This is a genomic window from Pseudomonas sp. Wu6 (assembly GCF_019891515.1).
Classification (GTDB): Bacteria; Pseudomonadota; Gammaproteobacteria; order Pseudomonadales; family Pseudomonadaceae; genus Aquipseudomonas; species Aquipseudomonas orientalis_A.
On sequence record NZ_JAFLXH010000024.1, the window covers coordinates 1 to 57,671 of the forward strand.

Annotated in this window: 36 protein-coding genes (1 of these 36 running past the window's edge); 26 read left to right on the forward strand and 10 right to left on the reverse strand. The window is 62.4% G+C overall.

What is annotated here, in order from left to right:
• Positions 1–443: 443 nt before the first annotated feature.
• Positions 444–1,343 carry a LysR family transcriptional regulator gene (locus J1G34_RS17245; RefSeq protein ID WP_065891695.1) on the reverse strand — a complete coding sequence of 300 codons (900 nt, stop codon included), beginning with the start codon at positions 1,341–1,343 and terminating at the stop codon, positions 444–446.
• Between the two features lie 168 nt (positions 1,344–1,511).
• On the opposite strand from J1G34_RS17245, the gene J1G34_RS17250 reads away from it, so the two are divergent.
• The 4 genes from J1G34_RS17250 (at position 1,512) to J1G34_RS17265 (ending at position 5,499) form a co-directional block, all read left to right on the forward strand.
• Positions 1,512–2,522, forward strand: coding sequence for a zinc-dependent alcohol dehydrogenase family protein (locus J1G34_RS17250; RefSeq protein WP_065897405.1), 1,011 nt, complete (start codon positions 1,512–1,514; stop codon positions 2,520–2,522).
• 139 nt (positions 2,523–2,661) lie between these two features.
• A complete protein-coding gene (locus J1G34_RS17255) occupies positions 2,662–4,401 on the forward strand; it encodes a hydrogenase maturation protein (protein WP_222994395.1) in 1,740 nt (579 codons plus the stop codon).
• A gap of 51 nt (positions 4,402–4,452) precedes the next feature.
• The gene (locus J1G34_RS17260; RefSeq protein WP_065937279.1) at positions 4,453–5,103 is read left to right on the forward strand and encodes a dTMP kinase; all 651 of its coding nucleotides are present in this window, start codon (positions 4,453–4,455) and stop codon (positions 5,101–5,103) included.
• 96 nt (positions 5,104–5,199) lie between these two features.
• The gene (locus tag J1G34_RS17265; RefSeq protein WP_122483113.1) at positions 5,200–5,499 is read left to right on the forward strand and encodes a hypothetical protein; all 300 of its coding nucleotides are present in this window, start codon (positions 5,200–5,202) and stop codon (positions 5,497–5,499) included.
• Between the two features lie 64 nt (positions 5,500–5,563).
• On the opposite strand, the gene J1G34_RS17270 is transcribed toward J1G34_RS17265, so the two are convergent.
• Positions 5,564–6,145: a CGNR zinc finger domain-containing protein gene (locus J1G34_RS17270; RefSeq protein WP_065937278.1), complete on the reverse strand. Its 582-nt coding sequence runs from the start codon at positions 6,143–6,145 to the stop codon at positions 5,564–5,566.
• A 97-nt stretch (positions 6,146–6,242) separates the two neighbouring features.
• On the opposite strand from J1G34_RS17270, the gene J1G34_RS17275 reads away from it, so the two are divergent.
• The 3 genes from J1G34_RS17275 (at position 6,243) to J1G34_RS17285 (ending at position 9,257) form a co-directional block, all read left to right on the forward strand.
• Positions 6,243–7,181, forward strand: coding sequence for an alpha/beta fold hydrolase (locus tag J1G34_RS17275; RefSeq protein WP_222994396.1), 939 nt, complete (start codon positions 6,243–6,245; stop codon positions 7,179–7,181).
• Between the two features lie 342 nt (positions 7,182–7,523).
• On the forward strand, positions 7,524–8,546 hold the full coding sequence (locus J1G34_RS17280; RefSeq protein WP_256549193.1) for a membrane dipeptidase: 1,023 nt from the start codon (positions 7,524–7,526) through the stop codon (positions 8,544–8,546).
• Positions 8,547–8,639: 93 nt separating this feature from the next.
• Positions 8,640–9,257, forward strand: a complete 618-nt coding sequence (locus J1G34_RS17285) for a TetR/AcrR family transcriptional regulator (RefSeq protein ID WP_083203259.1) — start codon at positions 8,640–8,642, stop codon at positions 9,255–9,257.
• A gap of 239 nt (positions 9,258–9,496) precedes the next feature.
• Here the strand turns inward: J1G34_RS17285 and J1G34_RS17290 are convergent, their stop codons facing one another.
• Complete coding sequence (locus tag J1G34_RS17290; protein WP_222994397.1) at positions 9,497–10,558, reverse strand: SDR family oxidoreductase; 1,062 nt, start codon at positions 10,556–10,558, stop codon at positions 9,497–9,499.
• Between the two features lie 96 nt (positions 10,559–10,654).
• Positions 10,655–11,569, reverse strand: coding sequence for an AraC family transcriptional regulator (locus J1G34_RS17295; RefSeq protein WP_222994398.1), 915 nt, complete (start codon positions 11,567–11,569; stop codon positions 10,655–10,657).
• Between the two features lie 252 nt (positions 11,570–11,821).
• On the opposite strand from J1G34_RS17295, the gene J1G34_RS17300 reads away from it, so the two are divergent.
• Entirely contained in the window at positions 11,822–12,205 is a 384-nt protein-coding gene (locus J1G34_RS17300) for a RidA family protein (RefSeq protein ID WP_065897400.1), read from the forward strand.
• A 131-nt stretch (positions 12,206–12,336) separates the two neighbouring features.
• Here the strand turns inward: J1G34_RS17300 and J1G34_RS17305 are convergent, their stop codons facing one another.
• From J1G34_RS17305 to J1G34_RS17320, 4 genes are read right to left on the reverse strand one after another with little or no spacing between them, the layout of a single operon-like run.
• Positions 12,337–12,669: an isochorismate lyase gene (locus J1G34_RS17305; RefSeq protein ID WP_065891688.1), complete on the reverse strand. Its 333-nt coding sequence runs from the start codon at positions 12,667–12,669 to the stop codon at positions 12,337–12,339.
• A 28-nt stretch (positions 12,670–12,697) separates the two neighbouring features.
• Positions 12,698–13,921 (reverse strand): histidine decarboxylase, encoded by a 1,224-nt coding sequence (locus J1G34_RS17310; RefSeq protein ID WP_122738912.1) that lies wholly within the window; start codon positions 13,919–13,921, stop codon positions 12,698–12,700.
• Positions 13,922–13,960: 39 nt separating this feature from the next.
• Positions 13,961–15,796 (reverse strand): (2,3-dihydroxybenzoyl)adenylate synthase, encoded by a 1,836-nt coding sequence (locus J1G34_RS17315; RefSeq protein ID WP_222994399.1) that lies wholly within the window; start codon positions 15,794–15,796, stop codon positions 13,961–13,963.
• Between the two features lie 27 nt (positions 15,797–15,823).
• Entirely contained in the window at positions 15,824–16,999 is a 1,176-nt protein-coding gene (locus J1G34_RS17320; protein WP_459077116.1) for an isochorismate synthase, read from the reverse strand.
• 131 nt (positions 17,000–17,130) lie between these two features.
• On the opposite strand from J1G34_RS17320, the gene J1G34_RS17325 reads away from it, so the two are divergent.
• Together J1G34_RS17325 and basC are read left to right on the forward strand one after the other, a co-directional pair.
• Positions 17,131–21,453 (forward strand): amino acid adenylation domain-containing protein, encoded by a 4,323-nt coding sequence (locus J1G34_RS17325; protein ID WP_262411844.1) that lies wholly within the window; start codon positions 17,131–17,133, stop codon positions 21,451–21,453.
• Positions 21,454–21,484: 31 nt separating this feature from the next.
• Positions 21,485–22,804: a putative histamine N-monooxygenase gene (gene basC, locus J1G34_RS17330; RefSeq protein ID WP_222994402.1), complete on the forward strand. Its 1,320-nt coding sequence runs from the start codon at positions 21,485–21,487 to the stop codon at positions 22,802–22,804.
• A 45-nt stretch (positions 22,805–22,849) separates the two neighbouring features.
• Here the strand turns inward: basC and J1G34_RS17335 are convergent, their stop codons facing one another.
• On the reverse strand, positions 22,850–24,961 hold the full coding sequence (locus tag J1G34_RS17335) for a condensation domain-containing protein (RefSeq protein ID WP_222994403.1): 2,112 nt from the start codon (positions 24,959–24,961) through the stop codon (positions 22,850–22,852).
• Between the two features lie 229 nt (positions 24,962–25,190).
• Here J1G34_RS17335 and J1G34_RS17340 point away from each other — a divergent pair, with 229 nt between their 5' ends.
• From J1G34_RS17340 to J1G34_RS17375, 8 genes are all read left to right on the forward strand, one after another.
• Positions 25,191–25,709 (forward strand): sigma-70 family RNA polymerase sigma factor, encoded by a 519-nt coding sequence (locus J1G34_RS17340; RefSeq protein ID WP_065888161.1) that lies wholly within the window; start codon positions 25,191–25,193, stop codon positions 25,707–25,709.
• A gap of 137 nt (positions 25,710–25,846) precedes the next feature.
• Entirely contained in the window at positions 25,847–27,625 is a 1,779-nt protein-coding gene (locus tag J1G34_RS17345) for an ABC transporter ATP-binding protein (protein WP_065891681.1), read from the forward strand.
• Positions 27,619–29,376, forward strand: coding sequence for an ABC transporter ATP-binding protein (locus J1G34_RS17350; protein WP_222994404.1), 1,758 nt, complete (start codon positions 27,619–27,621; stop codon positions 29,374–29,376). Before J1G34_RS17345 ends, J1G34_RS17350 begins: the two co-directional genes overlap by 7 nt.
• A complete protein-coding gene (locus J1G34_RS17355) occupies positions 29,373–30,317 on the forward strand; it encodes an ABC transporter permease (RefSeq protein WP_083203258.1) in 945 nt (314 codons plus the stop codon). The genes J1G34_RS17350 and J1G34_RS17355 overlap by 4 nt, the downstream gene beginning before the upstream one ends.
• Positions 30,314–31,261 carry an iron chelate uptake ABC transporter family permease subunit gene (locus J1G34_RS17360; protein WP_065937267.1) on the forward strand — a complete coding sequence of 316 codons (948 nt, stop codon included), beginning with the start codon at positions 30,314–30,316 and terminating at the stop codon, positions 31,259–31,261. Before J1G34_RS17355 ends, J1G34_RS17360 begins: the two co-directional genes overlap by 4 nt.
• On the forward strand, positions 31,258–32,040 hold the full coding sequence (locus tag J1G34_RS17365) for an iron ABC transporter ATP-binding protein (RefSeq protein ID WP_065891678.1): 783 nt from the start codon (positions 31,258–31,260) through the stop codon (positions 32,038–32,040). Before J1G34_RS17360 ends, J1G34_RS17365 begins: the two co-directional genes overlap by 4 nt.
• The gene (locus J1G34_RS17370) at positions 32,037–33,020 is read left to right on the forward strand and encodes a siderophore ABC transporter substrate-binding protein (protein ID WP_262411839.1); all 984 of its coding nucleotides are present in this window, start codon (positions 32,037–32,039) and stop codon (positions 33,018–33,020) included. Before J1G34_RS17365 ends, J1G34_RS17370 begins: the two co-directional genes overlap by 4 nt.
• A gap of 149 nt (positions 33,021–33,169) precedes the next feature.
• Complete coding sequence (locus tag J1G34_RS17375) at positions 33,170–35,443, forward strand: TonB-dependent receptor (protein ID WP_262411840.1); 2,274 nt, start codon at positions 33,170–33,172, stop codon at positions 35,441–35,443.
• A gap of 202 nt (positions 35,444–35,645) precedes the next feature.
• On the opposite strand, the gene J1G34_RS17380 is transcribed toward J1G34_RS17375, so the two are convergent.
• Complete coding sequence (locus J1G34_RS17380; RefSeq protein WP_240996949.1) at positions 35,646–37,853, reverse strand: TonB-dependent siderophore receptor; 2,208 nt, start codon at positions 37,851–37,853, stop codon at positions 35,646–35,648.
• A gap of 331 nt (positions 37,854–38,184) precedes the next feature.
• On the opposite strand from J1G34_RS17380, the gene J1G34_RS17385 reads away from it, so the two are divergent.
• The 8 genes from J1G34_RS17385 to J1G34_RS17420 form a co-directional block, all read left to right on the forward strand.
• Complete coding sequence (locus J1G34_RS17385; protein ID WP_065888169.1) at positions 38,185–38,991, forward strand: ABC transporter ATP-binding protein; 807 nt, start codon at positions 38,185–38,187, stop codon at positions 38,989–38,991.
• A complete protein-coding gene (locus tag J1G34_RS17390) occupies positions 38,988–39,971 on the forward strand; it encodes a FecCD family ABC transporter permease (RefSeq protein ID WP_065937263.1) in 984 nt (327 codons plus the stop codon). Before J1G34_RS17385 ends, J1G34_RS17390 begins: the two co-directional genes overlap by 4 nt.
• A complete protein-coding gene (locus J1G34_RS17395) occupies positions 39,968–41,011 on the forward strand; it encodes a FecCD family ABC transporter permease (RefSeq protein WP_065891673.1) in 1,044 nt (347 codons plus the stop codon). The genes J1G34_RS17390 and J1G34_RS17395 overlap by 4 nt, the downstream gene beginning before the upstream one ends.
• A 28-nt stretch (positions 41,012–41,039) precedes the next feature.
• A complete protein-coding gene (locus J1G34_RS17400; protein WP_163003348.1) occupies positions 41,040–41,978 on the forward strand; it encodes an ABC transporter substrate-binding protein in 939 nt (312 codons plus the stop codon).
• A 151-nt stretch (positions 41,979–42,129) separates the two neighbouring features.
• Positions 42,130–43,122 carry a TauD/TfdA family dioxygenase gene (locus J1G34_RS17405; protein ID WP_130138465.1) on the forward strand — a complete coding sequence of 331 codons (993 nt, stop codon included), beginning with the start codon at positions 42,130–42,132 and terminating at the stop codon, positions 43,120–43,122.
• A gap of 67 nt (positions 43,123–43,189) precedes the next feature.
• A complete protein-coding gene (locus J1G34_RS17410) occupies positions 43,190–47,995 on the forward strand; it encodes a non-ribosomal peptide synthetase (RefSeq protein WP_222994405.1) in 4,806 nt (1,601 codons plus the stop codon).
• 50 nt (positions 47,996–48,045) lie between these two features.
• Positions 48,046–57,525 (forward strand): non-ribosomal peptide synthetase, encoded by a 9,480-nt coding sequence (locus J1G34_RS17415; RefSeq protein WP_222994406.1) that lies wholly within the window; start codon positions 48,046–48,048, stop codon positions 57,523–57,525.
• Positions 57,526–57,527: 2 nt separating this feature from the next.
• A protein-coding gene (locus tag J1G34_RS17420; protein WP_222994407.1) for a non-ribosomal peptide synthetase crosses the window boundary here: on the forward strand, positions 57,528–57,671 show its start. The gene runs 8,886 nt beyond the window's last position; only the first 144 of its 9,030 coding nucleotides appear in the window; the start codon lies at positions 57,528–57,530; the stop codon falls past the right edge of the window.

A 57,671-nucleotide genomic window follows, 5' to 3' on the forward strand; every position in this document is an offset into this window, starting at 1 on the left:
CCTGCCGGGTTGCCCACGGATTCAAGCCTGCGTTCGGCCAGCGTGGTTTAACGGGGCGCCTGAGATCAAAAGCAGATCAAGATCAAGAGCGGCTCGCTTCGCATCGTGGTTACCGTTGGCTGCTACGGTCTGGAAAGTTGTGTAGTTGCCTATGCTCCGATAGCAGTCAGTCAGGCACCGATGTGCAAGCTGACATACTGCAATCGGGGGCAAGCCCCCTCCCACATTTGGACCGAGACGTTATCAAGGGGATATAGGGGCGCTGGCCGGGAAGGTTTCTTCGATAGCCTCATCAAGCTGGCTATCGCTGACCGCGCGGTCCTGCACCTTCACACTCGACTCGCAATGGCATTCGGCATTCGGGCACGGCTGTCCGGGCGCCGATCGCACGATCAACATCGGTCCGATAGACTGAGTTCGGCAATGCGGGAGCAGTGGCCTGGCTAACTGAGCCCCTGCTCGGCAAAAACAGCGACGAGCCATTCCATGAAAGCGCGCACTTTGGGCGAGCGGTATTTGCGGTCAGTGAGAAGCAGCGAGACAGGTTTGGGAACGGTATGCAGATCCGGCAGAATTTCAATCAGTTCGCCCGACGCGATATGAGGCTGCAGCGAGGGACGCAAGCCCTGCACGATACCCAACCCCGCCAGGCCGCAGCAGAGGAAGGCTTGCGAGTCATCGACCACGATGCCGCTTTTCAACGTCACCAACAGGCTTTCACCGCCGATTTGAAACCTCCAGGGCATGATTTGCTGGCGATGATCAATCAGGAAGTTGACCGCAAGGTGATCGGACAACGCTTCAAAAGTGGTGGGGGTACCGTACTGTTCGAGGTAGGAGGGCGCGGCGCAGGTGACCATGGGCACGGTGCCGATTCGTTTGGCAATCAGGCTCGACGAGTCAAGTTCCCCTAGCCGAACGGCGCAGTCTACGCCCTGCGCGATCAAATCAACCTGGTGATCCGAAGACCCGAGAATCAACTCGATTTCGGGGTAGAGAGCCCTGAACTTTGGAAGGGAAGGGATGATAAATGCCTTGGCGAGGGTCACCGGAACATCCACCCTGAGCTTTCCCCGGGCAGGTCGATCCGGTGAGAACCACGCCACGGTATCAGACAGATCGGCCAGCAGTTGCTTGCATCGATCGTAGAACTCCTCCCCCTCAGGCGTCACGTGGATCTTGCGCGTCGTGCGATGCAAAAGCTGGACGTTGAGTTCCTGTTCAAGATTCTGAATCGCTTTGGAAAGCGCGGGCCGGTGAAGCCTCAGCGACTCGGCGGCGCGGGTATAGCTGCCTTGCTCAACCACGGCCACGTAAATTTCCATCGCCTCGATCATGTTCATTGTCAGGCCTTTGATTAAACCGTTACGTGAGTGAACTCGATTGTAATTGGATTGATAACAATCTTGTGCTTCAAGGGCTGTTTATCCAGCGTCACGGGAGAGAAACAATGCCTCCAGCCTGGGCACACCGAATTTGTCGGGACGCCCCACATTGCTTGGAGTAAAAATATGAAAGCTTGGCTGCTGCAGGATTTTGGTCTTGAAAATCTGAAACAGGGCGAGACCCAAACGCCCACCCCCAAGGCCGGTGAGCTGCTGGTCAAAGTCGGTGCTGTCGCCCTCAATTTTCGCGACAAGGCAATTGTGGATGGGATCTATGAGCCGCACATGGTTCCCAAGCCGCTGATCCCTGTCAGCGACGCAGCGGGCACTGTCGTGGCAGTGGGCGAGTGCGTCAGCCGATTCGCAGTAGGCGACCGTGTCAACTCGCACCTGTACTCGCGCTGGATAGACGGCATGCCTGCCCACGACGAACCAGACTACTGCTTCGGCTCACCACTGCCGGGTGGCCTGGCTGAATTCATGATCATCCATCAAGACAGTGCAGTGCGTGCCCCCGATGACATGAGTGACGAAGAAGCCTCGACCCTTCCCATCGCGGCCTTGACCGCATGGTACTCGCTGGTGGACTTCGGCCAGATTGAAGCTGGCCAGAGCGTGCTGGTGCAAGGCACAGGAGGCGTGTCCATCTTCGCCGCACAAATCGCCATGGCCCTGGGTGCCAAGGTCATCGTCACCTCCAGCCGTGATGAAAACCTTGATGCAGTCATCAAGCTGGGCGCGGTCGCCGGCGTCAACTATCGCAAAACACCTGACTGGGCCGCTGAAGTATTGAAACTCACCGACGGCAAGGGCGTAGACCTGCTTCTGGAAGTGGCGGGCGGCGAGGGTATCAACGACTCCGTCCAGGCAACCAAAGTGGGCGGCCGCATTGCCCAGATTGGCTTCCTGACCGGACAAACGGCTAACCTGAACTTAATGCCACTGATCTTCCGCCAAACCACCATTCGTGGCATTGCAGTTGCTCCTCGCGCGTCATTTGATCGGATGAATGCGTTTCTCGACACCCATCACATCCGGCCGGTGATCGACCATGTCTACCCGTTTGAACAGGCGCGTGAGGCCTACGAGCACTTGGCACGCGGCCCATTCGGCAAGGTTGTTATCAAGGTCAGCTAAAATATAGTGACCAGCGAGGCTCGTCATTGATCCTGATCAGGTGTCCTTGCCGGCCCGCTCTGTAACATCAGGCCTCCATTCAAGACCAGGGACGGTTCAACACGCGTCCCTGGTCGCGCATCTCAAGGACGAGTCAGCCATGCGATCAGTGAAGATCCTTTTATTATCATCGGCATTCAACGGTTTGACCCAGCGGGCCTGGCTGGATTTGCGCCAGGCGGGTCATGACCCCAGTGTTGTCGTGTTCACGGATGAAGCCACGGTGTGTCGGCAGGTCGAAGACTCAGGCGCGGACCTGGTGATCTGTCCGTTTTTGAAGGACCGTGTGCCCCGGCAACTGTGGCGCAATCCGCAGCGCCCGGTGGTGATCATCCATCCGGGCATTGTCGGCGACCGTGGCGCCAGTGCGCTGGACTGGGCCATCACCCGGCAGGTCGGCCGCTGGGGCGTCACGGCGCTACAGGCGGTCGAGGAAATGGATGCCGGGCCGGTCTGGTCGACCTGTGAGTTCGACATGCCCGCCGATGTGCGCAAATCCGAGTTGTACAACGGTGCGGTGAGTGACGCCGCGATGGTGTGCATCCGCGACGTAGTGGAAAAGTTCGCCAAGGGTTTCGTGCCTGTGCCGCTCGACTACACGCGAGCCGACGTTGTCGGGCGTTTGCAGTCGAACATGACCCAGGCTGACCGCACCTTCAGTTGGTTCGATTGCGCAACCTTCATCAAGCGCAGCATCGACGCCGCCGATGGCCAGCCCGGTGTGTTGGCCAGCCTCCAGGGCGAGCAATATTACCTGTACGACGCGCACCTGGATTCACGCCAGGGGACGCCGGGGGAAATCCTTGCGGTACAGGACGACGCCGTGCTGGTGGCTGCCGGGGATCACAGCGTCTGGATCGGCTCGCTCAAACGCAAGGCCCAGCCAGGGGAAGAGACTTTCAAGCGGCCGGCGCGGCATGTTCTGGCCGACGGCCTGCTCGGTATTCCGGTGCTCGATAGCACCATCGCCCACCAGGCGTTCAATCCGCAGGTCTATCAACCGATTCGCTACCGGGAGTTTGGTCACGTCGGCGAACTGACGTTTGAGTTCTACAACGGTGCGATGAGCACTGAACAATGCCGGCGGCTGGTGGCTGCGTTGGAGTGGGCCAAGGGGCGAGACACCCAGGTGTTGTTGATCAAGGGCGGTCGCGGCAGTTTTTCCAATGGGGTTCACCTTAACGTCATTCAGGCTGCCGAGGTGCCGGGGCTGGAAGCCTGGGCCAACATTCAAGCCATCGACGATGTCTGCCAGGCGCTTCTGACCGCCAGGCAACTGTTGATCAGCGGCTTGACCGGCAGTGCGGGCGCAGGCGGCGTCATGCTTGCGCTGGCTGCCGATATCGTATTGGCACGCGAAGGCGTGGTGCTGAACCCCCATTACAAAAGCATGGGACTGTACGGTTCCGAATACTGGACCTACAGCCTGCCACGGGCCGTTGGCAGTGAAGTCGCGCACAGGCTCACCGAAGAATGCCTGCCCATCAGTGCCTTCCAAGCCCGGCACTATGGAATGATCCAGGACATCGGCCCCCGTTGCCCACACGCCTTCGACCTGTGGCTCGCGCAACAAGCCGGCAGCGCGCTGACCGATGAGCGATACCTGCTCGCACGCACCCGTAAAGCCACGATGGAGATCGAACAGGTTGAGCGCTGTCGCGAACGGGAGCTGGCGCAGATGCAGTTGGACATGGTGCAAGACCGCCAACAGTTTGCGCAAAAGTGCCGCAATTTCGTACTCAAGCGCAAAACCTGCCAGACCCCGCAGCGTCTGATCGCGGCATGGGCGTTGAGGTTCGAGACCGAGTTGCCCGAAAGCCCGAAAGGGCTGGCGGGATAAACCAGTCGCGATGCTATGCTTGGCGTTTGGCAACAGGATAACAAGGGAGCTATGAGTCGCCCGCTGTTCATTTCGCTGGACGGGCCCAAGGGCACCGGCAAGACCACGCTGCTGGAGGCGGTGACGGCAGCGCTGAGGGCCAATCATAAAAAGGTCGTCAGGCTGTGCGAAAAAAACAGCGATCCCCACCGGGGTGAAACCATGGGGCTGGTCAACCAACTCGTGCGACATCCCGACCCGGCGCTGGAGTGGGCGGTGTGTGAGCGGTTCGCCGACAGCCGTGGCTGGATTTCCAGGCACGTACTGCCTGAACAGCCCTCTGACAGCATCATCCTCATCGACCGCTGGTATCCGTCCGACGCGGCCTTTCGCCGGCTGATTCCGTTTGCGCAGATTTTACAGCTGAACCTCGACCGTCAGGTGCAGGTGCCGGACCTGCATGTCGGGGTTGTCACAGACCCGCAACTCTCATGGGCGAGGGCGGCGGCACGACGGCGCGGGCTGAACAGTACGGTGCTGCACACGCTGGAAGAACATGCCGCCTGCACCCATGCGTTTGAACGCGCAGTGGCCGATCACGGTTGGGTTTTATGCCGCAATGAGGGATCGATCGAGGAGGCGACGAGGCAGGTGGTTTGCGCGATAGAAAATCTGCCGAGTGGGCGCCAGCCCGGGGGCCGTCAGGGGGCCGCTGGAGCCTAGCTCAAATCATGCAGATCTGGATCCGACATGTCATTTGGAACGACCCACTCTGCCTGTAAGTCTACTTGTATCTACTCATGGCTAAGGTACAGCGCAATGGATAAGACAATCACCGCCGATAAACTGGCCACTACCGACCTTGGACCCATCAACGAAATATGGCTCGGCGGGACGCATACCCAGCTGTGCCTGTGGCGTGGCGAACAGGCCTTCACCCACGAGATGATGAGCGAGGGCACCCACGATCAGAATATCCGACGCCTGTGCTTGCAGTTGGTCAACCCTGACGATCAAGCCGCCGTCGCCAGCATTGAGGCCATTGTGCGCGAACGCCTGAAACAAATCGGCAAGGAGGGCGAGTTTTATCCGGCTGAGGAAGCGGACACTCATCAATAAGGAAAGGAGTGCGGCCATTCATGGCGCGCGCAACGCCTTCGCCGGATACGGGCGGCAAGAACGATCAAGGTTTATTCCTGGAACGAAACGCCGCCACCTTCATCCGGTTGCCGCAGGTCGCCATGCTGCACCAGCGGCGGCGGTGTGATTTGCTCAGGTCATGGAACAGCAGCACGCAGTCGTGAGCCTCGCACTGCCGGACGTATTCAAACTTATCGTGAGTGACCAGGCCCACCAGCGCCTCGGCCACCGGCCCAAGCAAGCTGGCCGGACTGCTGTCCCGAGGATAAGTGGCAGCTCGAAATGCCTTCTTCTCCTGTGCCCATTCCAGCCGGCTCACCGGCTGCCCCGCTTCAAGCACCTGGTTGATCAGCGCAGGATCGACGGGAACGCCTGTCATTGCGGCATTCACCACCGCCCTTGAACTCGCGCGAAGCGTGCGCGCGAGCGCCAGCAGCCCACTCGGAGCCTGCAGCTCAACGTGCTCGGACAACAGCCCCGCTTGCGTCAGCCAACTCATGACGCTGTGATCATCGACGAAGCAGTCATGGCGCTGATCACCCACCCCGTACTCGGAGTTAATGAAATCGAGGGCAAGGTTGTCAGCCAGAAAAAGTGCGCCTGAGGCAGTGCTGTTCGGATTCATGGGGCAGCCTGTAACCAATAAATTATGTTTGACAGGTTACCAAACCTGGGAATAACCTTCAAACACCAACTTTAACGGTTACACAGGAAGCCACATCATGACTCCATCCAACGCCTCCCTGGCCGCTGCCGGGCTCGCCGCCTCCTTGCTGATGAGCGGCGCTGTCCATGCCGACAACACAGTGCATTACCGCTATGAGCAGGTCGGTGCCGTCAAGGTGTTCTACCGCGAGGCCGGCGACCCCAGCGCGCCGACCGTGTTGCTGCTGCACGGCTTCGCCGGTTCATCCTTCATGTTCCGCGAACTCATGCCCGAGCTTGCCGACCGCTATCACGTCATCGCGCCAGACCTGCCGGCCTTCGGCTTCACCCAAGCCCCTCCACGCGGCGAATACGCCTACACCTTCAGCCAACTGGCCAAGACCATCGGCCAGTTCACCGAACAGCTCAAACTCGATAAATACGCGCTGATGGTCCACGACTACGGCGCGCCCGTGGGCTGGCGCATGGCCAGCGTCCATCCGGAGCGGGTGACCGCGATCATTTCCCAAAACGGCAACGCGTACGAAGAAGGCCTGGGCAAAGGATGGGCCCCCATCCAACGCTACTGGCAGGCTCCGACCCAACAAAACCGTGAGGCCCTGCGCGACTTTCCAACCCCCGCCTCGATCAAGTGGCAGTACCTGGAAGGGGTGGCCGACCAAAGCGCGGTTTCACCCGATGGCTACACCCTGGAAGGGCTGCAGGTATCCCGGCCGGGCAATGCCGACATCCAGCTCGACCTGTTGCTGGACTACGCCTCGAACGTAGCGATGTACCCGGCTTTCCAGGCGTACTTCCGCCAGTACCAGCCACCGCTGCTCGCGGTCTGGGGAAAGAACGACCCATTCTTCGTGCCGGCCGGCGCCGAGGCGTGGAAGCGCGATATTCCCAAGGCGGATATTCGTTTTTATGACACCGGGCACTTTGCGCTGGAAACCCATGCCAAGGAGATCATTCCAGTGATACGGGCGTTCCTGGACAAGAACCTGCGGTGACCAACGCAACCCCTTTGTAGGCGCGAACTGGCTCGCGAAGAACGTCAACGGTAACGCCGCGACGCAGGTCTCACGCGGCGCTCCGAGATTCTTCGCGGGCCAGTTCGCGCTTACGGGTGGAGGAGGGGACCGATGAATTGTCTGGTTCACCTTCAAGTCATCAGTTTTGTTGAGCGCCAGTGGCTGCTCTGGAACGTCTTAAATACCTGTAGACGGTAGCCCGTGATAGCGTTAACAGTTCGCAGATGTAATGGGTTGCATGTGCAGGATGCTCAGATTGCGAAGTGCGCCATGGCATCATTGGCGCACGAGTGGACAGCGAACCGATTGGACGGGGTTTAAATGATGAAGCTTGACCCATCAGGAGTCAGTAAGGTCCCGGCGATTCAATGGGAGGCCCATGCGTGCCTGCCATTGATTCCCGGACAGGATATGTCGCGCCTGAACAGGTACCGAGAAGCCGGCTTTCATCATGTCTCGATCAACGTGGGCATGGACATGACCCCGTTTGAAACCGTGATGCGAACGCTTGCGGGTTTCAGGAGCTGGCTCGCTCAACACCCTGAAGACTTTGTCCTGGTCGCCAGCGTTGACGATATCTACCATGCGCACACGTCTCGAAAGCTTGCGGTCTCCTTTGACCTCGAAGGTTCCAATATGCTGCGGCAGGACCCTGCGATGGTGGCACTGTTCGCAAGCCTGGGGGTTCGCCAGATGTTGCTTGCCTACAACCGCGACAACAGTTGTGCTGGCGGCTGCCATGGCGCAGGTAGCGGATTGACCACCCTGGGACGCAAGGTCGTTCAGAGTATTAATACAGCGGGAATTGTTATTGACTGTTCGCACGCCAGCAAACGCTCAAGTCTTGAAATTATGGAAATTTCACAGCGCCCCGCGATTTTCTCCCACACCAACGTTAAAGCGGTTTTTGATCACCCGCGAACAATCGATGACGAACAAATATTAGCCTGTGCGGCTCAAGGTGGCGTCATCGGACTTACAGGCCTAGGCATATTCCTGGGCGACCCATCGGCCTCCGTAGACGCTTACGTTCGACAAATCGACTATCTGGCAGAGCGCATCGGGACAAGCCATATCGGCATAGGTTTGGATACCGAGTTGTACCCCGAGCACAAAGATTTGCCGGAAGGTGAAGACGAGAACGACTGGTGGCCGATTGAGCACTATGGCCAGATGAACGGACATGTTCAGTTGCAGCCCGAGACCCTGGGTGAGGTCGCACAGAAATTGACGCGCTTGGGTTATTCAGATGCGGATATCCAAGCGATCTACGGCAATAATTTCATGCGTATTGCAGAGGCAACCTGGCCAAATTCTGTGCTCGAAAAAACGTTTACACGCTGATCAAGGCCTCAACCCCTACCTTGCATTCTTCCAGACGCTTGTAACGTCTCAACACCTGTGCTCCACTAACTTTACAGATAGTAGGTTGTAGGTATGCAAGTGAAAAACACAAAGATCGTCGCCGACAAGAGGACCTCAGGTCGTCTGCCGAAGCCCGAGCGGCGTCAGCAACTGCTCGAAACGGCGCGTGTGATCGTTCGGGAGGAAGGTGCGGATCGACTGACGCTGGGCCACCTGGCAGTGTGCGCAGGCGTTTCAAAGCCTGTGACCTACGAGCATTTCGAGACCAGAACCGGTCTTTTGATTGACCTCTATCGTTGGATAGACACCGAACGTATTACCGCGTTTCGCACGCTTATGGCTCAGGAAAATCGACCGGCGAAAGACACTGTATTGGCTTTGGCTAAAGCCTATCTGGCCTGCGGAACCGACCAGGGTGACGAATTTCATGCTGTCGGCGCGGCGCTTGCAGGAAGCGATGAGAAAGCTGGCGTGTACCAAGAGTTGGTTGACGCGGTGATCGAGATGTTCGTGGAAGTCCTACGGCCTCACTCAAGCGTTCGCCTGGAATCGCTGGCATTGGCCTGCGCGGCACTGGTTGCGGCGGGAGACGCGCTGACATGCGCCGTTACACGTGGAAATTGCTCCGTTGCCGAGGCAGAAGAGATGTTTTCGACTCTCATTGGAGCTGTAGCCCAGGACAAAAGGTAAGAAGAGGTGCCACTCGACATGGCTGAGGGATATCAGGTTGTATGCCTTTGAGGAGTTAGGGCTTCACCGTGTCGAAGCCAATATTCAACCTGCGCGATCAATAGCGCTGGGCACTTCTGGCCGTTCGAAGCCTGCTGTGAGAGGCAACAAACGGCCTGGCGTCTGAACAAACGCCTGGTCAAAATTGAAGTGCGCGCATCCTGCTGGGAATCATCTGAGAATATCTGCTCAGGAACGGCCTAAGGTATCAAGCGTGTCTCGCGTAGTTTGTCGAACACGTCGAAAAATGCCTGATCGCTCGCCTGGTAGGCGGTGAAGCCCATGGCACGGCTTTTCGACATGTCCGTGACCACTTCGATGGGTCGACCCAGGTCCGCATCGGTATGCCATGGGGATATCAGCCGACCGATATCGGATTCCTTCAGCCCGAATTGCGCGACCATTTGCGTCCATACGGCTTGGTCGTCAGCCATCTGCCCGGCAAGGGGGGAGGGTGAAGCGGGATAATCGGCGGCAGGCACGTCGAAGTATTCGGCAATTCGGCTCCACATCCATTTCCAACGAAAGACATCGCCATTCGTGACGTTAAATGCCTGATTGGCCGCAGCCGGCGTAGTGGCCGCCCACAATTGTTGTTTGGCCAACTGCCGGGCATCCGTCATGTCAGTGAGGCTGTCCCACTGCACTGTTGATCCGGGAAATACAAAAGGGCGATGGGTCTGTTTACAAATCGAGGCATAGACAGCGAGGGTGGTGGCCATGTTCATCGCGTTGCCTACGGCAACCCCGGTGACCGTATGCGGGCGATGAACGCTCCAGGTAAAGCCGTCCTTTTCAGCTGCGGCGAAGAGTTCGTCTTCCTGGGCGTAGTAGAAATTTTCGATGTCCAGACGACCCTGATCCTCGCGGAACGGTGTTTGCGGAAGGCTGCCGTTACCATAGGCTTCGAATGGGCCGAGGTAGTGTTTCAGCCCCGTGACCAGCGCTACGTGTTCAACGCTCCTGGCTGGACGAATGGCGGCCAGCACGTTGCTAACCATGGCCGCATTGACACGAATGTTCTCGGCTTCCGTGGCTTGCCGTGACCATGTCGTAATGAACACATGCGTGGGCTTCAAACCCGCGAGCGCGTGTTCCAGCGAAGCGGGATCCTGAAGGTCTGCCGCCACGGGGATCACGCCTGGCGCTTGCGATGGGTGCCTGGACAGCGCGGCGACCTGCCAGTTGTTGTCGATTAATAACTGAGTGATGGCGCTGCCGACGATGCCGCTGGCGCCGACGACCAAAGCTGTTTGGCTCATATGTTTCTCCTGGATTCAGGTTTGGGAGTCCGCCTGAGTGACAGAGGTTCAACCTGATCTGATCCGCAGGGGCATCAAAATCGCGGCTCCAAGCGGCTACTGCCTACCGGTCTTGATGTTGACGACATTCTTTCTGGGCGGCTCGCCAAACAGCCGCTTATATTCTCGACCAAATTGATTGGCACTTTCATAGCCGACCATTAAGGCCGCTTCTGTCACATCGCAATCTTCAACCAGCATCAGGCGTTGCGCCTCATCCAAACGCAGACGCTTCTGATATTGCAAAGGGCTGAGTGTCGTTATTTTTTTAAAATACTTGTATAAAGTGGAAGGCGCCATATTCAATGTCCCGGCCAATTTATCTACCTGCAACGTTTCCCGGTAATTTTCCCGCAGCCACATGATCGCCTGATCAATTTTATTGCTTTGAGAACCGACTGTATTCAAAAGTCGAAGTTGATGTCCGAAGGGTGTTGTGAGCAGTCGGTAGTGAATTTCTCGCGATATTAGCGCTCCTAATGCCTTGGCGTGCTCTGGCTTATCGAGTAATTCAAGCATTCTTAAAAAAGCATCAAGCAATTCCGGGCTGAGTTCTTGTACCGCTGCGCCAACTGCAATGTCGTGATTATATTCCGTCGGCGGTGGAATTTTAGCAGCTAATGCAGCTATCGAAGGCCTGTCCAGATCCAGGGAAACTGACAGGTAGGGCATCTCGGAAGTCGCTTCCAGGAGACAACTGGAGACGGGCATGTTCACGCCGGCGATAAAACATGTGTACTCCCCGAATGAAATATCATTGATACCCATACGAACCCACTTCCTCCCCTGTACTGCGATAATAAGTATCGGCTTGTAGAAGTGGGGTTTTGCCGTGTCTGAATGGTCATAGCGGTGCAGCGTAAAACCCTCGATAGGGGTTGGGAAGCGGCCCTCCTCAGGGAGAAGCCCACGAATCATATCCCTGAGCGCCACTCGGCCATCTTCAGCCGCAAAACGATAGTTTTCCGCCAATTAGGGCCTTCTTTGCAGGCACAGTGGGGTAAGACCCATATTTACACATTGTCATACGAAATTATGACACATGCAGAAAGCGCAGCGTGTTGGAAAATTCCACACGTAGAGAATCAGGCAGTAATCGTGCAGAAACGTGACTATTGTCTTTTGTCGGACTTTGAGAACATGGCAAACTTTAAAATCACCTGACCACGTACTTTAATTCATAAACTCACAATCACCCATGCACTAAAATTCGGACTTACTCATATGCCAAGCGCTAATATCGAACGTAAAAATTACCCGGCACTTCCTCCCGCAGTGGGGCCCTATTCGCATTCAGTAAAAAATGGCCACACGCTCTATCTGTCAGGCTTTACTGCATTCGGCACTGAGGCTCAAGGGCAAAGTCTTGAAAAACAGGCCAATGCTATTTTGCAGCAGATTAAAACGGTTGCAGTCGAGGAGGGCACCGATATGTCTGCACTCTTGAAAGTGACTATCTTCATCACCGACTTCAGCCAGGCCGGCGAACTGCGCAAGGTGCTGGCGCAGCACTATGATGGGCATCTCCCTGCCAGCTCCCTGGTCGAGGTTTCCAAATTGTTTTCCCCGGAACTGAATATCGAAATTGAAGCTATTTTCGCGATATAACAGGCGGTAGAGGCGGCGTTGCATGTTGGAGCAGCGTGCAACCCGCCTCAAACTGGCCATGGAAATGTGTGATACGTGGGGGTCAAGTCCACCCTGGCGGATGGACCTGAATGCGCGGGCCTTTCGATGCTTTAGCCAGCGTTTTCCATACTTCGCTGCGGATAAAGCGCTCGCCAATGTGAGATTTGCTGTTGGATGTTCCAATAAATGATGTGCTCGTAGAGTTTTTCCACAAAATCCACATCGAATCCAGTGTCGACGGCCCACTCGCGGCGGTCCTGCAGCATCGCCGCCACCCGTTCCGGCGCGGGGATCGCTTGTTCGTTGGCCTTGAAGCGCACGGCGGCCTTCACGTAACCCAAGCGTTGTTGCAGTGACTCCAGGATCTGACGGTCGAAAAAGTCAATGCCCGCGCGTATGTCGGTGAGGCTTTCGCACGCCTCGGGGGTTTTCAGTGACGACATAGTGTTTGTCTCTAATAAAGGGTTCGTTTCAGATGACGTCGAAGCGTGGACACGCCAGCCGGGCAGCGGCGGGGGGCTGTTCATGGGCGCCTTGACGCGCACGGGCGGCGCCAGTGCCCCAGGCGTTGCTGTCACGCTCGGCGATGACCTCATCAATCAAGGCGTCGATCATGCAGTTGTCGTGATGATGGGGCGTGGTGATCAAGTGCGCGGTGCCACCGGAGATGGCCAGGCAATACTTTTTCGCGATGCTTTCCGACGGGCAGGGAAACACCACGGTGATGGAGTTCTCGTTGCGCCATGCATCGATGCCGGCTGCCTGGAAGCGATCCACGGCATATTGCGCCTGGTCCAGGCAGTGGCGGACACGCCGGCGCCAGTCGGCGAACGAGTGGCTGCGCAGTGCCGCCCACATCATCAGCGGCGTGTGGCCATTGCGTGAGCCGCTGATGGTTTTGTCATGGGCCAGGATGTAGTCGACTTCCACGCAGATGCGCGCCACGTTCTTGCGCTTGGCGACCACGATGCCGCACGGGATCGGCGAACCAATCATCTTGTGCCCGGACACGCAGATCGAATCGATGCCGTCGGCAAACGTGAAGGGTTGCGGGTGGTCGACGAAGGGCAGGATCATCCCGCTCAGCGCCGCGTCGGCATGCAGGTAGTAGTCACGCCGGGCAATGCCCGCCAGTTGCAGCCGTTGCTGGATGGTCGCGATATTGTCCACCGCGCCACGCATCGTCGTGCCGATATTGGCGAAGATGATCGGGTGACGCTCCTGGTCGTCGGCGATCTTGAGCATCAGGTCGTCGTAGTCGATCTCGCCGTTGGGCAGGGATTCGACGGCGCGGCATTTGATGCGCAGCAGCTTGACGATCTTGGCCACCGAGTAGTGGGTGTCCCTGGAGTAATACAGGGTGCCGTCAGGGAACAGTTCGCGGGCCAGGTAGCAGCCGAACATATTGCCTTCGGTGCCGCCATTGGTGACGTAGCCCCAGCTGTCTTCGAGCGCAATGTCGAACAGCTCGGAGAAGTACGTCATCACGTCCTTTTCAAAGTCGAACGAGTTCAGCACATAGTTGCTGTACTCGTTCCAGTCCCCGCAATTGTTGATCGAAAACTGCAGGAAACGGTGCAACTGGGAGTAATCGAAATCGGCGGATTCGGGGTAGCCGATGTTGAAGTACTGATGGGTCACGCAGTGCTGCCAGAAGTGCTCAAGCCTGCTTTGGTCGGCCGTGGATAACGTCATCTCTAACTCCTTTTAAATCGACTGGGCGAAGCGGCCCGTTCAGGCCGCTTTTTGCCGCGTGTCCACCAGCGACCACCAACTGGCGAGCGTGGGCGAGTCGGCCAGCTCTTCAAAGGTGACGGCGATTCCACGCGCCTTGAGTTCGGCGGCAAGTTTCATCACTTGCAGGGAGTCGAGGCCGTAGAAAATCAGGTTTTCCTCGGGGTCCAGTGCTTCGCCGTCTTCGATCAATTGCAATACGCGGGTTTTCAGCCAGGCGCGGGTGGTTTCCGCCGTCAGCAGTTGGCGCAGCTGTTTCTTGTCGATCTTGCCCACGGCGGTGAGCGGCATGGTGTCGATCAGCCGGATGCGGTCGGGCAGTTTGTATTCGGCGATGCCCAGTTCCATCAGGTGGCGACGCAGGGCGGGCGGCTTGAGGTTGGGATTGCACGAGACGACGAAGGCGCAGCTCTTTTCCCCCAGTGCGGCGTCGGGCATGGCGACCAGACCGGCGTGGGTGACGTCGGGGTGCAACACGATGAGGTTTTCGATCTCTTCGGAAGCGACTTTTTCGCCACCCCGGTTGATCTGGTCCTTGACCCGGCCGACGACGCGCAGGTCACCGCTGGGTGTCATTTGCACCAGGTCTCCGGAGTAGTAGTAACCCTCGTTGTCGAAGGCCTGGGCGTTCTGTTCGGGGCTCTTGTAGTAGCCGCAGAAGGTGTAGGGGCCGCGGGTAGCCAACAGGCCGGGCTCGCCGGGCGCTACGGGCACACCCTGTTCATCGACGATTTTGATTTCGTCCCCCGGGCTGATCGGGCGGCCTTGGGTGGTAAAGATTTGCTCGTCGGTGTCATCCAGGCGAGTGTAGTTGATCAGGCCCTCGGCCATGCCGAACACCTGCTGCAGTTTGCAGCCGAGCACCCCGGGCACCTGGCGGGCCAGCGAGTCGGCGAACACGGCGCCGCCGACCTGCAGGAATTCAAGCGATTGCAGTTGTTCGGTGTGCTGCGGCGCGGCCTGCAGCCACAACGCGACGGCACTGGGCACCAGGGCGACGGTGTTGACTTCGTGGCGCTGGATCATTGCGAAGCAGGTCTGCGGTTCTGGGCTCGGCGCCATGATGAGGGTACCGCCTGCGTACAGCACGCCCAGGGCGCCCGGCGAACTGAGCAGGAAGTTATGCGCTGCCGGCAGGGCGCACAGGAAGCGTGTTTGTGCGGTCAGGCCGCATACCTCGGCACTGGTGCGGGCGTTGTAGTGGTAGTCATTGTGGGTGCGTGGGATGAGCTTGGGTGTACCGGTGCTGCCGCCGGACAATTGGAAGAGGGCCACTTCATCCGGTGCGCTGGGGGAGAAATCCACGGGGCTGTCGCTCGGGCTTTCGATCCAGGCAGCCAGGTTGTTGGGGGCATGCTGTTCGCCGAGGAACAGCGTGACCTCAGGGCTTGCGCCGACTTCGTTGAGGTCGGCGAGGTAGCCGTCATCACGAAACACTTCATGCTCACGGGAGGCGATCAACAGCTTTGGCGTGATTTGCCTGGCGTAGCTTTTAAGCTCCAGTTTGCGATGGCTGTAGAGCGCGTTGAGCGGCACGATGCCGGCCTTGAGCAGCGCGAACAGCACGATGTAGAACTCGGCGATGTTGGGCAGTTGCACCAGCGCGGTGTCGCCGTGGCCAAGCCCGCTGGCGGCCAGGCGCGAGGCGAGGTTGGAAGACAGTTGATCCAGCTCGTCATAACTGAAGCGACGCTCGCCGCAAATGATCGCGCAAGCCTGGGGCTGTACTTGGCTGCGGGCCTGGAGCAGGTGGGTGAGGGGTTGATCGATCCAGTAGCCGTTTTCCCGATAGCGTTGTGCTCTTTCGAGGGGCCAGTGCGTGAATTCTAGGGTCATGAGGGTCACTGCTGAAAAATGGGGAAATTAGTGGGCCAGGCCGCATGCGCGCAGCATGGTGCCGAGCTTGGTCTGGACTTCTGTCCATTCGGAGTCGGGGCTTGAGGCTTCGACGATGCCGGCGCCGGCGAACAGGCGGACCTTGTTGCGCTTGATGGTGCCGCAGCGGATGGTCACGACCCATTCGCCGTTACCCTGGGCGTCGCACCAGCCGACCATGCCGGTGAACAGGCCTCGCTCGACGTGCTCGACGAAGCGGATCAGGTGCCGCGCGCGCTCGGTAGGGAAGCCACACACCGCAGGGGTTGGGTGCAGGCGGCACGCCAACTGCAAGGCAGAGATGCCGGGGTCGGCCAGGGTGCCTTCGATCCGGGTGGAGAGGTGCCACAGCGCGGGCGTGCTGATCAGGCTAGGGCGCTGTGGCACGTCCAGCCGTGTGCACAACGGGCCGAGCTGGGAGGCAATGTCTTCGGTCACCAGACGGTGTTCGTAGTGGTCTTTTTCCGAGGCGGCCAGCCAGTCGGCGTTGCGCCGGTCGGCTTCGGGGTCAGCCATACGCTTGGCCGAGCCGGCGAGGGGATTGGACACGAATTCCAGACCGTCCTTGTGCACCAGCAATTCGGGGCTGACGCCGATCAGCGTGGCGCCGTCCGGCATGGGCACGCGGAAGTGGTAGCCGCTGGGATTCTGGGCACGCAGATTGTTCTGCATGGCGCTCACGTCCACATCCCGGGCAAACAGCAATTCACGCTGCACCGAGAGCACGGCCTTGCGCACGTCGCTGTGGCGGAAGTTGACGATGGCGTGTTCGACCGTGCGCTTGAAGCCTTGCTCGTCCGGTATGTTTTTTTGTTCAAGCAGTTCCGGCATCGAGGCCGCACCGGTGTGCACGGCACCGCTGCGGGCGCGCCACTCGGCGTGTTCGGGGATGTAGAGGCAGGACGCTTCAGCGGGATCGAAGGGGATGGCGCCGACGATGATCGGGTTGGCCTGGCCCGCTTTGCGCGCTTGTTCAAAGGCGTGCGAGACGGTTTTTTGAAACAGGCTGCTGGCGTTTTCACCGGCGATGGCCGGCGTTTCGATACGTTGCAACATGCCGCTGACCGCCAGCTCACGATCGCCGGAGGTGAATGAAAAACTCCGCGTTTCGTCAAGCTGTTGCACCTCATCCATGTCGCTCGTCCTAAGGGTGCCCGTTCTCATGTGCAGAAAGCCTCCGTGGCTTGTGGTCAAAAAATTATACCTTGAAATATAATCATTATCGTTTCTAATAGGTGACGCTAATCATTTAGATTTGTCAATCACATGAGTGGACCATGAGAGAGTTAACTTCGATGCAGGCCGCCTGTTGGATCGGGCGTACTGCTCATGCCTTTTTAGGGAGAGTTTCGGCTCATCTTTATGCCGAGTTCGATGGCCAGTGCATTGACCTGGACCGGTTACACCAAGCGCTAGAGCGGGCCAGCCTGCTGCATCCGATGCTGCGAATGCGCGTGGATGTGCAAGGGCTGCAATCCATCACGTCCATGGACCAATCGCCGCGGTTGGAAGTCGAAGACCTGCGTGCCATGACCGAGTCGCAGGCCACCCGCCACCTGCTGGCCAAACGGGAGACGTGGACACATCAGCAACTGGACCTGCGCCATGAGCCGGGCGCCCGGTTTGCAGTGAGCCTGATGGCCGACGATAGGTTTCGCCTGCATGTCGATACCGACATGATCGCCATCGATCCCTCCAGTTTCCGCACGCTGATGGAAGACCTGGCCCGGCTTTACGAGCAGCCCGATGACACGCTGGCGAACACGCCATCCTTCTTCGAGTGGTACGACAAGGTGCGTGTCGACCCGGCGCTCAAGGCCGCCCGGGATCGCGACCGTGCCTGGTGGCGTGAACGCCTGGCGCACGTTGCTCCGGCCCCCACCTTGCCATTGCTTGAACACCCGCCGGAGCACGCGCAAAGCCACCGACTCCATACCTGGCTGGGCCCCGTCGAGCGTCAGGCCTTGGAACAGGTGGCACGGGAACGCAGGATCACCCTGTCGACCTTGATGATGGGGCTGTTTGCGGCGGTGCTCGGGGAGCAGACCGGCGACCGTAGCTTTCGTCTCAATGTACCGACGTTCTGGCGCCAACCGCTGGTGGATCATGTCGAGCGCGTGGTGGGGGACTTCGCCAATGTGTTGATTCTGGATGTGGACATCGAGTCCGCCGCCACGCCGGCCGCGCTGTGTGCGCAACTGGCGAAAAAAATGGTCGGCCTGCTTGAGCATTGCGCCTATCCGGGGGTGAATGTGATGCGCGACCTGTCCCGCCATCACGGCTCGCCACAGCTGGCGCCGGTGGTCTTTACTGCCGCGCTGGACATGCCCGGTGGCGACTTGCTTTCGCCGCGCGTGCGGCGTGTATTCGGCCCGATGAATTGGGTCATCTCCCAAGGGCCTCAGGTGGCGCTTGATGCACAGATCGCCTGCGCCGATGGCGGCATCCTGATCAACTGGGATATCCGTCTTGATGCGTTGCCACTGCCGTGGGTAACGACGTTCTTTGAGCGCTTTGTGGCGATCACGCAGGAAGTGGCGGCCGATTCGCGCGCGTTGGATCAAGCGCTCAATGTCGGTGTTTCGCGCACACTCGAAAAACCACTGTCAGCCCTGCAGCAGGCGTACCTGTTGGGGCGTGGCACCCAGGTGCCTCTTGGCGGCGTGGCCATGCAGGAGTTTCGTGAATACCACGGGGCCATGGACCCGACGCTGCTGCGCAGTCGCCTGGCAGCGATGGTGCAGCGCCATGACAGCCTGCGCACACGGGTGGATGCGCTTAAGTTAGTAAGTTACGTCAGCGATGAAGCCCGCATCAATCTAGACGAAGTCGACCTTACATCAATGTCGGCGCAAGCCGCGTCGGCGTACATCGATGAACGCCGCGAGGCCTACGCCCACGCCATCTTCGAGCTGGACCGTGCGCCTTGGAATGTCACGCTCTTCCACCTGCCCGACCACCAGTTGACCGTGTTCGTGCGCCTGGATGCGTTGATCCTCGACGGCCGCTCCATTGCGGCGTTGTTGGTCGAGCTGTTCGACGGACTGACCGGTGATGAGGCCGCTGCCGAGGCTGCGCCTGCCCAGGTGGATCAGGCCCATCAACGCAAGGCCGACGCGGTTTACTGGAAGACCAAGCTCGCCGACGTGACGGGCGCACCACGCTTGCCATGGCGCGTGCCGCTCGATCAAGTGCGGGCCTCGCGCTACGAGCGTCAGAGCCGACAGGTGCCCAAGGCGGTATTCAACGGTTTCTGCAAATTGGGCGCCCGGCAGCGGCTATTCAAGAACTCCGCCCTGATGGCGCTGGTGATGGAGGTGCTGTCCCACTGGCTCGATGAAGGCGGCTTGTGTGTGGCGGTGCCCGTTGCGCCGCAAACGGGCGGTGCATTTGCCAACCATTCCAGCTTTATCGCGATCAACCGAAGCGAGGCGCCCGGCACCTTCACGGAGCGTGCGGCGAAGCTGCAAGTGGACGTGCTGGAAGGGCTGCAACACTTGGCCTATTCGGGCGTGGACCTTGCCCGGTTGCTGTTCGAATCCCACGGCCCAGGCCCTGTGCTGCCGGTGGTGATTACCAATGGTTTTTCCTGGCCGGTGTCGGCGGCGGACAGTCTCATGCAATTGCAAGGCGGCCTGACCCAGACGCCTCAAGTGGCCATGGACATTCGCTTCTGGGCAAACGCCGAGGGCGCGCTGGTGCTGGATATCGACTATGCGCGGGAAGTCCTCGACCCAGCGGTGGTTCACGACATCCTGGATGCGCTGGAAAAGGCCATCAGCCAGATCAGCGCCAGCGGTGAGTTTGCCGTGGACGCCGGTGCGATCATCGACACGTCTCACTATTGCCTTAATAGCGCGGCAACCGAGGCCCGTGCCGAAGGGTTCCTGGCGCAAATCGCCAGGCACCTGTTCGACCCCGCCAACCAACGGATCGCCCTGATCAGCGGCGAGCGGCAGATCAGCTACGCCGAACTGGGAGCGGATGTGTCGCGAGTCATTGCGGCGCTCAAGGCCCGTGGCATCGGTCCGGGCCAAGTGGTCGCCATCTGCCTGCCACGCAGCCCGGAGCACACCACGCTGACCTTGGCCTGTGCATTGACGGGCGTGATCTGGGTGCCTATCGACGCTGCGGCGCCGGACGAGCGTCGGCAGTATCTGTTGGAAAACTGCCGCCCCGATCTGGTGATCATCAGCTCAGGCGAGACGGTCGAGCAGGCCCACGCCACGCCGAACGAATTGCTGGCCGGGCCGCAAGCCAGTGCGCCAATACTGGATGATCGCTCGCTGAGCGAAGCGCCGGCGTATTACCTCTACACCTCGGGCACCACCGGCAAGCCCAAGTGCGTGGTGCTGTGCAACCGCGCCACGGCCAATGTCATCCGCAGCACCTTGTCACACTGGCGCGTACGCCGGAGCGATGTGTTCATGTCGGTAACCCCGCTGCACCACGACATGTCGGTATTCGATGTGCTCGGCTGCCTGACGGCCGGCGCCACGCTGGTACTGCCTGGCGTCGGCGAGGAAAAGGATGCGCTGCGCTGGAATCAGTTGATCGCCAGGCACGGTGTGACGCTGTGGTGTTCCGTGCCGGCCATCCTGGAAATGCTGCTGGCGTGCCGTGGTGACTATGACTTGGCCAGCCTGCGCCTGATCGCCCAGGGCGGCGACTACATCAAGCCGGGCGTGATCGCCGAGTTGCGCGGGCTGCTGCCATCGGCGCGCCTGATTTCCCTGGGGGGGCCGACAGAGACCACGATCTGGAGCATCTGGCACGACATCACTGCCGATGACCAACTGCAAATTCCTTACGGGCGACCGTTGCCGGGCAACCGCTATCTGGTGCTCGACGCCCAGGGCGCGCACTGCCCGGCAGGGGTTGTTGGCCGCATTCATACGGCGGGCGTCAACCTGGCCCTGGGCTACCTGGAAGACGGCGCGCTGGCACACACCGAATTCATCAGCGTGATCGATGAGCACGGCCAGGCCGTACGTGCATTTCGTAGCGGTGACTGCGGGCGCTATCGCCGTGACGGCACGTTGATGTTCGACAGCCGCGTGAATGGCTACGTAAAGGTGCGCGGCGTGCGCGTGTCGCTGCCCGACATCGAGAACGAGCTGATCAAGCATCCTGCGGTCAGGCACGTGCTGGTGGTGGACTACGGCGAACAGCGTCAGGGCGAGGTCAACATCGGTGCGCTGTACGTGAGCGCCGAAGACGCCGCCCCCTTGACCGCCGCCGCGTTGCGCCAGTTCGCCCGCGAGCACTTGCCGCAATCCCACGTGCCCACGCGATTCCTGGCGGTGGAGGCGCTGCCGTTGTCGCAAAACGGCAAGCCTGATCGCCCGCGCGCGCGCAGCTTGTTGCTGGAGCCTGCCGAAGAGGTCGTTGAAACCCCGTGCAGCAAGGTCTTGGCGATCTACCTGAGTGTGTTGGGCAGGCCCCCGCAGGACGGCGCCAATGCCTCGGTCGACTTCATCAGTCTGGGCCTGCGGCCCCAGCATTTGAAAGCCATCGCTGCGCGGTTCCAGGAGGAACTGGCGGTGACGCTTTCCCCCGGACAATTACTGCGTTGCCGTAACGCACACGATGTCGAGCGATTGCTCGCCTGCGCATAACCACATAGCACTACCCAGGGAGACAGATTGGATGACGGATTTACCCACTGTAGATATCGCCGGTGTTGGCATCGGGCCCTTTAACCTCGGGTTGGCCGCTTTATTGTCCAAACATTGCGAGGTGACCAGTCTTTTCCTGGATCGCAAAGCCGAATTTCGCTGGCATGAAGGGTTGCTCTTGCCGGGCACCACGTTGCAGGTGCCGTTTCTGGCGGACCTGGTGACGATGGCTGACCCGACCCACGAGCTGAGCTATCTGAATTACCTGCACCAGCACGATCGCCTGTACCAGTTCTATTACTACGAGAACTTCCAGGTGCCGCGCCGCGAATACGACCACTATTGCCGTTGGGCTTCGCAGCAGTTGCCGACGTGCCACTTCGGCGAGGATATCTGTGATGTAACTTACGACGCGGGAGCCGGCAAGTTCCTGATTGAAAGCCAGTCCGTGTCAGGCTTCAAACGCTGCTATTCCAGTCGAAACCTGGCGGTAGGCATCGGCACTACGCCGATATTGCCGCATTGGGCTCAGGTGAAAAGTATGGCACCGATCCTGCATTCGGCGGAGTTTGGCAAGCGCCAGGCAGAGTTGTCGCAATGTCGGCGTGTCACCGTGATTGGCTCCGGCCAGAGCGCCGCCGAGTGTGTGCTCGCGTTGTTCAACGAGTTGACCCCCGAGCGGATCGCCGCAGGCGCCTCGATCCGCTGGATCACCCGTTCAGCCGGTTTCCACCCCATGGAATACTCCAAGCTGGGGCAGGAGTGCTTTACGCCGTCCTACATGGAGTACTTCCACAGCCTTCCGCGTGAACGTCGTCGCGAGGTCGTGGCCAAGCAGGGCCTGTTGTACAAGGGCATCAGTTTTTCCACGATCGCCGCTATCTACGACTTGATCTATGAGCGCTCCATCGGCGGCAGTGACCCTGGCCTGACGTTGCTGTCGAACTGTGAAGTCGAGACGGTCGAGGACGTCGCCGGTACGCTGCGTATTGCCTATCGGCACCGTGAGCTGGATCAGGCCGGCAGCCTGGAGGCGGACGCGATTGTGGCCGCGACGGGCTACGGGCATGCCTGGCCGCAGTGGTTCGAGCGCCTCAAGGGGACGGTTCTGGAGACCGATGAGCACGGTGACTGCCTGGTGGAGGATGACTTCACTGCGCGTCGCTGTGATGACGGGGCAGGGCGTATCTTTGTGCAGAACGCCGAGATCTTCCAGCATGGCGTGGGCTCGCCGGACCTGGGCGTTGCCGCGATTCGTAACGCGAGCATTGCCAATCAACTGCTCGGCCGCCCGCATTACCGCCTGCCCAAACGCTCGTCGTTCCAGCGTTATGGCATGCATGAGGTGTAGTGCGTGAACGACAGGGCCTTGGTGTTTTCAAGGCCCTGTTGAAGGTCAAACGCGGATGTGGTCCAGGGTGAGGGTATCGGCGCCAGGTGTCGCAAACAGCGCGAACATCTGCTCAATCGTGGCGCTCATGCGAGCCATCTGTTGTGCACTGTAACGGTCCGAACGGTAGGTCACCACCAGGCGTAATGCGCGCTTGCCGTCCAGCGTGTTTTCCATGATCTCGAACTGAATACCGAACATCGACTGGTTCTTGTCCGGGTCAATCTGGCGGTAGCGGATCGCGCCGTTATCCGGTGTGCGCAGGGCGCCGTTCAAGGCGTTGTTGGCGTGAATCTGGATGTACACGTCGAACAGCAGTCCATCCGCCGGGGTCATGCCCAGGGCCTGTTGAATCTGCTCCATCGGCACATCGGCGTAGGCCATCGAGTCGTTGATCAGGCGACTGACGTTTTCAATCAGGGCTCCGACGGCTTGCCGAGCGTCGAATTGCACGCGGTGCGCGACCATGGTGGTGAAGTAGCCGACCGTGTCGTAATACGCCGGATCTGTGCGACCGGAAGCCGATGTGCCCACTACCAGGTCTTTCAAATCGCCGAGCTTGTGCAGGGATAGCACGATTGCCGAATAGACCACGCCGAACAGTGACGCGTTGTTTTGCCGGGCGAAGGCGTACAGGTGGTCGGTCGTGCCTTGGGTGGGCTTGATCTCGAACCACTGGGCCTTGGTCGATACCTGTGCCGGCGGTGCCTCGGAGGAGGGCAGCGTCAGGCCACGGGTGGCATCGCGCAGCATGCCGGTCCAGTAGTCGAGGTGCTTCTGGTTGATCCCGGCGGCTTGCTGGCGCACGGCGAATTCATGAAAGGACGGTGCCGGGCTTTTCCAGACGGGCGCTTTGTCGGCCGCTCGGGCCAGGTAGGCCTGGGCCAGTTCTTCCATCATCACGTTGAGCGACCATTCATCAATGGCCATGTGATGGACGAGCAGCGACAAGGTTTGCCGTTGATGTTGCGTGTCCTGAATGAAGCGCACCCGCAGGGGCAGCTCGCGGGTCAGATCGAACTGATAGGTGGCTTCGCTTTGCAGGGTGGCACCCTGGCTTTCGCGGCTGGGCCAGAACCACTTGAACTGCCCTAGCTGCGAGGTCGGCACGATTTGCTGGTATGCCTCGCCACGCTCGAAGTGGAAGGTGCTGCGCAGGCTGGCATGGCGCTCAAGCAGGTCATGGAATGCCTGCTCGAACAGCGCTTCATCCACCGGGTCGAGAAACTCCATGGCAAACGGCAGGTTGAAGATGGTGCCGAATTCGAAGGCGGCGTAAGCGCGTCCCAGGGACGCCTGGGCCAGTGCGAACGGCGCTTTTTGTACATTTTGCGACGAGCCGATGGCGGTCGTTGGTGCAGCGTTTTTCGCGATGACCCGGGCGCGCGCCGCCAAGGCGGTTGCCGAGGGCGCGCTGAAGAAATCGTTGAACTGCACTTCGATGCCGTGGCTGCTCGACAGCTTGCCGATGATGCGGGTGGCCAGCAGTGAGTGGCCGCCAAAGTCGAAGAAGTCATCCGTCGCCAGCATGCCCGGTTCCGCCAGGGCCTCGCGGAACTCGGCGAGGATAACGGCCGCAACTTCAGGTGTTTCGGTTTGTGCGGCGTTCTCGCCAATGTCCGCCTGGCGGTGCAGCCACGGCAGTGGCGTATCAGCGGTGTGCATGATCTTGCGGTACAGGTCGTTCGCCTGGCAGGTCTGGTCAAGAATCGGGTGAAGGACCAGCGCCAGGATGGGCGCATCCGGCGTTTGCATAATCAGCGCCTTGAATGGCGGCTGGTGTTCGGCGTCCCACGGCGCGGCTTGTTCGGAGAGCAGGTAGTGGCCGGCGTCACCGGTCACCTGAATGCGCTCGATGCACGCTTGCCAGTCGCGCGCCTGGACCTTGTCGACTTCGCCGTCATCGTTGAACTGATAGCGGGCATTGAGCTCGGGGATTGATTCGATCACTGCCTGGAGTGCCGACTCCAGCCGTGCGTGGTCGACAGTCGCGTCGAGTTTCCAGGCACTCAGGTGCTTTGAAATGCGTTCGGGATATTGCTGCTGCAAGAGCCAGAGATGCGCTTCGTAATCGGTGGCAGATCGTTTTGAAAACGTATCTGGAGTGAGTTCCATCATGGAAGTTTCCCGCCTTATCAAACTGAACAGTCAGAAGTAGAGATGGCACCAAGTGCCGACAGACCCATCCTCGGTCTGGTGTAACGCCTGGGAACCCGGGCGTCAGAGGACGTGCAATCCGGTTGCGTTGCAGGGGCTTTATGAACACCGTATGATCGCAAATAATAATCATACATATTCGCATTAGTCAAAATCTGATCGCGGGTGGATTCGTCTCAGGAGAGGTGTTGTGAACAACGGAGCGTTTGCGTCCAAACGGCAATTCGAAAAGCTGTACATCGACCATCACCGCTGGTTGTGCAGCCTGCTGCGGCGCAAGCTGGGCAATTCGTTGGATGCTGCGGATCTGGCCCACGATATCTATCTCAACCTCATCAAGAAGGGCCGCGTGCCTTCGATCGAAGACTCGCGCTGCCATTTGACCCAGATCGCCAAAGGCATGGTGATTGACCTCTATCGCCGTCGTCACCGCGAAGCCCGCCACCTGGAATCCCTGATGCAGCAGGCCGAACCGCTGGTGCCGTCCGAAGAGGAGCGGGCGCTGGCCGCCGAGGCGCTGGTGCAAATCGATGACGCGCTGCAAGCCAAACCGCCCAAGGCCCGCGAAGCACTGTTGCTGTGCAAGCTGCATGGCATGGGCCATCGGGACATCGCCGCCGAATTGAACGTGTCGGTGTCCTCTGTCGAAAAATACATCGCGGCGGGCCTGCGGGCCTGCCATCCCTTCGCATCGACGGCCGGGCTGTGAACAATTAAATCCGCAGCGCCATTGAGGGTTTCGTCGCATCGTTCGAAATACACGGTAGGCACGGTGCAAAACGCTCGAACGCAAAAGGACGCCAGGTACGCCACACGGTGGCCGGCAGTGGTTATTCAGGAGAGCTCATGAGCGTTAAAGACACACCCATCGGTTCGGTATCCCAGGTATTACGCCCCATTCGCGGGCGGCTGATACTTGCCGCGGTACTGGCCGCCCTTGGGACCATGCTGACCCTGGTGCCCCTGGCCGGCATCGCCCACATTGCGCGACTGGCCATGGGTGACGCAGCCAGTTGGGTCCAGCTGCAAGGCCCGGTCTGGCAAGTAGTCGGCGTCAGCCTGGCCTGCCTGTTCCTGGGCATGACCTTGATTTCGCTGGGGGAGATGGTCGCGCACCTGGCCGACAACCACATCACCGGCCACCTGCGCCAGGCCATCACCCGCCGGTTGGCCAGGGTGCCGCTGGGCTGGTTCACCCGTCGTGCTTCGGGTGAGGTCAAGCAGGCGATGCAGGATGACATCGGCACCTTGCACAGCTTGACGGCGCATTTTTTCACCACCCTCGGCCGTACGCTTGGGGCGGTGATCATCGCTATCCTCTACCTGTTTGCCATGGACTGGCGCATGGCGATTGTCTCGCTGCTGCCATTCCCGCTGTTTTTCCTGTTTTTCACCCGCGCCACCAAGGCCAGTGGCGCGAACATGCAAGCGTTCGGCGCCGGCATGATGCGCATCAACAATGCCGTGATCGAGTTCGTCAACGGCATTCCCGTGGTCAAGGCATTTGGCGCCGAGGGCAAGGCCCATGGCAGTTACCGGAGTGCGGTGGATGCCTTTGCCGCTGCGTTTACCGACTTCACCCGGCCACTGGTCAGTGCAATGGCCAACGCCCACGCCATGATCACGCCCGTGGCGGTACTCGGTGTGGTGCTGGCGTCCGGTACGTTGGGGGTGAGCCAGGGCTGGCTGGCTCCGGTGGACATCCTGCCGTTTGCGCTGGTCGCTCCAGGCATCTGCGCGCCGCTGTTGCTGCTGAGCTATATCACCCACGACCTGAACAACGCGACCGCCGCCGCCCAGCGCGTGCAGACCCTGCTGCAAACCCCGGTGCTCGAAACCCTGCCAGGCGCGTCAGCACCACTGCCGGCAAACGCTGAAATTCGCGTCGAACACCTGAGCTACCACTATAACGACGACGCCCCGGTGCTCCAGGACCTGAACTTCACCCTCAAGCCGGGCACCGTGACCGCCATCGTCGGCGCATCCGGTTCCGGCAAGTCGACCCTGGCGCGCCTGCTGCTGCGTTTTTTCGACCCTACCGAAGGGCGTATCACCCTGGGGGGTGTCGACCTGCGCCACATCGAGAGCACCCAGTTGTACCGGCGTATCGGTTTCGTGTTGCAGGAGGTACGCCTGATTCACGCCAGCCTGCGCGACAACATCGCCCTGGGCCGTCCCTCGGCCAGCCAGCAGGAAATCGAGGCCGCCGCGCGTATTGCGAACATCCACGAACGCATCCTGGACCTGCCACGGGGCTATGACTCGGTGATCGGTGAAGATGCACAGCTTTCCGGCGGTGAGTTGCAGCGCGTCAGCATCGCCCGCGCCGTGTTGCTCGACCCACCCGTGCTGGTACTGGATGAAGCCACGGCGGCAGCCGATGCCGAGAATGAGGTCAAGCTGCAACAAGCCCTGTCGCGATTCGCCCAGGGGCGCACGCTCATGGTGATCGCTCACCGGCTCGACACGGTGATGCACGCCGACCAGATCATCCTGATCGACAACGGCACCCTCTGCGAGCAAGGCACCCACGCCGAGTTGCTCGCGCGCAAAGGTCGCTACGCCAGGCTGTGGGCGTTGGGCGGTTATGAACAAGCCAAGGAACAGGCGGTGTCGTCATGCTGAAAACCTTTATTCAACTGCTCGGCGAAGACGCTTCGGTGCTGCGCCGCTACCTGGCGATGGCGCTGGTCTATGGCCTGCTCTGCGGGGTGACGATTGTCATGCTGGTGCCGATCCTCACCCACTTGTTGGCGGGGGATACCCGCGCCGCCGCGCAGTGGCTGATCGCGCTGGTCATCGGTGTGGTGGTGTGCTGGGCACTGCGACGCAGCGTCGAAAAAGCCGGCATCCGCGTCGGCATCGCCGTGCTCCAGCGCGGGCGCCACCGCCTTGGCGACCATGTGGCGCAGTTGCCCGTCGGCTGGTTCAGCGCGCACAACACGGCGCGGCTCAGCCACCTGGCGACCTCGGGCATGATGGAAATGGCGCAATTGCCCGCACACGTGTTCACACCACTGTTGACCGGTGTGGTCACGCCGGTGGTGATTCTCATCGCGCTGTTCATCCTGCACTGGCCAATGGGCCTGGTGGCCCTGGCGACCCTGCCGGTGCTGCTGGGCGTGTTCGTGTTGACGGCGCGGTTGGGGCAGCGAGCCGACCACGACTTCCAGCACAACGCCGCCCTGACCAGTCAGCGCATGGTCGAGTTCGCCCAGGCGCAGTCGGTACTGCGTGCCTTCAATGGCGAGGACGGCGGTACCCGGTTCCTCGAACAGGCCATCGGTCGCCAGCAGCAGGCTGCCAGGCATCTGATCCACGTATCGGCGATGTCGGTGGTGTTCAATGCGTGGGCGGTGCAGGCCGGTTTTGCTGCGCTGCTGGTGGCTGCCACCCTGTGGCTGGGCGACCTGCTGGGCGCCGGCCTGGAAGCGGGCTCGGTCATCGCCGTGATGATTACGCTATTGCTGGTCAGCCGCTTCATCGACCCGCTGCTGGAAGTGGCCGGCTACAGCGAAGTGCTGCGCGGTGCCCGTGGCCAGTTGGGCGCGGTGCGCGAGATTTTTGCAGTCAAGCCGCTGCCGCAGCCACAGGCCCCCGAGGCGCCTGTCGATAGCAGCGTCGAACTGCGCAACGTCAGTTTCGCCTACGCTGAGGGCCAGCCCGACGTGCTGCGCGAGGTCAGCCTGCGCATCGAACCGGGCAGCATGACCGCACTGGTGGGCGCTTCCGGCTCGGGCAAGACCACATTGGTGCGCTTGATCGCACGCTTCTTCGATGTGACCCAGGGCCAAGTGAGCGTCGGCGGCGTGGATGTGCGCCAGATGTCCGGTGAGCAACTGGCCGGCCAGATCAGCCAGATTTTCCAGGATGCTTACCTGTTCCAGGGCAGCATTGCCGACAACATCCGTATCGGCAAACCAGCGGCCAGCGATGCCGAGGTAATGGAAGCGGCGCGACAAGCCGGCGTGCTGGAAATCATCGAGCGACTGCCCCAGGGCCTGGACACACCGGTGGGCGAGGGCGGGGCACGCTTATCCGGTGGCGAACGCCAACGGATCTCCATCGCCCGTGCGCTGATCAAGGATGCGCCGATCCTGCTGGTCGACGAAGCCACCGCGGCCCTTGATGCCGAGAACCAGGCCGCCATCGCCGAAGCGCTGGCGCGGCTGCGCGGCAAACGCACGCTGATCGTTATCGCCCATCAGCTGTCGACCGTGGTCATGGCCGACCAGATCCTGGTGCTCGATCAAGGCCGGCTCAGCGAGCAAGGTTCCCATGCCCAATTGAGCGCCAAACCCGGGCTGTATGCCCACTTTCTCGCCCAGCGCAGGGCGGCAAAAGGCTGGCGGATCGCGGGTGAGGACGCTTCTTGAGTCGTACAGCAGTAGTCGTCCTGTTTGTCGTGCTGTGCGGCCTGTCGCTGATGGTGGGGGTCAAGCAGGTGTCGTGGGTCGAGCTGTTGAGCTTTTCCGACGACGCCTGGCTGACCCTCACCGCCAGCCGGCTGCCACGCCTGGCCGCGCTGATCCTCACCGGGGTCGGGTTGGCCGTGTGCGGGGTGATCCTGCAGCAGATCGTGCGTAACCGCTTCGTCGAGCCCGGTACCAGCGGTGGGTTGGATGCCGCCAAGCTGGGCATCCTGATTTCCCTGACGGTCGCGCCGGGTGCCGGGGCCGCCGGTAGAATGCTGTTCGCCCTGGCCTTTTGCTTTGCCGCCAGCCTGATCTATGTCGCGATCATCCGGCGCATCCAGTTCAAGAACACCGTGATGGTGCCGGTGATCGGCCTGATGTACGGCAGCGTGCTGAGCGCTGTCGCCGAGTTCTACGCCTACCGCCACAACATCCTGCAGAGCATGCAGGGTTGGATGCTCGGCGACTTCTCGAAGATCGTGCAGGGCAATTACGAGATCATCTACCTGATCCTGCCCATTGTCGTGCTGACCTACCTGTATGCCCATCGTTTCACCGTACTGGGCATGGGCGAGGGCATGGCCAGCAGCCTGGGCCTGAACTACGCCGCCAACGCGGCGCTGGGCTTGATGCTGGTGGCCGTCACCGTCTCCGCCACGGTGATTACCGTGGGCGCGATTCCCTTCGTCGGGCTGGTGATTCCCAACCTGGTGGCCCTGCACTACGGTGAAAACCTGGAGCGCACGCTGCCCATCGTCGCCCTGTGCGGCGCCTCGTTGCTGTTGATTTGCGACATCCTCGGCCGCCTGCTGATCTACCCCTTCGAAGTGCCGATCGGCCTGACTGCCGGTTGCATTGGCGGTGTGGTGTTCCTGGTGCTGCTGATCCGGAAGTACACATGAGACACATGGCTACCCGTTATGGCCTTTGGCTGCTGGTCCTGTTGCTGGCCGTTGGGTTTCTGTTGCTGGGCTCGGGCCTGGATTTCGATTACGTCATTCCCAAGCGGCTTACCCGCCTGGCCGCAATCGGCATTGCCGGCGTGTGCATTGCGTATTCGTCGGTGATATTCCAGACCATCGCCGGCAACCGCATCCTCACGCCGGCGATCATGGGCTACGAGGCGATCTACCTGTTGTTCCAGGCGTTGCTGATTCTGCTGCTGGGCACCCAGAGCCTGCTGCTGGGGCGTGACGGCAATGTGCTGTTATCGGTGCTGTTGATGCTCGGCTATTCTTGGCTCATCCACCGTTGGCTGTTGCGCAACGGCAGTCACAACGTGTACCTGCTGTTGCTGCTCGGGTTGGTGTTGAGCATGGTGATGGGCACCTTCACCCAATTCATCCAGTTGAAGATCAGCCCCGGGGAGTTCTCGATTTTCCAGGGATTCAACTACGCCTCATTCAACAAGGCGCAACCGGGGCAGGTGATCTATTCGGGCGTGTTGGTGGCGGCGGTGTGCTTCATCGCCCAGCGCACGTTGCCGGTGCTCGATGTCCTGGCCCTGGGACGTGACCAGGCGATTTCCCTGGGGGTCGACTACCCACGCAGCGTGCACCTGCAACTGGCCCTGATCGCCATTCTGGTGGCGGTGTCCACCAGCCTGGTGGGGCCGACCGCGTTCATGGGCGTGTTCGTCGCCAACATCGCCTACGCCCTGGCCGGCACCACGCGGCACCGGGTCACCTTGCCCCTGGGCTGTGCGATTGCCATTGGCATTTTCATCATCGCTCAGTACCTGGTGGAGCAATGGCTCAACTACAACACCTCCGTGAGCATTCTCATCAACCTGGTGTGCGGTGTGTATTTGCTCGCGCTGATGATCCGAACCCGAGGCACCGCATGATCTCTCTGCAACACGTCTACAAAGCCTATGGCGCCAAGCATGTGCTGAGTGACGTCAGCGTGCAGTTCCCGCCGGGGCAAGTGACCTCATTGATCGGCCCCAATGGAGCGGGCAAATCCACCTTGTTGATGTTGATCGCCCGTCTGTTGACGCCTACCCGTGGCGATGTACTGATAGGCGGGCGCAACATCGCCGACGTACCGGTGCGTGACTATGCCAAGCGCGTCGCCACCTTGCGTCAGTCGCCGGATTTCAACCTGCGCCTGACCGTCGAAGAACTGGTGGCTTTCGGGCGTTTCCCCTACAGCCGAGGCGCACTCACCGCCCAGGACCGGGTGGTGATCGACGAAGCCATCGAGTTTCTTTCACTGCAACCGCTGCGCCTTTGCTACATCGACGAGCTCAGCGGCGGGCAGCGGCAGATGGCGTTCCTGGCAATGACCATCGCCCAGCAAACCGATTACCTGTTGCTGGATGAGCCGCTCAATAACCTCGACATGAAGCACGCTGTTCACATCATGCGCGCCTTGCGCCGCCTGTGTGATGAGCAAGGTCGCACAGTGATCCTGGTGGTGCATGACATCAACTTTGCGGCCAATTATTCCGACCATATCGTGGCGATGAAGGGCGGCGCTATCCACCGTCACGGCCCGGTCGACCAGGTAGTGACCGAGGCCAACCTGCGCGAGCTGTTCGACCTGGATTTCGAGATTCTGCACAGCCAACAAGGCTTCGTTTGCAACTACTTCAATCCATCACCTTCAAGGGAACTGACATGAGCACTGATCACACGAACAGAATGCGCGCGCTGCTGCTGACGATGGCCGTGGCGGCCGGGCTGCAGGGGTGTGACAAACCGGCGCCGGAGGCCAAGGCCTCGGTCGCGGCGCAGGCGGCCTACGCGCCGATCACCATCGAGCATCCGCTGGGCACCACCGTGGTCACTCAGTTGCCCCAGCGGGTAGTGGCCTTCGACATGAGCGAGCTCGACACCCTGGATCAACTCGGGGCCCCGGTGGTCGGCATCGCCAAGGACTACGTCGCCAGCTTCCTCACTCGCTACCGTGACGACACGAATGTCGCGGATGTGGGCACGACCATCCAGCCCAACTTGGAGCGCCTGCATGCGCTCAAGCCCGACCTGATCCTGATCTCTCCGCTCCAGGCCCAGAGCTATAAGGAGCTCAGCCAGATTGCGCCAACCGTGTACGACGACGTGGACCTGACCAACAAAAAAGGCAATTTCATCGAGACCGCCAAGGCCCATTTGACCCTGCTGGGGCGCATCCTCGACAAGCCGGAACTGGCCCGCCAGAAAGTGGCGGAAATGGATGCCAAGGTCGAGCAGACCCGCCAAGTCACTGCCGGTCGCCCCGAGAAGGCCTTGATCGTGCTGCATAACAACGGTGCCTTTACCTCCTACGGCGTGAAATCACGCTACGGTTTTGTGTTCGACACCCTGGGCGTTAAACCGGCCAGCCCCGACATCGAGGCCGGCCTGCATGGCCAGCCGATTTCCAATGAGTTCATTCAGCAGGCCGACCCGGACATTCTGTACGTCATCGACCGCACGGCAGTGATGGAGCACCGCCCGGCCCTCGACCTCAAGAGCCTGGACAACCCCCTGTTGCGCAAGACCAAGGCATGGAACAACGGCCGCGTGATCTTCGTCGACGCCCAGACCTGGTACCTGTGCACGGCCAGTGTGACCTGCCTTAACCGCATGGCGGACGAGGTGGTGCAAGGCTACAAAGGCTGATCCAGACACGCGTTCGTGTACCCAAAGCCGCTGCCATTCAGGTTGCGGTTTTTTCTTGCGAATATTTATCATTTAGGTTGAGGGTTTGTGGTTCTGGTACGGAATCCTAGTGAATGCACTTCAATACTTCGCATCGAAAGGAATCCAGCATGTCGGAACACGGCCGCCCAACTCGCGCCCACCCTGATTTATCCCAGGCCACACCGCGTACTTTCCCGTTTACCTTGAACCGCACGTTCTGCGCCGTGCAGATGGCCTTGCTGCTCGGTTTGAGCGGCGGCTCGCTGGCCGTGTCGGCGGCGCCTGAACCGGAGCCGGCCACCGAGGCCCGGCCCGAAGCGGAAAAGAACCGCCTGGTGCTGTCGGAAACCACCATTGTGGGCGAGCGGCTCGCCGCCGACGACCTGCCACCTGCGTACGCGGGTGGGCAGGTCGCCACGGGCGGGCGTATCGGGCTGCTGGGCAACAAGGACTTCATGGAAACACCGTTCAACGCCATCAGCTACACCGATGAATTCGTGCGTAACCACCAGGCCAAGGACATCGGCTCGGTGATTGGTGCCACTGACTCGTCGGTCAACGTGCCGTCCAAGCGGTCCATCCTCGAAACCTTCTTCATCCGCGGCTTCAACACCAGCGCCAGCGACGTCACCTTCAACGGCCTGGCCGGCATGGCGCCGAACCTGCGCGGTTCGACCGAACTGGCCGAGCGCATCGAAGTGCTCAAGGGCCCGTCCGCACTGCTCAACGGCATGCCGCCCGATGGCAGCGTCGCCGGCAGCATCAACATGGTGCCCAAGCGCGCCGCCGACGAACCGCTGACGCGGATCACCACCAGTTACGAATCCAGGGGGCTGTACGGCGCCCACGCTGACGTGGGTCGACGTTTTGGCGAGCAGAACCAGTTCGGTATCCGCTACAACGGCGTGTACCGCGATGGCGACACCAGCGTGAACGACCAGCAGCAAAAAATGCAACTCAACGCCCTGGGCCTGGACTGGCGCACTGAGCGCGTACGCCTGTCCCTGGACGCTTACAAGCAGCGTGAGCGCCTGGATGGCGCCACCTATTTCGGCATCGGCATCTCGCCGGCGGTCAATAAAGTGCCCAGCCCGAGGAAGGGCAACCACTCCCTGGCACCGGACTGGGCCTACACCATCAACGACACCGAAACCGTGCTGGTCCGTGGCGAGGTCGACCTGAATGACTCGCTCACCGCCTTTGCCGCCTATGGCCAGCGCGACGGTGGCCGCAATGCCCTGATGACCCGTGACACGCTGATCAACAACACCGGGGACATCAACGTGCTGGCTTATCGCTCGGACGGGCAGGGCACGCAGAAGTCCGGTGAAGCCGGCCTCAAGGGCACGTTCGACACCGGCCCGGTAGGCCACGCCTGGTCTGTGGCCGCCACCCAGTACAAAACGGAGATGAGCTACAAGGACTTGATGATCCCCAACTATGTGGTCACCAACTACGACAACCTCGACTTCGGCCCGACACCGCCTCTGGGCAAATACGGTGCCGTCACCTCCCGCAGCGAAGCCAAGCTGAGAAGCTTTGCGTTCCTCGACACCCTGTCGTTCCTCGATGGCCGCGTGCAATGGACCGTAGGCTGGCGCAACCAGACCGTGGAAAGCGCCGGCCTGACGCCGGCCCGGGTCAAGACGTCCCGCTACAGCGACAGCAAGGTGTCGCCGGCGACGGCGTTGCTGGTCAAGGTCACCGACGACGTTTCGCTCTATGCCAACTACATCGAAGGGTTGTCCCAAGGAGGCACGGCACCCACCAGCGCCGCCAACTCGGGTGAAATCCTCAGCCCTTACCAGACCAAGCAGTATGAGGCCGGCGCCAAGTTCGACCTGGGCACCTTCGCCACCACCCTGGCCGTGTTTCAGATTGAAAAACCCAGCGCCTACACCGACCCTGTCACCAATATCTACGCCACCAACGGCGAGCAGCGTAACCGTGGCGTGGAATGGAGTTTCTTTGGTGAAGTACAACCCGGCCTGCGCCTGATGGGCGGAGCGTCCTATACCCAGGCTGAGCTGACCAAGGCGTTGGTCAAATCAAACGAAGGCAACCAAGTGACCGGCGTACCTAAGATCATCGCCAAACTGGGCGCCGAATACGACCTGGAAACGGTGCCGGGCCTGACCCTGACCGCCAACACCAACTACGTGGGCCGCCGCTACGTCACCGACGACCATCGTATGGAACTGCCGTCCTACACCGTGTTTGACGTGGGCGGCCGCTACACCACCAAGGTCATGTCCAAGCCCGTGACCTTGCGCGCCAATGTCGAAAACGTGGCCAACCGCGCCTACTGGATCGGTTCGTACAGCGGCGGCGACGGCAGCGGATTGTCCGGTGGCCTGGGTACGCCGCGTACGCTGCAGCTGTCGGCGTCGGTGGATTTCTAACCTTTAACCCGAGCGTGGGGGCGTCCGAGGATGCCGCCATGCCGGGTTGGCAAAGCGTTACGAACTCTCTGACGCATCGTGGGAATTAATCAAGGATCTGGTTTCTCCAGAGCGGAGAATGGGTCGCCCGCTGCCTCTGTCCGTCAGGCAGGTAAGGCCGCGCGCCGCAGCAAGGGGCTTGCTCGGCGCGCGGAGCGGCAGGTCACCAGTTGAAGTTCACCGAGGTCAGCAGGGTGCGCTCGTCACCGTAGAGGCAGGTGGAGAAACTGCACTGCGCGTAGCGCTTGTCGGTCAGGTTGTTGGCGTTGACGGTCACGTCCCAGTGTTCGTCGATCCGGTAGCGCGCCATGGCGTCGAACAGGGTATAGGCTGGCATGGCCGAATCCATACCCGAGGCCTGTGTTGTGCCCATGTAGCGAGCGCCGGCGCCCACGGTCAGTTTCGGAATGCCCCAGTTGACGAAGTCGTAGCGGGTCCACAGGGCTGCCTGGTGGTAGGGCGTTTCGTCGGTACGTTGACCCACTTCGGCGGCGATCGCGCTCTTGGTGGTGCGTGCATCGGTATAGGCGTAGGTGGCGATCACGCTGAGTGCCGGGGTGATATCCGCCTTGGCTTCCAGCTCCAGACCGCGGGAGCGTTCCTCGCCGGTTTGGCGGAACTCGTCGGTCGCTGGATCCTGCTTGAGCACGTTGGTCTGGGTCAGCTCGTAGACGGCTGCGCTGAGCAGCATATTGCTGTCCTTGGGCTGATAGCGCACACCCACTTCGTACTGTTTGCCTTCGGTGGGGGTGAAGGTCTGGCCGGTGACTTGCGCAACGGAAACCGGGAAGAACGACTCGCTATAGCTGATGTAGGGCGCCAGGCCGTTGTCCGCCAGGTAGACCAGGCCTGCGCGCCAGGTGGTGGCTTCGTCGCTTTGGCTGGCCTTGGCGCCATTGCGATGCGCTGTCTGCTGCTGGTCAGCCCAGTCGTGGCGGCCACCCACCTGCAGGACCCATTTGTCGCCGAACTTGATCTGATCCTGGAAATAGGCACCTTTTTGCAGCATGTCGAGCTGCGAGCCACGGTCTAAGGAGCGGTTTTTGTTGACCACTACGGGCTGACCATAGTTGTAGCGACTCAGGTCCAGGCTGGGGGCTGCGCCTCGGAAGTTATGGGAGTCGTAGGAAGTGTCATAGCCGTCGAAACCGACCAGAACGGTGTGCTCGACGCTGCCGAGCTGCCATTTCGATTCGATATTGGTGTCGCTGCCCAGGGTTCGAGCACGCTCACGGCGATCACTGTATTGCCGTGCAAGGATGCCGGTGTTGGCGGCATTGCGGATAGCCGCTGCGGACGTCTGAGCTTGCAAGTAGTTCCACTTCACATCGGACTCGGAGTAACGCAGCTTGTGATTAAGCGTGAAGTGTTCGTTGAAGTGGTGGGTGAATTCGTACCCCAGGGCCGACATCTCGCCATTCATGTCGTCGTAGCCCGGCTCGCCGATGAAGTCGTGGCGGCCGATCTTGAAGGTGCCGTCACCCGCACCTTTGACCAACTGATAGGGCAGGGGTGCGGGGAAACGCGTATCGGTCTTCTGGTAGAAGGACAGCAGGGTCAGCGATGTGTCTTCGTCAGGACGCCAGGTCAGCGCCGGGGCGATGTAGATCTTGTCGTCGTTGAGATGATCCTGCTGGGTGTCGCTGTTGCGGCTGAGCAGGGTCAGGCGATAGCTCAGGGTGTCGCTACCGGGCAGTGCGCCGCTGAAATCGGCGGCGAGCTGCTTGCGGTCATTGGAGCCCGTCTGCAGTTGCAGCTCATGAAGCGGCGTTTCGGTTGGGCGCTTGCTGACGCCATTTACCATGCCGCCGGGCGAGAGCTGGCCGTAGAGCACCGAGGCAGCGCCGCGAATGACCTCGACGCGCTCCAGGCCATAGGGTTCCTGAATGCCGTCGTAGGAGTTGTTCTGCAGGCGCAGGCCGTCGCGCAGCGAGCCGCCGGTGGCGGATTCGACGGAGAAGCCGCGCATGCGGAAGCGGTCCGCAGTGCGGTTGAACGAGGTCGCGCTGGCGGTGAACCCTGGCGTGTAGCTCAGCGCCTGGGCCAACGTTTCCGCCTGGCGGTCGCGGATCTCGTCGCTCGTCACCACCGACAGCGACTGCGGCGTCTCGGTGATCGGCGTGTCAGTCTTGGTAGCGCTCATGTTGCGTTTGGCTACATAGCCGACCACATGTTCGGTGGGCTGCTCAACGCTTTGCCCGGTAACGTTGATGGCATCAATCTCCAACGGCGCAGCCGTGGCTGCCGGGTTGGTCTCAGCGGCATGCAGGCTGCCCGAGCCCAGGCTGGCAATGGCCAGTGCTAGCGCGGTAATGCTGAAGGCTGGGCGTCGGGCGAAACGTTCGTGGCTTAGGTGCGTAACCTGGCGCATGGCGAAGGTACATCCTCTGGTCTTCTGGTATGTGTGCGCAATGCGGAGGACTTTCTGTGTTCCTTCACGCCAGTGCGCCGTGGCAGTCAGCAATAGCGCGCGAACTCTACATCTAAATGAGAAATATTTGTACTAGCTCACGCGTTATTGTCATCACCAAGATATTACTGCAAGCTAATGCGCATAAATGTTCAAGGCCTGGACGCTGCCCGATAGGCAATGTCCGCCCTGAGCTGGACGAGATTCGCGGTGAACCCGCATGCCCGGCAATCTGCGCTGGCTCTGAGCCAAGAGGGCGCTGGCGCGGTGGTTCGAATTCGAGTGTGTATGCATGTTGAAAGCGATGGGGCTTCATCTTCAATTCGACGAATTGAAGGTGCTCGATGACATCAGTCTGACCATTCACGAAGGCTGCTTTACCGCATTGATCGGGGCCAATGGTTGTGGCAAGACCACGTTGCTGAACGTGCTGGCGCGCATGCTACGCCCGGCCAGCGGCGACGTACTGCTGCAGGGGAAGCCTCACGTTCAGCTCTCGCGACGTGATCTGGCCAGGCAAATAGCGCTGTTGCCGCAACGCACCGCTTCGCCTGCCGGGATAACCGTGCGCGAGCTGGTCATGCAGGGGCGCTACCCCTGGCAAAGCTGGTGGCAGCAGTGGAGTGACGCCGATCAGCAGGCGATCGACCGCGCCGTGGCACTGGCCGACGTCGGCATGCTGCTGGACCGCACCCTGACCAGCCTGTCCGGAGGGCAGTTACAGCGCTGCTGGATTGCCATGACTCTGGCGCAGGAGACCCCGGTCATCCTGCTCGACGAGCCCACCACCTTTCTCGACATCGCTCATCAGATCGCCTTGCTCGAACTGCTCGCCGATCTGCGTGACCAGGGACGCACTGTCGTCGCGGTTCTGCATGACCTCAACCAGGCCGCGCGCTACGCCGATCAACTGGTGATGTTGCGCCAGGGCAAGGTGCACGCCCAGGGCACGCCTGCCGAGGTGTTCACTGCGGCCAACCTCAAGGCGGTGTTCGATCTGGATGCGCATATTCTCATCGATCCACATTCCGGTGATCCTCTGTGCGTGCCGGCTTCGCCTGCGCGCATTCGCGCACTTCACAGCCAGGTAGCCCGATGACGGGTGGGTGGCGCTGGTCGATCTGGTTATCGATCTTGATCGGCATCGGTCTGGCGTCGACGCTGCACCTGGCCGTGGGGGCCAAGTCGATCCCCTGGAGCGATGTTTGGCAGGCGCTGTTGGCGTATGACCCGAGTAATTCTGATCACAGTGTCATCCGCGGTTCGCGCCTGCCGCGCCTGTGGGTGGCGATGGTTGTGGGCGCCTGCCTGGGGCTGGCCGGCACGGTGATGCAGGCGGTGGGCGACAATCCATTAGCCGACCCGGGCATCCTCGGCATCAACAGTGGTGCGGCCTTGTTCGTGGTCATTGGCTTGCTGGTGCTACCCGGCAACGACATGACCATGATTCCCCTGTTTGCCTTCAGCGGCGCTCTGGTGGCCGCCATCGGCGTCATGCTGCTGGCCGGGCGCACGCCCAATCCGGTGCGCCTGACGCTTTCGGGAGCGATGATGGCCGCGCTGTTCGGCGCCATCACCGCGATTCTGCTGCTGCTCGATCAGCAGGGGCTGGACAGCCTGCGTCGCTGGCTGACCGGCTCGCTGGGTATCAGCGGTGCAAACCTGCCAAGCTGGCTCTGGCCCTACCTGATCGCCGGCATGTTGCTTTGCCTGCTCAATGTGCGGGCGTTGAATGCCTATCGGCTGGGCGCGCAGGTGGCCTCCAGCATGGGCGTCAACCTGTTGCGGATGCGGCTGTTGAGTTTGGCGGCCGTGGTGCTGCTGTCCGGTTGTGCGGTGGCGTTGGCTGGCCCCATCGGTTTTGTCGGGCTGGTAGTGCCGCATGCGGCGCGGCTGCTGGTTGGCCACGACCTGCGGCAGCTAATGCTGGCCGCGCCGCTGCTGGGCGGCTTGCTGCTGGTGCTGGCCGATATAGTGGCGCGCACCCTCGTGAGCCCGTACGAACTCAACACCGGCATCGTCACCGCGCTGATTGGCGGCCCGGTATTCGTCGCGCTGGTACTGAGGAAGCTCAAGTGAGTCGCTGGCTGACTACGCCAAGGCGTTGCCCCGGGTTGCCCTGGGTCGGCCGACCCATCGATGTGCTGGCGGCGTTGGTGCTGCTCTTGTTGCTGATGGGCCTAACGTTGTACGCGGCGAGCGTAGGCAGCTACACGACGGGCATGGCTCAGCTCTGGCAGAGCCTGTTCGCCGATGATGAGACGGCGCTGGCGGCCAGCGTGCTGTGGGAGTTGCGTCTGCCGCGCATCCTGCTGGCGATACTCGGGGGCGCGGCGATGGCTCTGGCTGGCGTGTTGATGCAGTCACTGACGCGTAACCCACTGGCTGCGCCGGGATTGGTCGGGGTGGAGGCGGGCGCCAGCGTCACCATGCTGCTGATCCTGGTGCTGTGGCCGGAGGCCTTGCCGCTGTCGCTCTATCCCCTGGCAGCGTTGCTCGGCGGTCTGGCGGTGGCGCTGTTTATCGTCGCGCTATCCTGGCGCGGCGGCATTGCCCCGCTGCGTCTGATTCTGGTTGGCGTGGGGCTCACGGCCATGCTCGGTGCCGTCGCCGATCTGCTGATCACCTACGGCAATATCGATCGGGTCGAATCGGCGCTGATGTGGCTTGGCGGCAGCCTGCATCGCAGTGGTTGGCCGCAAGTGCAGAGCCTGCTGATCTGGCTGCTGGTGGCGGGCACGCCACTGTTGTTCTGTCATCGCCAGCTCAATCTCCTGCAACTGGGCGAGAGCGTGGCGCTCAGTCGCGGCCTGAATGCACCGGTGATAATGCTCTTGCTGTTGCTGTGCAGCGTCACGTTGACGGCGGCAACGGTGGCCAATATCGGCGTGATGACCTTCGTTGGTCTGGTCGCGCCGCACCTGGCGCGGCAGTTGTGCGGTGACCGGCATGGCGCGTTATTGCCGCTGTCGGCCCTGTTCGGGGCCGTACTGGTTCTGCTGGGTGACACTTTGGGGCGCGGCTTGCTGCCGCCGTTGCAACTGCCGGCCGGTCTGGTGGTGGCGATTATCGGTGCGCCTTATCTGTTGGTTTTGCTGGCGCGGCAACGCAACCGTTGACGCGTGGTCACTTAAGGATATGACGAAGATGTTGGTGAAGTTCAAAGCCCTTTCCCTGATAGCCTGTGTACTGTTGGGCCTGAGTTCGATGCAGGCCGTCGCCGCCGAAACCCGTGTCTTCGAGAACCGTTTCGGCCGTGTCGAGGTACCCGTCGCACCGCGTTGCGTGGTCTCCCTGCATGACCTCAGCCTGACCACCCAACTGCTCGAACTGGGCATAACCCCGTGCGGGTCCACGGGGCGCAAGAAGATGTTCTCGGACGCGTTGTTCCGTGGCGCTCAGCAGCGCTTCGATGTCTCCGGTATTCGCTATGTGGGTTCGCACCAGTCACCCGATCTCGAGGCCATCGCGGCGCTCAAGCCTGACCTGATCATCGGACTGTCCTATCACCAGGACCTGAAAGAGCGCCTCAGCCGCATTGCCCCGGTGGTGCTGCTGCCGGCGCGCGAGACCGACATCAAGACTTACGCCAAGGAGCTGGCCGAACTGGTAGGCAAGCAGCAGCGCTACCAGAAGCTGCTGAACGAATACGAATGGATCGTCGGCGAATTCGCCAAGCGGGTGAAGGAGCCGGGGCGTATCACGGTAACCACCCTGGAGGTCTATCCGGACGGTTTCCAGCTGATCGGCCGTTCCGGCATGGATGACGTAATCGCCGATTTCGGCCTGGGGCGCGTGTCGGCCTTCAAGGAGGCGCGTCAGAACGTGCCTTATAGCCTGGAGCGCATTGGCGACTTCGACAGTGATTTCATCATCGATACCTATGAGGAAATGCTCGGTTCGCAGGCTGGCACCGAGGCCTTCCGCCGTTCGCCGCAGTGGCAGAACCTGTTCGCGGTGAAGAACCATCAGTTCCTGTATTTCAACCGAAGTCGTTTTGCCGACACCATGCAGGGCATGATCGGCTCGGCCTACCTGCTGCTGTCGCATATTGGCGAGCGCGATTACAACCTGCAGGAAAAGTGATCCATCCAGCCTGGGTAAGCGGCTGCGGCCGCGCGGGTGATGGCTAAATAGTGCCCAGGACCTTAGGTTTAAATAATATCAGTTCGTGTTTGATAATGAGTCGGTTTTGCGATAATTTTGTGCCCCTCGTCAGTAGCACAAAGGAACGCAGATGCTTACCGATTTGCTCAACCGCGCAAACCATTCACTCGATGAGGTTCAGGCGGGTGTCGAGGGACCGCTGCCCTTTGTGTTGCGGGCCCCTGTGCCAGGCGACTCCTGGCGTGATCACGCAGAGCTGATCCGGCGTGCCGCCGACAGCAACCTGCAGACCACCGGTGGCATCCTCTTTCGCGATTTCGCCTTTCGCGACGCTAACGACTTCGAGGAGTTCGCCCGCTGTTTCGGTCACGAACTGCTGACCTACGACTACGCCTCCACGCCACGCACCAAACTCAACAGCCGCGTGTATACGTCGACCGAATACCCCGCCCACCAGGTCATTCCGCTGCACAACGAGCAGTCCTACTCGTTGAACTGGCCGATGAAAATCTGGTTTCACTGCATCCAGACCGCGCCGGTCGGCGGTGAGACGCCCATCGCCGACAGTCGCCTGGTCTACCAGCGCATCGATCCCGCCATCCGCCAGCGTTTCGCCGACAAGCGCCTGATGTACGTGCGCAACTATGGCAATGGTCTGGATCTCTCCTGGCAGCAGGCGTTCAGCACCGAGGATCGCAGCGAGGTCGAGCGCTTCTGTCGGCTCAACCACATCGACTTCGAGTGGAAGGACGACGGCGAGCTGCGCACGCGCCAGGTCTGCCAGGCCGTCGCGCAGCACCCGGTCACCGGGGAGTGGGTCTGGTTCAACCAGGCGCATCTGTTCCACATCTCCAACCTCCCCGAAGCGCTGCGCGAAACGCTGGTGTCGATCGTCGGCGAGGAGGGCGTGCCGCGTAACGTCTTCTACGGTGATGGCTCGCCCATCGAGCTGGAGGCGCTGGAGCATGTGCGCGATGTCCTGCAGCGCACCCAGATCAGCTTCCCCTGGCAGGCGGGCGATGTGCTGATGCTCGACAACATGCTGGTCGCCCATGGCCGCTCCACCTTTCAGGGGGCACGCAAGGTGGTGGTGGCCATGGCTGAGCCCGCCTCGGCCGTCTGACGCTGAATAATCCTCGAAGCCACTGCCAGGGTGGCTGACCTCGAATCCGCACGATGAAGGACGACACATGCTCGATCGCTTGATGCATGACTGCTGGCTGCGCGGTATCCGCCTGTCCGCGAGCGAAGGCCGCCTGATGATTTCCACGGGCTTGCCTGAGGCTCTGAGTACCGAGTTGGAGCGTGAGCTGCACGTGCGCAGTGCGGAAATTCTGCCCTGGTTGGCGCGTCACCCTGACTATTTCCAGGCGCGCCCGCTCAACGATAACGAGCGGGCCCTGTGGTTCCTGCAGCGTATGGAGCCCGGCAGTTGCGCCTACAACATCGCCCTGGCCGGGCGTATCAGGCCGCATTACGTCTGGGCAGATCTGCCGCATCGTCTGGAGCGGGCCTGGCAGACGGTGCAGCAGCGTTATCCGCACCTGTGCAGCGCCTATGTCGAACGTGATGACGAGTTGCTGCAGTGGGACAGCCGCCCGCAGCCCACCTCATTGCAATGCGAAATCCGGCAGGACGCGGATGCCGCCAGTGTGCAGCAACGTGTCATTGAGTTGGCCGACAAACCCTTCGATCTGGCTGCCGGTGAGGTCAGCCGACTGGTGCTGTTGAGCAACCAGTCGGGCGACCGTGTCGAGCATACGCTGCTGCTGGGCATCCACCATATCGCTTCCGACCTGACCACGTTCGACGTGCTGTTCGGTGAGCTGTTCGCCCTGGTCGATGGCGACGTGCTTGCCGATGTCGACCCCGAGGCCTATCGCAACTGGGGCAGCGCGTTGTACCTGCGCAGCGAGGCGATCGAGGCCGAGGAACTGACCTGGTGGCAGGCGCAACTGGCCGAAGCGCCGGCGCTGGACCTGCCCATCGACTTCGCCCGTGGCAGCACCCAGGGCTTCGAGGGCGCAGAGCTGTCGTTTCATTTCGGCGCGGACAACAGCGAGCGGCTGCGTGCGGTCGCCAAACGCCTGGGCGTGACGCCCTACGTCTATTGGTTCTCACTGTTCCAGCAATTTCTCGGGGTGCTGTCCGGGCAGGATGATTTCGTTCTCGGTACGCCCAGTGGCTGGCGCCTGAAGCGCGAGCAGGCTGAACTGCCGGGCTATCTGGTCAACCCGTTGCCGGTGCGCTGCCGTTTGCGCCGTGACCTGTCCAGTGCTGAGTGGGCCAAGCAGGTGGCGGCCACTGTCCGGCAGACCTTGCGCCATCGTCACTATCCCTTCGCGCGCCTGGCCAAGCATCTGGATCTGCCGCGGCAAATGGGCCGGGCACCGGTGTTCCAGCACATGTTCACGCTGAACAAGGAGCGTGACGTGCCGTTCGAGCGCTACATCGAGCGCATGATTGGCGAGCAGCGTGGTGCGGCCCACGAATTGAACCTGGTGATCATCGATGACCTGCCCGAGTTCGTCGGGCGCTGGCGTTACAGCAAGGCGCTGTATCGGCGCGAGAGCGTCGAGCGCTTCCAGGCGCAGTTCATTGCCCTGGTCATGGCGGCCCTGGAGCAGCCGGACGTGCCGTTTGCCGAATTGGACTGGCTGCCTCTCGACCAGCGTTCGCAATTGTCTGGCGAATGCCTGCCGGTACCGGAAGAGAGCGCCTGGAACGCTTTTGCCAAACACTGCATGGAGAATCCCCAGGCCATCGCCCTGGAGGATCAGCAGGGGCAACTGAGCTATGCCGAACTCGCCAGCGCCGTGGTCGCCCGTGGCGAGCGCCTGCACGGTTCGCTGAGTGCGAGCGGTGATCGGGTTGCCCTTTGCCTGCCGCGCAGCCGCGAACTGGTGATGCACATGCTCGCCGCCTGGCAGTGCGGCGCGACCTATCTGGCCCTCGACCCGCAGTGGCCCGCGTCGCGTCTGCAGGATATTTGCCTGAATGCAACGCCCAGTGTCTACGTGGGTGAGGGCGAACGGCCAAACTGGTTACCGACGCAGGTGCAGTGGCTGGCCGTGCCGGTCGAGGCGCTGTTCAGCGATGCGCCGCTGCGCACCCGCGTGCCGGCGGACGTGCCGGCCTACGTGGTCTACACCTCCGGCTCCAGCGGGCGGCCCAAGGGCGTGGAGGTAACCCAGGGCAACCTTGTTCACTATGTCAGCGCCTGCCTGGCGCGGCTGCGCTTGAGCGCCGACGCCAGCCTGACTAGCCTGGCCAGTTGCGCCACGGACCTGGGCCACACCGCCTTGTTCGGCGCGCTGCTCAGCGGCCGGCGCTTGCGCCTGCTGGACGAAGCGCTGGCCTTCGATGCCGAGGAGCTGGCGGCGCTGCTCGGGCAGCAGCCGGTGGACATGCTGAAGATCGTGCCCTCGCACCTCAACGCCCTGCTGGTGGCCAGCGAGCCGCAGCGCCTGTTGCCCCGCCAGTGCCTGGTACTCGGTGGCGAAGCCCTGGGCGCCGATCTGCTGGCGCGGGTGCGCGCCCTAAGCCCGCAGCTGCGCATCGTCAACCACTACGGGCCCAGCGAAACCACGGTGGGCGTGCTGACTCACGACGTCGAAGGTGAGGGTGACGCACCGCTCGGACGCCCCCTGGGCAACGTGCAAGTCAGCGTGCGCGGGCCGGATGGCGCAGTGCTGCCGGCTGGCGTCAGCGGCGAGTTGTATATCGAGGGCGCGACCGTGGCGCGTGGCTACCTGAGTGCCGGCGAGGCCGATCGGGCGCGCTTCGGTGCACGGGGTTACCGCACGGGTGACCGGGCACGCCTTGATCATCTGGGGCGGGTGCTGTTCCTCGGGCGCCTGGACGAGCAGGTGAAGATTCGCGGCTACCGCGTCGAGCCTTCGGAAGTGGCGGCGCAATTGCGTGCGCTGCCACAGGTCGATGACGTGCGCGTGCTCAACGCACCGACGCCCTTGACCGGCAACCGCCTGGTAGCCTTCCTGGTCGCCGGGCCGAGCGCACTGGCGGACATTCAGGCCGCGTTGCAGGCACGCCTGCCGGACTACATGCAACCGGCGCAGTGGCATTGCCTGGAGGCGATGCCACTGCTGGCCAATGGCAAGGTCGATCGCCAGGCGTTGTTGAACCTGGCCGAGCAAGCACCGCGCAATCTCGAGTCGCGTACCGAGCAGCCGTTGAGTGCACTGGAAAGCGCTTTGCTGGCGATCTGGCGTGAACTGCTGGGGCACCCGAACATCGGCCCGGACGACAACTTCTTCGCCCATGGCGGCGATTCGATTCTCGGCCTGCAGATCATTGCCCGCGCACGCCAGCAACAGATCACCCTTACCCCCAAGCAACTGTTCGCCGAGCCCAGCGTGCGGGCGCTGGCGCGGGTGGCGCAGACGCCACAGCGGGCCAGGGTCGAGCGCCTGCTGGTGATTGCCCGGGAGATTCTCGAAAAGCCCGAACTGCAAGCCGACGACAACTTCTTTGCGGTCGGTGGCGATTCGATCCTCAGCCTGCAGATCATCGCCCGTGCCAAGCAGCAGGGCCTGCAGCTCAAGCCCAAGCAGATCTTCGAGTTCCCTTCGGTCAGCGGCTGGGCCGAGCAGGCCGTGGACCTCGCCAGTGTGGTCGAGCAAGCCAAGGTCGATAGCGCCGAGCCAAGCGCCGCTTTTGCCCTGACGCCGATCCAGGCCTGGTTCTTCGACCAGCAGCAGGCCACGCCACAGTACTGGAACCAGTCCCTGTTGCTGGCCGTTCACCAGCCGCTGGAACCGGCGCGCCTGGCCCCGGCGCTGGCGAGCTTGTTGCGGCGTCACAGCAGCCTGCGGCTGATCTTCGAGCAGAGCGGGCAGGGCTGGCAGCAACGCTATCAGCCGCTGTCGGCGGCGATGGCCGACACCCTGCTGCAGGTGGTCGAACAGCCGCTGGACGACGCGCTGCTGCAGCAGTGGCAGCAGGGTTGGCAACTGGATCGAGCCCCGCTGATCCGCTGGGTGTATTTCACCGGCAGCGGGCACCTGCTGTGTACGGCGCATCACCTGCTGGTCGACGCGGTGTCCTGGCAGGTGCTGCTCGACGAGCTGGAAAGCCTGTACCACGACCCGCAGGCTTCGTTGCCGGCGGTTTCCACCCGCTTCGATCGCTGGAGCGAGGCCTTGCAGCGTCATCGCCAGGCCCCCGAGGTGCTGGCCCAGCGTGATTACTGGCAGGCGCAGTTGGCCGAGGAGGGCGACGTCGCCCGTGATGTCAGCGTGTATGGCGAAAGCCGCACGCTGGAAACGAAACTGTCCCTGGAAAAAACCGAATGGTTGCTGGGCGACTGCCATGGGGCCTACAGCACCCAGGTGCAGGATCTGCTGGTCGCGGCACTGGCTGGCGTAATCGGCCAATGGCAGGGGCGTGAGCAGGTCACCCTGGAGATGGAAAGCCACGGTCGCAGTGGCTGGGAGCAGGGCCCGGATCTGTCGCGCTCGGTGGGTTGGCACACCAGCCGTTACCCATTGGCCGTGCGTGCCGCCGAACAGCCGGAGGACGCGATCATCGCCGCCAAGGAAGCATTGCGCCGCGTACCGGAGCAGGGCATCGGCTACGGTCTGCTGCGCCTCGACCCACAGCACGGGCTGGGTGCCGCGTCGCTGCTTACCTTCAACTACCTGGGACGGGTCGACCAGTGGCTGGGTGGTTCGCGCCTGTGGCGCCTGGCGCAGCCGCTGTGCCCGGCCATGCGCGCCCCCGACACCCGCCGTACCCATCTGCTCGACGTGACCGCCCTGGTCGACCAGGGCCAGTTGCACATCGAGTGGCGCTACGCCCCGCACGTGCATGACCAGGCCCTGATCGGTGCACTGGCGCAGCAGTTCCAGCAGGGTATCGAAGCCCTGCTCGAACACTGCCTGGCCCCCGAGGTTGGTCGCGCCACCGCTGCCGACTTCGCCGATTCGGGGCTTTCCGACGACGAATTCCTCGGCCTGCTCGAGCAATTGCAATGAGCACCCCCGGCGCCCCCACATCCCCAGCCCATGGCAAGGAGACCCTCGACATGAACGACAAGGTCAAAGCACTTTCCCGCAATATCGAGGCCATCTATCCCCTGGCGCCCATGCAGCAGGGATTGCTGTTTCACAGCCTGATGCACCCGGGCAAGGGCATGTACCTGCTGCAGTACCGCCATGTGATGGTGCTGCCGCAACTCGATCTGCAGGCGTTCCGCCAGGCCTGGGCACAGGTGGTGGAGCGCCACGAGCTGCTGCGCACCTCCTTCGTCTGGAAGCAGCAGAAGCGGCCGATGCAGGTGGTGCACAAGCAGGTCGAACTGCCGATCAGCTATGAGGACTGGTCGGCTATCGACGAGGCCGAGCAGCAGGCGCGTCTGGAACATCTGCTGGCCGAGGAGCGTCGCGAGGGGCTGGATTTCACCCAGGCACCGCTGATGCGTGTGCGCCTGTTCAAGCTGGCCCCGGACACCTACCAGTTCGTGCGCAGCTATCACCACATCCTCATGGATGCCTGGTGCTTCTCCATCATCATGATGGACTTTCTCGACGGTTACCGCGCCGCGCGCGAGGGACGGCGTCTGGAGCTGCCCAAGCCACGCCCGTACCGCGACTTCATCCGCTGGCTGGAGCAGCACAAGCCTGAGGATCATCAGGCCTTCTGGCAGCAGCGCCTGGCCGGCTTCGACACCCCCACCTCGTTCGGTTTCGGCCACCCTGGCCGCGTGATCGATGCACCGGAGCCGGTAGAGGATTGCGTCGAGCACCTCAGCGTCGAGCAGACCCAGGGCCTGCAGCAGGCCGCCAGCGGTCTGGGCATCACCCTCAACACCCTGGTGCAGGGTGCCTGGGCCTTGGTACTGGCGCGCTACAGTGGCAATCGTGACCTGCTGTTCGGCGTCACCGTGGCCGGGCGCCCGGTGCACATGCAGGGCATGGAGAGCATCGTCGGGCTGTTCATCAACAGCCTGCCGCTGCGCTGGAGCTGGCAACCGCAGCAGCCCCTCGGTGCCTGGCTCAAGGCCTTGCAGGCCGAGAACCTGAGCCTGCGCGAACATGAAAACGTGTCGCTGGCGCAGATCCAGAGCTGGAGCGAGGTACAGCGCCAGGATCTGTTCCAGAGCCTGTTCGTGTTCGAGAACGCGCCGATCTCCGCCAGCCTGCGCCAGGGCCAGTTGGACTACCTGATCAGCGACATGGCCAACCGCACCCACACCAACTATCCGGTGACCGTGGTGATCGTGCCCGGCGAGCGCCTGCACCTGCAGTTGACCTACCAGACCGACTGGTTCCTGCGCGAGGAAGTCGAGCAGATGCTGCGCCATTTCCGCACGCTGCTGCTGAACATGGGCGACAGCCTGGCCAGCGAGGCGGATATCCCGCTGCAACGCATCGCCATGCTCGATGCGGCGGAGATCGCCCAACAGCACGCCTGGGCCAGCGGTGACCTGGCGGCGGACGCGGCGCAACTGCAGCCGCTGTACGTCGAGCGCCTGCAACAGCAAGTGCGTCGCACCCCCGAGCGAATTGCCGTGGTGCATGGCGAGCGCAGCCTGAGCTTCGATCAGTTGAACCGGGCGGCCAACCGACTGGCCCGTCATCTGCGCGCCAATGGCGTGCAGGACGGCGACCTGCTGGCGTTGCTCGATGAGCGTGGCCTCGACCTGGTGGTGATGATCCTCGCCACACTCAAGGCTGGCGCCGGCTGGCTGCCCCTGGACCCGCGCAATCCGCCGCAACGCCTGGCCCAAGTGCTCACCCAGAGCCGTTCGCCGCTGCTGTTGCATGGCGTGGAGCAGGGTGAGCTGGCACAGCAGGCGCTGCAGCCGATGGCGCAGCCGCCGGCGGCGATCCGCTACGAGCCAGCGGCCCTGGGCGGCTACAGCGATGCCGACCTGGACATCCCCGTGCATGGCCTGTCGCTGGCCTACTGCATCTTTACCTCGGGCTCCACCGGCACGCCCAAGGGGGCGATGGTGGCCCACGCCGGGATGCTCAACAACATGCTCGGCAAGGTGCCGGGCCTGGGCCTGAATGTAGATGACGTGATCGCCCAGAGCGCGCCGCAGTGCTTCGACATCTCCGTCTGGCAGACCCTCGCCGGCCTGGTGCTGGGGGCGCGCACGGTGATTCTCGGCGACTGCGTGATGCAGAACCCCGAGGCCCTGGCCGAGGCCATCGCTCGCCATGGCGTGAGCATTCTCGAAGCGGTGCCGTCGCTGATGCAGAGCCTGCTCGAGGCGGGCCTGGAGCGCACGGCACTACGCTGGGTATTGGCCACTGGCGAGGCGCTGCCACCGGCGCTGGCACGGCGCTGGTTCGAGCGCTACCCCGGCATCCCGCTGATGAACGCCTACGGGCCGGCCGAATGCTCCGACGACGTGGCCTTCCATCCGCTCACCGAGCGCCTGGCCCAGGCGCGCAGCAGTGTGCCGATTGGTCGCGCCACCCTGAACAACCGTCTGTACCTGCTCGATACCGAATTGCAACCGGTGCCGCGCGGGGCGGTGGGTGAAATCTTCGTCGCCGGCGTGGGGGTTGGCCGTGGCTATATGGCCGACCCGGCACGCACGGCGGCGGTGTTTTTGCCCGACCCCATCGCCAACGACGGCAGCCGCCTGTATCGCACCGGCGATCTGGCGCGTTTCCTGGCCAATGGCGAGCTGGAGTACGTCGGTCGTACCGACCACCAGGTGAAGATTCGCGGCCACCGTATCGAGCTGGACGAGATCGAAGCCTGCCTGACCCGTTACCCCGGCGTGCGTGAAGCTGTGCTGCTGGCCCGTGACGACCAGCAGCGCGCCAAGGTGCTGGTCGCCTACCTGGTGGCCGAGCCGCAGCCCTCCATCGAGGCGCTGCGTGAGTTCGTTGCCGCCAACCTGCCGCCCTACATGCTGCCCAGCGCTTTCATGCTGCTCGAGCGCATGCCGCTCAACGCCAACGGCAAGATCGACCGCAAGGCCCTGCCGGCGCCCGACTTCGCGGCCCAGAGCGAGGCGCGCTACGTGGCGCCACGCAGTGAGCTGCAAGCGCAGTTGGCCGAAGCCTGGCAGGGCGTGCTGGGGCTCGCGCGGGTCGGCATTGAGGATCATTTCTTCGAGCTGGGCGGGCATTCGCTGCTGGCCACGCAACTGATCGGCCAGATAGGCAAGCTCAGCGGCAAGGACCTGCCCCTGCGTGTGGTCTTTGAGCGCCCGACCATCGCCGCTATGGCCGAGTGGCTGGAACAACAGCAGGCCAGCGAGAAAACCACGCCGATGCGCCTGCCGCGTCCGCAGACCCTACCGTTGTCGTTCGCCCAGCAGCGCCTGTGGTTCCTCCAGCAACTGCAGCCGCAAAGCCCGGCCTACAACCTGGCCGGCGCGGTGCGCCTGAGCGGCGACCTGCATGTCGCTGACCTGCAGGCAGCTTTGCAGGCCCTGGTCGATCAGCACGAAGTCCTGCGTACCCGTTTCGTCAGCGACGGCGGTGAACCGTCGCAAGTCATACTCGCCAAGGCCGAGCTGGCCTTGCCGCTGATCGAGGTGGCCAGCGAGGCGCAGTTGCACGACCTGCTGCGCCAGGACGCGATGACTCCGTTTGCCCTGGACAGCGCGCCGCTGCTGCGTGCCTGCCTGTATCGCCTCGGGCCGCAGGCGCACGTGCTGGCGCTCAATTGCCACCATATCGCCGCCGATGGCTGGTCGCTGCAACTGATCATCGACGGGCTTTGCAGCCATTACCGCGAGCTGCGCCAGGGGCGTAAACCGGCGTTGGCCGAGGCGCCGATGCAGTACGCCGACTATGCCCTGTGGCAACGCCAGTGGATGGACAGCGCCGCCTGCCAGGACGAGCTGGCCTACTGGCGCGAGCAGTTGTCCGGCGAATTGCCGGTGCTCGAGCTGGCCGCTGACTTCCCCCGGCCGGCCCATGCCAGCCAGGCCGGCGGGCGCGTCGAGCAACGCCTGCCGGACGCGCTGGCGGCGCGCCTGCGGGCATTCAGCGCGAGCCACGGCTGGAGCAACTTCATCCCCATGCTCTGCGCCTTCCAGCTGCTGCTGCGCAGCCGCAGCGGCGAGCACGACATCCTCGTCGGAGTGCCGGCCGCCAACCGCCATCACGCGGCGTTGCAGCCGTTGGTGGGCTGCTTCGTCAATACCCTGGTCTATCGCCAGAAGCTCTCCGGCACGGTCAGCCTGCTGCAACTGATGCGCGAATTGCAGGCGCTGTCCGTGGCGGTGCAGTCGCATCAGGACCTGCCCTTCGATTACCTGATCGAACAGCTCGGCGTGGCCCGCCAGGTCAGCTACAACCCGTTGTTCCAGGCCATGTTCAACTACTTCCCGGGCCATGCCCTGGAGCGTTTCGAGCTGACCGATCTGATCGCCGAGCCGCTCGACAATCGCCCGGACAGCGCCCTGTGCGACCTGCATCTGGACGTGCGCGACAGCGAACACGGCATCGCCCTGAGCCTGCAGTACAGCAGCGAGCTGTTCGGCGAGCAGACCGCGCAGGTGATGCTCGAGCAGTATCTGGCGCTGCTCGATGCCGTGCTCGAACAACCGCAGCAGGTACTGGGCGAACTCGCCTGGCAGCCTGAGCAGCGCGCGCTGGCGCGTTTGCACGGTGAGCCCGTGGAGGGTCGGGAAGACATCCTGCAGGCCTTTGCACGGCAGGTCGCCGAGCAGCCCGAAGCCATCGCCGTGCAGGCCGGCGAACAGCGCCTGACTTATGCCGAACTGAACCAGGCGGCCGAACGCCTGGCGGCTGCCTTGCAGGCCCGTGGCGTCGGTGCCGAGGATCGTGTGGCCCTGCGCCTGCCGCGCGATGCGCGGCTGCCCATGGCCATGCTGGCCATTCTCAAGGCTGGCGCCGCCTACGTGCCGCTGGCCGAGGACACCCCGGCCGAGCGCGGCCGTTACATCCTTGCCCATGCGCAGCCGCGGTTGTGCCTGACCAATGCCGAGGCCCTGGCGGAGCTGGCAGAGTGGGGCAGTGCCGTCGAACTGCTGGATATCGATGCGTTGACCACCACCGCGCCCTACCGCGCGCCGAGCGTGCATCCTGCCCAGCTCGCCTACGTGCTCTATACCTCGGGTTCCACCGGCCAGCCCAAGGGCGTGGCCATCGCCCGTGGCAACTTGATGAACCTCATGCTCGGCGTGCAGCAGGTGCTGCCATTGACGGCGCAGGACAGGGTGCTGGCACTGACCACCGCGACCTTCGATATCGCCATCGTCGAGCTGCTGCTGCCGCTGAGTCGCGGGGCCAGCATCCTGCTCGCCGACCGTGAGCAGGCACGCGACCCGCACGTCCTCGACCGCCTGATCGAGGCCGGCCAGCCGACGGTAATGCAGGCCACACCCGCCACATGGCGTATGTTGGTGGCGCACACCGGGCGCAGTTGGCAGGGCGTGCGCGCCATTTCCGGTGGCGAGGCCCTGCCGTGCGCGCTGGCCGAGGCCATGGAGCAGCGTGGTGCCCAGGTGATCAACGGTTATGGACCGACCGAGGCCACCGTCTACAGCACCTTCGAGCCGCGGCAGGGCGAGAGCGGCGGGGTGGAGGTGCCGATCGGCCGGCCGGTGGCCAATACCGCCGCCTATGTGCTGGACGCCGACTTGCAACCCGTGGCGCCGGGCGTTTCCGGCGAGCTGTACCTGGCGGGTGCCAACCTCGGGCGTGGCTATTTCGCCGCGCCTGCCCTGAGCGCGGCGAGCTTCCTGCCTGATCCTTTTGTGCCGGGGGGGCGCATGTACCGCACCGGCGACCGTGTGCGACGCAACGCCAAAGGCAGCCTGGACTACCAGGGGCGCCTGGATTTTCAGGTCAAGCTGCGTGGCTTCCGTATCGAGCTGGGCGAGATCGAGGCCTTGCTGGCGCGGCTCACCGGGGTGCGGGAAGCGGCCGTGGTGCTGCTCGGCAGCGGCGACAGCGCGCGCCTGGTGGCTTACTACTCGGTCACGCAGGCGGCGGATGCTGATCTGGACGACGCCGCGCTACGCGTGCAGCTGGCGCAGCACCTGCCGGATTACATGCTGCCGAGCCAGTTCGTGCGCCTGGACAGCTTGCCGTTGAGCCCCAGTGGCAAGGTCGAGCGCAAGGCGCTGCCGGCTCCAAACCAACATGAAGGTCAGCGCGACGGCGAGCTGAGCAAACCCTGGGAGGCGCCACTGGCCGAACTGTGGTGCGAGCTGCTCGGTTGCAACGCGGTTGGCGCCGGCGACAATTTCTTCGCCCTCGGCGGCCATTCGCTGCTGGCGGCACGGCTGGTGGCGCGCATCGCCGAGCGCTACGAGCGGCAACTGCCGCTGCGCAGCGTGTTCGAGTGCCCGACCCTGGGTGAACTGGCGGCCAGCCTGGCCACTGCCGAGGGCGCAGGCGAGAGCATCCTGCGGCGATTCGGCGAGGCGCCGGCGCCGCTGCACTTCACCCAGCAGCGGCTGTGGTTCCTCGACCGCTTGCAGGGCGACACCCAGGCCTACCACCTGTCACTGGCCATGCACCTGCGCGGTACGCTGCAAGCCGAAGTCCTGGAACGCGCCTTGGCACAACTGGTGGAGCGCCAGCACAGCCTGCGTAGCGTGTTCAGCGAGACGCAAGCAGGCGCGCAGCAGCAGGTCGTGCCGTTGCACGGCAGGCTGCTCAGCGTCGAGCCCTTGCAGCAGGATGTGCAGTCGCCGGCCTTCGCCCGCACCTTGAGCGAGGAAGCGCAGCGCGCCTTCGACCTGAGCGCAACGCCGCTGTGGCGGGTGCGGCTGTATCAGGGCGAAGGGCAGAGTGTGCTGCAGGCCACCTTGCACCACATCATCGCCGACGCCCGCTCGCTGGAGATCTTCTTCGATGAGCTGCAACGTCTTTACCAGGCCGAGCTGAGCGCAACCCAGGCGGCGTTGGCGCCGCTGCCGCTGCAGTTCAGCGATGTCGCCGCCAGTTGGCAGACGCCTGCCGGGCAGGCACGCATTGAAGCGCAGCTGGACTACTGGCGGCAGGCCCTGGCCGGCGAACCGCCGGTGCTGGACCTGCCCACCGACCTGCCACGTCCTGCCGAGCAGGGCTACCACGGGCGGCGCCTGCGTTTCGAGCTGCCCGTCGAGTTGGTCGAACGCCTGCGCAGCACCGCGCAGCGTCATGGCCTGACCGCCTTCGCGCCCCTGCTGGCAGCATGGAAAGTGCTGCTGGCCAGGCATTCGGGGCAGCGCGAGCTGTGGATCGGCCTGCCGGTGGCGCAGCGTCAGCAGGCGCACACCGACAACCTCATCGGCTATTTCGCCAGCACCCAGGTGCTGCGTAGCCAGATCGACCCACTGCAATCTGTGGCCTCGTTCTGGCAGGCGTTGCAAGCCACCCACCTGACCGCGCAGCAGCACGGCGACGTACCCTTCGAGCGGCTGGTGGAGGCTTTGCAGGTACGCCGCGATCTCAGCCATACGCCGCTGTTCCAGGCGCTGTTCAACCTGATCCAGCGCGATGACGTAGCGGCGGTCGGCCAGGGTTTTGCCGGCCTGCCGGCGCAGCGCCTGAATGTCGAGAGCGACAGCGCCCTGGTGGACATCGGCCTGCATATCGAGCAGCACGGCAGCACCTGGCACTGCGTGCTGGAGTACAACACCGAGCTGTTCGTCGCCAGCACCATGCAACGCTATGCCGACGAGTACTGCCACCTGCTTGACGGCATGCTGGCGCGGCCCGAGGCGCGGCTGTGGGATATCGACCTGGCAAATGCCGATCATGCCCTGACACGCCGCACGTGGAACCTGCCGGCGCATGCGCTGAGCGAGACGCAGGATCTGATCGCGCGCTTCGAGCGCCAGGCCCTGCGCACCCCGGATGCGCTGGCCGTGGATTGCCAGGAGCAACGCTACAGCTATGCCCAGCTCAATGCCTTGAGCAACCGCCTGGCCCACTGGCTGCGCGCCCAGGGTGTCGGCTGCGACGATCTGGTCGCGCTGTGCCTGACCCGTGGCCCGTGGCTGCTGCCCAGCATCCTGGCGATCCACAAGGCGGGGGCGGCCTACTTGCCGCTGGATCCGCAGCAACCGGGCGAACGGCTGCGCTTCATCATCGAGCATGCGCGGCCGCAGCTGGTGCTCAGCGAGCACGCCTGCGCCGACGTGCTCGGCAGTGTCGACAGCCTGGCCGTCGACCACCTGCCGCTGGACGAACAGCCGGCACACGACCTGGCATTACCGGTGTCGCCGCTGCAGCGGGCCTACGTGATCTACACCTCGGGTTCCACCGGCACGCCGAAGGGCGTACAGGTGACCCGTGGCAACCTGAGCAACCTGCTTGCCGGCCTTGACCGCCAGTTGCCACTGACGGCCGAGGACGTCTGGCTGGCCAGCACCACCTACGCCTTCGATATGTGCAAGCCGGAGCTGTTCCTGCCGCTGCTCAAGGGCGCGACCATCCTCCTGGCGCGTCGCGAGCAGGTGGTCGATGGCCACCGTCTGTTCGATCTGCTGCGCCGTGCCACGGTGTTCCAGGCCACCCCAGCCGGCTGGCAGATCCTGCTGGAAACCGGGCGTGACGACTGGCCGGCCCTGCGCGGCCTGATCGGCGGCGAAGCGGTGCCGGCCGAGCTGGTGAGTGTGCTGCAGGCCAAGGGGGTGAAGCTGATCAACGCCTATGGCCCGACGGAAACCACCGTCTGGTCGACCACCCAGGCGCTGCGGGAAGTACCGGCCGGCGTCGCCGATATCGGCATGCCGCTGCTCAACACCCGTTGCTACGTGCTCGACGAATGCCTGCGGCCAGTGCCGCTGGGCAGCACCGGCGAGCTGTATATCGCCGGCAGCGGGGTGACCCGTGGTTACCAGCGGGCGCCGGCGATCACCGCAGCGGCGTACCTGCCCGATCCGTTCGCCAGCGAGCCTGGCAGCCGCATGTACCGCACCGGTGACCTGGTGCGTCGACGCAGCGATGGGCACCTGGCCTATGTCGGCCGCGCCGATTTCCAGGTCAAGGTGCGTGGTTTTCGCATCGAGCCGGGTGAGATCGAATCGCTGCTGCGCCGGTACCCCGGGGTGGAAGAGGCGGTGGTCATGCTCGATGCGCGCAGCCACAGCTTGTTCGCCTGGCTGCAGGCCGCGAGCCCGGTCGACGAGGTGGCGCTGCGCCATCATCTGGAAAGCCTGCTACCCGCTTACATGGTGCCGGGCGGGTTTATCCAGGTGCAGCGTTTCGCCCTTAATGCCAACGGCAAGATCGACCGCAAGGCCCTGCCGGCGCCGCAAGCGCAGGCCGAGCAAGGCGTGGCGCCGCGTACGGCGCTGGAGCGCGAACTGGCCGAGCTGTGGCAGGAGCTACTCGATCTGCCGCAGGTCGGCGTGCTCACCAGCTTCTTCGAACTCGGTGGCCATTCGCTGCTGGCGATGCGCCTGATGACCCGGGTGGAGAGTCGCTTCGGCGTGAAGGTCGAGTTGCGCAGCCTGTTCCATAATCCGACCATTTCCGGCTTGGCCGAACAGATCGAAAACCCGCAGCGGCCTTCGACCGACCAGGCACTGGATGAGATGCAGCGTTTGCTGGCAGAGATGGAAGACTGAAGATGAATGTGACCAACCAACAGGCCTTTATCGAGATCGCCCAGCGCCTGGCCTCACTGCCGGCGGACAAGAAGCAAATGTTCCGCCAACGCCTGGCCGAGAAGGGCATCGATAGCTGGCGCCTGCCCATCGTCCCGGTCGCTGGC

Coding starts and splice junctions, on each gene's coding strand:
- J1G34_RS17350 (WP_222994404.1), top strand. CDS start 27,619: ATGCTGAAAACCTTTATTCAACTGCTCGGCGAAGACGCTTCGGTGCTG.
- J1G34_RS17405 (WP_130138465.1), top strand. CDS start 42,130: ATGCTTACCGATTTGCTCAACCGCGCAAACCATTCACTCGATGAGGTT.
- J1G34_RS17400 (WP_163003348.1), top strand. CDS start 41,040: ATGTTGGTGAAGTTCAAAGCCCTTTCCCTGATAGCCTGTGTACTGTTG.
- J1G34_RS17285 (WP_083203259.1), top strand. CDS start 8,640: ATGCAAGTGAAAAACACAAAGATCGTCGCCGACAAGAGGACCTCAGGT.
- J1G34_RS17325 (WP_262411844.1), top strand. CDS start 17,131: ATGCAGGCCGCCTGTTGGATCGGGCGTACTGCTCATGCCTTTTTAGGG.
- J1G34_RS17280 (WP_256549193.1), top strand. CDS start 7,524: ATGATGAAGCTTGACCCATCAGGAGTCAGTAAGGTCCCGGCGATTCAA.
- J1G34_RS17415 (WP_222994406.1), top strand. CDS start 48,046: ATGAACGACAAGGTCAAAGCACTTTCCCGCAATATCGAGGCCATCTAT.
- J1G34_RS17335 (WP_222994403.1), bottom strand. CDS start 24,961: ATGATGGAACTCACTCCAGATACGTTTTCAAAACGATCTGCCACCGAT.
- J1G34_RS17305 (WP_065891688.1), bottom strand. CDS start 12,669: ATGTCGTCACTGAAAACCCCCGAGGCGTGCGAAAGCCTCACCGACATA.
- J1G34_RS17265 (WP_122483113.1), top strand. CDS start 5,200: ATGGATAAGACAATCACCGCCGATAAACTGGCCACTACCGACCTTGGA.
- J1G34_RS17300 (WP_065897400.1), top strand. CDS start 11,822: ATGCCAAGCGCTAATATCGAACGTAAAAATTACCCGGCACTTCCTCCC.
- J1G34_RS17290 (WP_222994397.1), bottom strand. CDS start 10,558: ATGAGCCAAACAGCTTTGGTCGTCGGCGCCAGCGGCATCGTCGGCAGC.
- J1G34_RS17320 (WP_459077116.1), bottom strand. CDS start 16,999: ATGAGAACGGGCACCCTTAGGACGAGCGACATGGATGAGGTGCAACAG.
- J1G34_RS17410 (WP_222994405.1), top strand. CDS start 43,190: ATGCTCGATCGCTTGATGCATGACTGCTGGCTGCGCGGTATCCGCCTG.
- J1G34_RS17245 (WP_065891695.1), bottom strand. CDS start 1,343: ATGAACATGATCGAGGCGATGGAAATTTACGTGGCCGTGGTTGAGCAA.
- J1G34_RS17375 (WP_262411840.1), top strand. CDS start 33,170: ATGTCGGAACACGGCCGCCCAACTCGCGCCCACCCTGATTTATCCCAG.
- J1G34_RS17385 (WP_065888169.1), top strand. CDS start 38,185: ATGTTGAAAGCGATGGGGCTTCATCTTCAATTCGACGAATTGAAGGTG.
- J1G34_RS17365 (WP_065891678.1), top strand. CDS start 31,258: ATGATCTCTCTGCAACACGTCTACAAAGCCTATGGCGCCAAGCATGTG.
- J1G34_RS17380 (WP_240996949.1), bottom strand. CDS start 37,853: ATGCGCCAGGTTACGCACCTAAGCCACGAACGTTTCGCCCGACGCCCA.
- J1G34_RS17315 (WP_222994399.1), bottom strand. CDS start 15,796: ATGACCCTAGAATTCACGCACTGGCCCCTCGAAAGAGCACAACGCTAT.
- J1G34_RS17250 (WP_065897405.1), top strand. CDS start 1,512: ATGAAAGCTTGGCTGCTGCAGGATTTTGGTCTTGAAAATCTGAAACAG.
- J1G34_RS17390 (WP_065937263.1), top strand. CDS start 38,988: ATGACGGGTGGGTGGCGCTGGTCGATCTGGTTATCGATCTTGATCGGC.
- J1G34_RS17360 (WP_065937267.1), top strand. CDS start 30,314: ATGAGACACATGGCTACCCGTTATGGCCTTTGGCTGCTGGTCCTGTTG.
- J1G34_RS17345 (WP_065891681.1), top strand. CDS start 25,847: ATGAGCGTTAAAGACACACCCATCGGTTCGGTATCCCAGGTATTACGC.
- J1G34_RS17275 (WP_222994396.1), top strand. CDS start 6,243: ATGACTCCATCCAACGCCTCCCTGGCCGCTGCCGGGCTCGCCGCCTCC.
- J1G34_RS17255 (WP_222994395.1), top strand. CDS start 2,662: ATGCGATCAGTGAAGATCCTTTTATTATCATCGGCATTCAACGGTTTG.
- J1G34_RS17370 (WP_262411839.1), top strand. CDS start 32,037: ATGAGCACTGATCACACGAACAGAATGCGCGCGCTGCTGCTGACGATG.
- J1G34_RS17310 (WP_122738912.1), bottom strand. CDS start 13,921: ATGACGTTATCCACGGCCGACCAAAGCAGGCTTGAGCACTTCTGGCAG.
- J1G34_RS17260 (WP_065937279.1), top strand. CDS start 4,453: ATGAGTCGCCCGCTGTTCATTTCGCTGGACGGGCCCAAGGGCACCGGC.
- J1G34_RS17270 (WP_065937278.1), bottom strand. CDS start 6,145: ATGAATCCGAACAGCACTGCCTCAGGCGCACTTTTTCTGGCTGACAAC.
- basC (WP_222994402.1), top strand. CDS start 21,485: ATGACGGATTTACCCACTGTAGATATCGCCGGTGTTGGCATCGGGCCC.